This window comes from Candidatus Nitrosotalea sp. TS (assembly GCF_011319465.1).
Lineage (GTDB): Archaea > Thermoproteota > Nitrososphaeria > Nitrososphaerales > Nitrosopumilaceae > Nitrosotalea.
Window position 1 is genome coordinate 112,826 of record NZ_RCMB01000002.1, and the last position, 52,037, is coordinate 164,862.

Genomic DNA, 52,037 nt, shown 5'->3' on the forward strand with positions numbered 1-52,037 from the left:
CCATGCTGGAATCACTGTGCTTTGAGTTCCATTAGTCTGTGGGGGTGTTGTTGAATTGGTATTTGGAGTTGTTCCTCCACCGAGATTAACAGTAAACGTTGCAGTCTCTGGCGGTATTGGCTGGAAAAGTATTCCGTCTACCTCAACTATTACCTGGTATGTTGCAGCATCAGGCAATTGGCATGGTATGGTAACTGATCCTTCTGCTGTATGCAAAACCGGAGTGCCGCAGATCTGATTGCTTCCTTCCATGACTGATACTTTGTAATCTATGTGCTGTTGTGCTGCATGGGTTGATTTGTTGATGAAACTTATCAAAAGATTTGTAGAACCCCGGGGGTCGGACTTGCAGGATCTGTTGCAAAACCAACATCGATGGTTCCGCCGCTTGTTGGCTTGACAACTTGATCTGCATAGGCAGGAATTATCATGATTGTAACAATTGCTAAAAGCCCAAATACATCGATAGGCTTCCCTTGGATCTAAAACCAGTGTTTTTCCACATGGTGTAACTCTGTTGTAGACTATATATAAAAAAACTGGAACAAGGATACGCATTCCTTTTAAATTTTGGTGTTATGACCTTTGATACTGAAAAGATTCAAAAATTCACCTGCTTTTCCTTATCTGTGCATGAGCCATAAATGATTGTTAAAAATTTTAAGCGTCTTGCAACAACTGGCAACAAAAAATTGGCACTGTCGATAATAGAGCAGGGTATTTCTGGTGCCATGCCAAACGTTACACTGAAAAAGATTGTAAAGCAAAACTCTCTTCATGTAGGCAAAAAAAAGATTCCTCTGGGTAAGTATAGTAGAATCTATGTGGTTGCCATTGGAAAATCGGCAGACTCGATGGCAAGCACGGTAGACTCGCTGACTCGTATTCATGGAGGACTGGTGGTCATGCCTGACACGACTAGTTCTTTGATCAAGAAAAAAAAATTTACCATAATAAGATCTAGTCACCCAATTCCTACCAAAAAAAGCACCACTGCAGCTAGGAAAATAATTGAATTTCTCAAGTTCTTGGGGGCAACCGATCTGGTTATCTTTTTGATCTCCTGGCGGTGCATCCTCGCTAGTTTCTCTCCCAGACGGCATATCATTGCAAGACAAGCAACTCACAACTTGTCTCTTGTTGAGATCTGGGGCAAACATTCGTGAGATAAACTGTGTAAGAAAACACCTGTCCAAGTAAAGGGCGGAAGGCTGGATGGAATCGCTTGGATGCAAAGCCGTATCGCTTGTAATGTCAGATGTAGTGGGGGACGATCTTTCTGTGATCGCATCTGGAATAACATACTGTGACAAATCTACGTTTTCTGATGCAAAAAAAATTCTAATAAAATATGATCTCAAAAACCTAGTTCCAAAAACAGTTTGGAAAAGAATTGTCCTTGGAACAAAAGGTGTGCTGCCTGAAACTCCAAAAAAACCCAAGATCCAAAATTATGTCATCCAATCTAATCGAGCTTGTGTCGATCTCATGAAAACTCGTGCACAAAAGCTCGGATTTGTCACAAAAGCAGTCTATTCTGTGGAAGGTAACGTGTATGATGTTGCGTCTAAGCTTTCAAAACACGTTCCAAGATCTAAAAACTTTTGTCTTGTTTTTGGAGGGGAACCGACAGTTACAGTAAAGGGAAAAGGAAAAGGTGGACGAAACCAAGAACTAGTCTTGCACCTGCTAAAAAAACTAAAAGATCGTGACAAAAAAATTATCCATGGCAGTCTGCAGGAACTGACGGAATGGATGGAAATACATGTGTTGCAGGTGCAATTGCAGATTGTAGCATGCCAACAAAGCCCATCGGCAAATATCTAAATGAAAATAATTCTTATCACTACTTTAAGAAATATGGCGGATTGATCTTTACAGGCCCAACTCGCACAAATCTTATGGATGTTGGTCTGATATTATTGCAAAAGTAAGGATGTTGCTCTGTTTTGATGCTGCTCGATCAGGTTATACCTGATCTGCAGTCCTCTCTGATCTATTAGTTGGTGGATGAATCTAGTTTTTGAAATTATGAACGGATCATTTACAATTTTATTTTCTGCAAGATGATCAAACATGGATTTTAGATCAAGCATGACATTTACAGTGTCAGAATTTTTTATTACGAATCTCCCAATTCCCCAAAAGAGACCTACATGCAATGCAATGTATTTTGACTGCTCTGTAGACACTAGATCATAGTAATTTTCTGCATGAGTTCTTATCTGCTCCGCATATGTCTCATTGTTTTCGATCACCCATGAGATTGATTTTGTATTTCCGTCAAAATAGTAGCTGTGATCCATATGTCAATCAAAAAGGTGTTGATTGTCTATATATTTTGAATATACAACTGAATAACAAAAATAAAAATCTGTGTTCGTGCTAGAAGCAAATTCTTTTTTCACAAACATGGTCGACGAGTTGGTAGAGTTCTCAGCATATGATCCAGAGCTCGCAGAGGGACTAAAGTGGATCGACGGCGAGGCTCAAAAACGAGGAATCACTTTCTATGAGATGGTCTTCCACGTTCTTCACAGGTATGATGTTGATACCAAAGCAAAAGACTGGCTTTCAAAAAGAAATTAGCTTCTAAAATTTAGTAACTATTGTAGAAGAGCAAAATGCAATGTACGATTATTTTTTCAAGATAAACTAGGTTATTGTTGAACAAATATCACTGAACACGTTTGGATTGTATTGTCCTGCATACATCTTGACACTCTTGTCACGCGGAATTATTTTGCAAATCACATGTGGTATGAGAAAATCTGCCATGGCAAACACGCCTATGAGCAAACACCCAACTACAATAATAATTCCAAATGGAATCTTCATAGCTTGGCAGTGTAGTATGCCTGTATAATAATCATTTAATCAATTTTCAGTTTGCCTGTCAGGCTAGGTGTTTGTCTTTTTTCAATAGGCAAGTATTCGCAACCTGATGGCCCGCAATACTTTCCAACATACACCGCCTTTGGTCTGTAAAGCATGGGCTTTGGTTGCGCCTCGGCAAATTTTTCTTCAATTATGTGCGCAGTCCATCCTGCAGTTCTTGAAATTGCAAAAATTGGAGTGTTAAGGTCCATCGGTATGCCAAGCATGTAATACGTTGATGCGCTGTACAAGTCTACGTTTGGAAAAATATCTGATCCCTTTACCTTTTTCATTTCTTCTTCTGTGACTTCTTCTACTCTCTTTGTTATTCTGTACCATGGCTGTCCTGTCTTCTCTGACAGTCTGCGGGAAAGCTCTCTTAAGACTTCGGCCCTGGGATCAAATGTCTTGTACACTGCATGACCCATTCCCATTATCCTGTCTCCTTTGGCAAGCTTTTCTTTTATCTTGGATTCTACTTTATCTTCGGTTTGAATGTCTAACAGCATCTTCATGACCTGAAAGTTTGCACCCCCGTGAAGTTCTCCACTGAGTGCGCCTATTGCAGCACTGACTGCTGCGTACATGTGAGCTCGGGTTGAGGCCACTTCTCTTGCAGCAAATGTTGATGCGTTAAAGCTGTGTTCTGCATGTAAAATTAGGCAAATGTCAAAGATTCTTGCAATCTCGGGGTCTGGCTCCTTTCCAGTTAACATGTATAGGAAATTTCCAGCATGACCAAGTTTTTTTGAGGGCAGAACAACCTCCTTGCCATTTCTAATCCTGTCCCAGTACGCTATGATTATTGGAATTTTTGAGATAAGATCTATTGCCCTGTTGTAATTGGTCTTGTGGTCGTCTCCTTTTTCCTTGTCATATACTGCAAGCTCCGATATTCGAGACTGGATGACATCCATAGGATTTGCAGTCTTGGGAAGATTTTTTAGATTTTTTTCAATGTTTTCTGGAATGTCTCTTGCTTGCATCAGTTTGGTTCCAAAGTCCTCTAATGTCTTGTCAGTTGGAAGGTCGTCATTGAGAAGAAGACAGGCAGTCTCTTCAAAGTTTGATTTCTTTACCAGGTCTAAAATGTCATATCCTCGGTAGATCAGTTTTCCGTTAACGCCGTCTATTGCGCAAATCTTTGTATCTGCAACTTCGATATTGCGAAGCCCAATGTTCTTTGTTTCCACTAGATACCATTGCGTCAAATGTGTATTAAAAATCTACTACCCAGTCCCCCTGTCTGTACGAGAAGACAATTACAACTTGAAAATGGCGGAAAATTAAGCAGTTGGTCTAATCTCACAACTCTGTAGCATATAGCAAAATTCCAAAAGAACTGCATGAAAATGATTCCATTAGAAGAGGATTTCATCAAACTAGTTGACAACTTTGTAGTTGAAACAAAAGATCCAAAAATCTTGGATGAACTATCGCAGCTTGACAGGGAATCGCGGCTGCTTGGAATCTCGTTTTATGACATGTATTGCATGGTCTTGCAAGATGGCACCAAGCACAGAACTCTGGTTTCAGAATTTAAGAACTACATGGGATTGAAAAAGCCCGCTACTTTTGTAGCTTGAATTAATTGAGATCACGCCGTTTTTGATTTAAATGAGGGTGTTCTGACGTGTTAATTCTATGGCAAGAACCAAAGTTGTCTGCATTTCACACAAAGAAGATGCTGATGGAATAGGCGCTGCATCATTAATCAGGCAAGCATTTGGCGGGGATACAAAACTGGTTGACTATCCAGGTCTTATGACAGAGCTTGAACAATTACGAAATGACGAATCAATAAAAACGGTATACATATGTGATTTGGGTCTTAGCAAAACAAACCAGGACCAGTTCGTTGAACTCCTAAAGGAATTGAGAAAAAAAGCGTGTCTCAGTGACATACATTGATCATCATGATCTGGAAGACGGAATAAAGAAAAAAATCAAGGCCTTAAAAGTCAATTTGATTCATACGGTAAACGAGTGTACGACTGTCCAGGTCTATAATGCGTTCAAGTCAAAGCTAAATGATCATCAGCTCTCTGATTGCTGCCTGTTCTGCAGTCACAGATTACATGGAAGACAGACCGCTGGGTTCAAAACTACTCCAAAGATTTGACAGACAGTTCATTTTACTTGAGGCAACAGTTCTTACATTTACTATTGTCAGCCACCAAAAAGACGGCGAGTACTTGCTGTATCTTGTAGACGAGCTCAGCCAATTAAAATATCCACACGATATTCCAAACACTTTTGAATTTGCGCGCATACAAGCAGAAAGAATTTCAGGTGTAATTCAAAAGGTAAAAGACAACATGAAGAAAATGAAGAACTTGGCTTACATGGAAGTCACAGATTCTGGTGCAAGCATGGTGGTTAATTTTGTCTTGGGAATGTCAGGAAAAGACGTTGGTGTGTCATACAAATTCAGAGAAGAAAAGGGAATTTACGCAGTCTCTATTCGCGGTTCAAGATCATGCAAAGTACATTTGGGAAGAATAGTCAACCAGCTTGCAACAGAGCTTGGCGGCTCAGGTGGAGGACATGACAAGGCATGCGGTGCAGTCATACCAAAAGAAAAAATTTTACAGTTCGTCAAAAAATTCAATTCAAAGCTTAACTGACTTCGGCTATCAAGTCTATCTCAACAGTAGAGTTTAGAGGAAGACTTGCAACTCCCACTGCAATTCTGGAATGTTTTCCCTTTTCTCCCAAATATCTCAAACAAAAAGTCAGAGGCGGCATTGATTATCTTGGGCTGTTCAACAAAGTCTTGCGCGCTGTTTACAAATCCTGACACTCGCACGATTCTTGAAATCTTGTCTAGTGTTCCAAGCTCTGCTTTGAGTTGTGCCAGTACATTTATGACACAAAGCTTGGCTGCCTGCTGTGCAACTTCTAGTGATACATTTGTAGGAACTTTACCCTGAAATTCTACCTTGCCGTCTTTTACTGGAATCTGGCCTGAGACAAATACAAGATTTCCAGTCCTTACAACAGGAATGTACGAGCCTGCAGGCTTGGGTGGTGTTGGAAGTGAAATATTTAGCAAGGCAAGTTTTTCTTCAATCACAATTTTTTGCTCAGAGCCTTAACTTTTAACTTTATCTTGATATATGATGTACGCAGAGCCTAACTGTGGAAAAGTCACACGGCAAGAAAATGCAAAAGGACTTGGATATAATGGAATCAAAACTCAATGCACTAGAGGCAGCGTCTGATGATAAATCACAAAAATCCATGATTGTAGTACTGAAGGGTATAGTTGAAAATCAAAAACATCTCGTAGATGAATTTGAGCACCTAAAAAAAGCAATAGATCTACTCACACTTCAGATCTTCAAAGTGGAAAAAAGCTTCAATTCTGGATAACAATCTTGCGGCTGGAGTCATATTGTCATGTTTTATGACTCGGCAAGACGGCTCATTAATAAAAGATATAAATTCAGCGCCTATTTTTTGGACAACAAATGTCAATTGCAAATGATCCTGCAGACAAACCAAAGCCAGTTCTAAGAGACAAGAATCCTCACAACTATAGAAAAGTGGGTTATTCGATGATAGTAATTTCGGTATCTCTTGTGGCAATTGGATTGCTTTCGTGGAATCTGGCAAGCAATTATCATTTCTCGTCTAACATAATGGCACTACAAGAAGTAGATACCATGACGCCAAAGTCAGGTTACAATATTGTTCTTTTTGATGTATCACAACCGGTTGGTGCAAAACTGAGGATGCTGGATTCTGCAGACACGCTTGATGCTGCACGCCAACTACAAACCCAAGATGCGGCACAAAATCCAGGCTCTACAATGCAGGTCCTAGTTTTCAACGGCTCTAAAGATTACAATCTAAACCAAATGGCAGGTGCCGAAGTGTTTCTGCAAACTCCTACAACTGGCTACAATGTCGTACTTGATAACTATAATCTGGCAGTTGGAGCAAAACTGACATCAGGCTCACGTGAAGCCTCACTTGCCAACGCTACCAGCCTATGAGCAACAACAAGAAAGTCAGATACAAGGACAAGAAGTCAAAATAATGATTTTTACCACATCGTTTACTGATAATCTAAAACAGGTAACAAACTCTAGTACGCCTGTGGCAAATTACACCATGGTGTTACCACCGCCGCCAGCCTCTCATGTACAAGCCAATCAAACAACGCCTGCTGCAAGCTCCAGCGGTCCAAATGCAACATCTACTGTACCGTCTACTAACCAAACTACAACTGTTGCAACAAACAAGACTGCAGTTATTGCAACAAATCAAACTGTAACAATGTCGACTAGACCAAACGCTACTTCTGCTGTTGCAAATAAAACCACGGTGACATTATCAAACCCTGCAGTTTCTGCTGTCACTGCAAATAACACCGCAACCATGCAGTCTAATCACACCTCTTCGAAAACAACTGTAAATGCAACTGCATCTACAACAGTTGCAATGAATTCAACTGCAACTGTAGGAGTATCAAAATCAGTTGACCTAAATGAAACTGTAGGCATTAGCGTTACAGGAAAATAAAGGCTAGACTAGTTCTTCGTCAATCTCATCTATTGGATCAAGATATTGTTTGCACGTACAGTTTGGTATCAGACATTTTCCAGCTTTTAAAAATGAGTGACTCTCACTTGAAGGCTCATGTATGGAATCAGTGTGGTGACAGCGCTTGCAGTTCATAACTGGAATAATTTGTGCTGTGTTATTTAATATTTGAAAAAGCACATCAGACTGGAAATAACATAGAACAATACAAATAGGCATTTTCAATTCTAGAGATAGTGGAACCAAACAAGCTAATCCATGAGTCAAGCCCGTATCTTTTGCAGCATGCGCACAATCCGGTACACTGGTATCCATGGTCTGATGAGGCACTAAAGAAAGCAAAGGATGAGAACAAGCCAATCTTTCTTAGCGTGGGCTACAGCGCATGCCACTGGTGCCACGTTATGGCTCACGAGTCTTTTGAAAACCAAGAGATTGCACAAATAATGAACGAGAACTTTGTCAACATCAAAGTCGACAGAGAGGAGCGACCAGACATTGACGATATTTATCAAAAGGTGTGTCAGCTAGTAACTGGCAGCGGCGGCTGGCCTCTTAGCGTGTTTCTTACGCCAGACCAGAGGCCGTTTTATGTTGGAACGTATTTTCCACCGCTTGACAGCTATGGAAGGCCAGGATTTGGAAGCGTCACACGACAGCTTGCACAAGCCTGGAAAGAAAAACCTCATGATGTAGAGTCTGCATCGGAAAACTTTGTCAACTCGCTGCAAAAGACAGAGTCAATCACCGTTCCATCAAAATTGGACCGATCCGTACTTGATGAAGCGGCTGTAAACTTGCTCTCACTTGGGGATATGACAAATGGAGGGTTTGGCAGTGCACCAAAATTTCCAAACGCTGCAAATTTGTCATTTATGTTGCGATACTCTAAACTCTCTGGAATCTCAAAATTTCAAGAATTCACGTTAAAGACTCTGACAAAAATGGCAAATGGGGGAATATATGACCAAATCATGGGAGGGTTTCACAGGTATTCAACAGATTCCAGGTGGCATGTGCCACATTTTGAAAAGATGCTGTATGACAATGCCTTGCTACCTGTCGTATATGCAGAAGCATATCAGATAACAAAGGATGAAAAATATCTTGATGTGATAAATCAAACGCTGGGATACATCTTGAAAGAGATGACCTCACCTGACGGCGGGTTCTACTCTGCACAGGATGCCGATTCTGAAGGCGAAGAAGGAAAATACTATGTCTGGAAAAAAAGCGAGATTCGGGAAATACTTGGAAGCGACTCTGATCTGTTTTGTCTATACTATGATGTTGTAGATGGAGGAAACTTTGAGGGACACAACATACTGCATAATACAATCCATCTGTCTTCTGCAGCATTTCAATATGGCAAGACTGAATCTGAAGCAAGAGACATTATACAAAAAAGCAAGGAAAAGCTCTTGCAGGAAAGAAACAAGCGCGTGGCACCTGGCAGGGATGAGAAAATCCTCACAGGTTGGAATGGATTGATGATAACGGGTTTTCTGCGAGGATACAGAGTTACAAAAAATGATAGTTTTCTCAAGGCTGCAGAAAATTGCATTAGGTTTATCGAAGAAAAAATGGTAAAAAATGGAGAATTGTTACACACCTACAAAGATGGGCAGGCAAAACTTAGGGCATATCTTGACGATTATGCATGTTTTGTAACTGCACTGCTTGATTATTTTGAAGCAAAACCTGTCAAAAAATACCTGGACCTTGCAGTGCATTATGCAAATTACCTGCTGGAACACTTTTGGGATGAAAACGAAAAGAATTTCTTTTTTACTGCAGACAATCACGAAAAGCTGATCATACGTCACAAGAACATCTATGATTTGTCACTTCCTTCTGGAAATTCTGTTGCAGCTGGGGCATTGTTGAGGCTGTATCACATCATGCAGGATAAGCGATATCTTGATGCGTCGCTGAAGATTATGGAATCGCTTTCTACAATGGCTGCAGAAAACCCATTTGGCTTTGGTCAACTTTTAAATGTAATCTATATGCATCTGCAAAAACCAGTTGAGATTACCATGATAAACTATGCCAACAAAGGAACTGTGCACTTGGCTTGAAAAGAAATTTCTTCCAGAATCCAATACTTGTGGGAATCGATACTCCAGAAAGTCTCAAGGCATTGCAATCACTGCCATTTTTTGCAGGAAAAGAATTTGTTGAGGCAAAGACACAGGTCTATGTCTGCAAGGATTTTACGTGTTCGTTGCCGCTTGGAACAATAGATGAAGTTGAAAAGCTTCTCTAGATCTTTGAGTTGGTATCGCTAAATTAAAAAATAACTGTAATCGGTTGCAAAAACTAGAACAAAAAATACGCCACTTTTTTAAACTAGAAACAAACACTATGTTATGATGAAACCTATTTTATGCACTGCATCAGTTTTTTTGATATTGACTGTATCTCCACTCAATCTAGTTTATGCTGAACAACAAAGCTATGGACCTTCCACAAAGATATGGAATACTAATGTAAACAAACAGATACAACTTGTTGCAGATATCACAAACAATCAAGATGTTAAACAACCGTTTGCCTATATCGTTCAAGTATTGGGTAGTGACGGAAAGGTTGTAATGCTAAACTGGATGACAGGTACACTGCAACCCCATCAATCCATGAGTCCTGCACAATCTTGGACTCCAACCAGACATGGGACATACACAGCACAGATTTTTGACTGGCCTTGCCTTGTTGCTTGCGGTACCCTGTCTGAGCCTTTGACAATGAATATAGTTGTAACATAAGATAAAATCATGAAATGAAATCACTGTACCTTATAGTAACTGCATTTTTGCTAATTGTACTATTCACTTTTAATACTGCTTTTGCACAAAATGTAACAAGTTCTTCAAACTTCATATCTCCAATTGCGATTACGCAGGTAGAGCTAAACGATCCTTTCAAAATACTTCCAGATGATACTACGTGTGAAGATACTGGTGTGGGGGAGGGGTGTGCAGTTAATCTGGTCCCAAACCACAAGGTTGCATGTGGACACTATATTGGAAGTGGAAACTGTGAGCCAATACATGTAGAAAACAACCTGACCAATCCATGTGTAATTGCATCCGGGTTTCATGCCGATGGCGCTCCTGTACAAGATGTTCATACAAAGTATGGTGAACAATGGATAACACTTTACAACAGACTTGATACGCCTATAACCGCGTCACATTTTGAGATATATGCGTACAAAGAAGGCTGGCAGTCAGATTATTCTGGACCCGCACTTCCATACCATGTTGCAAATCCTCCAAGCATAGCACCGTATCTTATCATGTTGCCACACCAAAGTTGTACCTACGGATTTATGGCCATAGATGAGCCGTTATCTCTTAATACTGAAAACACTACACTGACAGCTGTTTACCAGTACAATGGAATTCAATACATATCACAAACCCCGCACTTACCGATATATACAACGATTCCAAAACATGGCAGTTTGATGGAAACAAATGGGTTTTCGCGGAACAAAACACAGTACCAATTCCAGAATTTTCTTTCGCAGTTCCAGTTTTGTTTCTAGGGATTACATCAATGATTATATTTTACAGGATGAGATTTAGACAATGAAAGTCTTGTATTTTTTTATCATTGCAATGTTTGGAATTATTTCTAGTGGCATTGATTTTGCATCAGCCGATGTGGAAAAATCATTGATTCAAGTCAACGGCACACAATATGAAATTGATTACAAAGGCACAAACGTATCGGTAAACGGGATATCTGCCCATTTTCGTTCTTATTATGATAATCGTCTTGATCTTGACATCACAAGCAGCCAAACGCAAAATGGTTCCATGTCAGTATCAATGTCAAATGAAGCTGCGGAAAACATATTTTGTTTTGCAAGCAGAGGAATAGGAGACATTCACAATTTCTTGGATTTTACAGTAAGCACTGATAAAAAATATGGAGAAGAATTTAGCCAGTCGTCCAACTTCAATGGCATATCTTTAACATTTGATATTCCTGCAGGCGCCAAGCAAGTTACTATGGATCACATGTTTGTCGGCATGGCAGTTGCTGACCCTGTCCAGTTCTCAGGAATTCCAGAATTTGGAATATATCATCAGGGAGAGCGGCTAAATTTCACTGGAATTGTACAGGATGGATGCAACAGGCGCCTGTCATATTCTGACATTCAAATTCATGCAGGGGTTCCTTCCATTCAAGACATGACAACACAGGCAGGCAAAACTGGCATTTTTAATACAAATTTTACGATACCTGACAATGCATCTTCAGGAAGATACTTGATGGAACTTGACGGTGCAGACGGAAACATGTCAGGGAAATTCTTTAGCACTCTGCTTGTGGAACAAAACAACGAGACAAACGTACCATATAATCTTGAGGACCCAAGGCTTGGAACATTTGTCATTCCATATCATCTTGATGGTGGAGAGATTTCATACATTGGTGTGGACCCAATATCGAACCTTTTAGACGTGAGATATTATGCATCACATGATACTACACTTAAAATCAGAATACCTTCAGAACTCATGGATTTTGTCGGGACCATAAATGATACCACAACATTGTATTCAGGATTGAGGGATAGCATACCACTGATAGATCATCTTGACCCTCAAGGGGACAGGGTGTTTACATTGCCTGTAACAGAGGGAAAAGACAATGTCATAACTATTCAAGGAATCCACTATGGAAAAGATGCTGGCTATGACAGGCAGGGTGTAGCTCCAGTCAGAATCAACGATACTGCCTACTATCCTGTGCCGTATAACATAACAAATGGCGCCTTTGACATCACGGCAGATCCTGCAGACAATGCATTAAAACTAAGAATCGAGACAACCCTGGGTGATGGGCACTTGCACCTCGTACTTCCACGAAAACTAATTGATTCTATAAATGGAGATGGAAATGACCAGAATTTTACTATACAATACTGGAAAATGATGGACAAGACAACACCGGTAGTCTATCATGAATCACAGACAAGCAACAACACAAGAACACTTGAGATTGATTTTGAAAATGGTACAAGCATCATGTATATTTATGGTACTTATCTAGTTCCCGAGTTTCCATTTGCTGTTCCCGTTCTATTGATTGGCATTACATCATTGATTGTATTTTATAGGGTGAAATTTAGACAATGAAGACTCTGCATCTTACAGTAACAAAAATAAAAATAAAGGGAAAAGTTATCGGAGTAGGTTATCTTGGGCTCTCTTATTTTCTATCTGCTTTGCCCTGACTACAAAGGCAACAAAGATTCCGCCAAAGATTCCTCCTGATATTATTGTGGCTCCAACCACTCCACTTGCGCTAAGATATGGTGTTCCAGAACCTGCGCCGGGATGTGCCTTGACTTCTTCAATTCGCTCTCTTGCAAGTTTTAGGTCTTGTTCAAGGGTCATGCCGGTGTTTGACCCTTGGGGATAAGTTTGCGCAAATGCCAGTGGCATGAGCGCACTTGCAGCAAAGACTGCAAGCAGAGTGCCTGAAAGGACTATTCTAGTTTCTGTCATGTTGTATAATACGCAAATTTTGGATTTAGCGTTTGATGAAAGCCGGATTTCATCAAAGGTTTTACATAGTATCGTGCAGATATAGTACTGTACATTTACAATGACTAGTGAAAAATCAAGGCAGCCAGTTCCTGAGAGAGTAAGCATCTACGATGCAGATGACGAAAGACTCAGGGCACTAGGCGAGGTTCTGGTAACTGATACTAGCAGAACTGTACTGAAATTGTTATTTGACCATACGCTTACGGCAAATGAGATTGCCACAACGACTGGATTTTCGCTACAACTTGTGAGATACCACGTCAAAAAGATGCAGGATGTGGGCTTGGTTGAGATATCAAAGATAGGCAAGAACACAAAAGCCCATGACATGAAATACTATTGCGCTACAAAATTTGCAATTGTAATTGTTCCTTCAAAGTTCTCAGAAAAAGCCAGGTCAAGCAAATCGCTGCTAAAGTCGTTCAAGTCAATTTACAGATTTGGCGCAGTAGGGATTTCTGCAATTGGCTCATGGTTTGCAACTATGGCGCTTCAGGGAACTGGTAGTATAATGCAATCAAATCCCGTGCAGGAAATGCAAAAAATACCAAGCAGCGCAGGCTCGACAAGCTATAATCCGTTTTACAATGGGGTGGGAGGGCCATACTCTGGCAATGGAGGAATAGGCTCTGGTGCTACACTTGAAGAGATGTTAAAGCTTGCAAGATCAAGAGTAACTGAGGTGATGCATCACCCACATCGCGGGCTCCGGCACACCGTTTTTCAATATAGGTTCTCCAACCCCTGAATTTTTCTGGCCGTTGGTAATAGCGCTCTCAGTTCTGGCGTTTGGTTTATCCATTGAGATAATACTGCGAGTGCTTAAAATCAAAAAAGAAAACGTTCCAAACTGAAAAACCATACACTAGAACCAAAAAGGTGTGAACATTTCTCACACCAGTGGATGAACTGATTAAAATCTGATTGCAACTGATGATCGATCATTATAGAGTAAATCTACGCCACTTTTTTAAAGCATGCTTGTACCGCACTAGTCAAGCGTGAAAACTCTATACCTTACAATAATTGTAATTTTAGTAATAGGGATTAGTTATGTTATTGACAAAAATGTGTATGGATGTACAGGCTTTTGTGCCGCACGTCAGTCTTCCGAATCAACTCTATCTCCATTGAAGCAATTCAATTCAGGAATTGCGCCAAATAACATAACTTGTAATTCAGGCCTTCAGTTGATTATCAAAGCAGAAGACGGAACTCCTGCATGTGTAAGGCCAGAAAATGTAGCCAATCTTGTTGAACGAGGCTGGGCAAAACAAGCATTTTACTATCATGGACATACACATGGAGCCCAAAATCACATTGAACGATTACAGTTATGCTGGCATAGATGAAGAAGGTAATACTACAGTATCAATTGACAATCAAACATACTATCAAACCACACTCGATTATTCGGCATCTCGTTTACCTGAGGCAACCCAGATACAATTTCACAATGTCACATTTACTTTTCCTGCAGGGACCATGATTACCCCCGGCGGTGCATTTGTCATGCTTGACATGAAATTTCCAGACTCTTTTGAGGAAATTTATGGCACTCATACTGCAAACGAATTTGGAGGAATACCTCTTCCAACACAATATGGTCCTCATCTGGCGGTAAATTCGACCACGGTTCTTAGCAACCACCTAGAACCTCAAGCTGGGATGACGATATATGATGATAAAATAAAATTACTTGTAAGTGCAAATGCTAATTCAATCACGCAAACCCCAGCAGACAATTCATCGTCTTTGAAGCTGTATTTCTCTACCGGATCACAATTGATACATACTGGTCAAGCAGTAGGGATTGCAATCTCAGTCAACAACACCCTGCCAACGCAATTGTATGTCAAGGCTGCAAATTCTGGAGCAGCTGCCAAGTCTAGGTCTAGATCCTTGCATACCAAGACCATTTGGCATTGAAATGTTTCAGGGATATTATACAGAACAAAACATGACCAAGGGAAATCCGCTCTTGCTTTTCAATCCTGATGCATTGTGTCCAGCTATCAATGCCACTCTAAGCTACGTCTTTGAGCCTTCAAGCGCACACGCAGTTGCATATACCTGTACTGACGCAGGACAACCTTTGTGTTCGTACCGTGATGAAATGGCAGATCATGTATCGATTAATGGATACTGGTATCAGGGCCAGCTCTATCCATTCAAATCTGGCATATACACCATAATTGGCGGAGATGAATGGGGTCATGTTGCCATAGAACATTTGGTGGTATCAAACAGTACAATATTTGCAGGAGAATTGGGAAGCATGTCATGCCCCATGATGTATGGCGGAATCCAATTTGGTGCTACAATAAAAAACTCGACAGGTTTTGCAAATTATTATAATTCTACTCAATATGGCAACACGTTCTTTTTGCATCCTGGAATGCAGGGGACAATCAACGTGCAATATTCTGCTCCTGCCAATGCAGCTTGGTTCCAAAATAATGGTAACACGCTCTTCAATATGACTAATGGTGCAGCTCTTTTCTATATGTCAAATGTAACCGAAGGAAAATCTGTGATATCCTATGCGGCCTCCCTTTACAATGACAGGACAGGACATCACTCTCAGATTTGTCATTATGGCATACAGTTTGGAGGTGGGTTTGAGGAACCATGCGATACTGATAACACTGGAGACATTCCATTAGATGAGCTGCCTTATGCCTCAAAATTACTTCATGTCGGAATTAACACTTCGTTTGCGCCAGATTCAGTAATGTTATACCCTGACAGCAATCCAGGTTTTACTGCGACCGTATCTGCAAATTCTGATGCCATGCCGGGAGTTTACTGGCTCTCTATAGGACGAAGTCTATGTGGTCCTGGCGTACTGGCTAAACTTGTGGTATTGTCATAGGAATTTAGAAGATGAAAATTCGCTCAATTATTAGAAAAGCCATACATTGAAACCAAAAAGGTGTGAACATTGATTCCCCTAGTGGTTCTACGGAATTTCTCTGGATGGGGAAAAACTCTTTTCTCAAATTGAGAAAAAATTACAAATAATTTTACCAATTACAGTTTTTTAATGTTGATCTCAAGTCTCTGTCCGACCTGAGGGCTGCCCATTTTCTCGTATCTGCGCTTTGGCATGGCTATTGTTATGGTGGTCTGGGCATAGCTCTTGATTGCAATGGTTGGCTGGGCCTGAAGTATTGCCTCTAGAAATGGAAGAATCTGGTCTTTTAATTCCGGGTCTAATTTTTTATTGATAGCCTCCATCATTAGTTGCTTTTGTGAAACAGGCTCTGTCTGTACATCTTCCATCAGGGTAATCTGTACTGTCTGCCCATTGTCAACTAGTTGTTGGATCTGGTATTGTATTATCTCAGACATGAATTATGGTTCAAAGCGTCAGAATTTATCTGTATGTGATATCCCACTAGAAACACAATTCGAACATTTTCTTGGTGTTCAAAATGGGTACTTGATATCTCTTGATTTATCTTTGTAAAAGGACAAACTTGGAATTTTCAGTTATGTTGAATTTGTCTGCAAAGCCGCCTGTGACTTCGAGGACATATTTTGCATCTTGCATCTGTCCATTGTAAATTGTGCACGTTCCATTGTCGCTACAGGGGAGCAGGTTCTTCTCAATATCAACCACGTTGCCATTGCTGTTAAACCAAATCATATCTAGTGGAAACTGCATGTCTTTCATCCACATGGAAACTATCTGTGTTTGTGGAAATACAAAGATCATTCCCTGGCTGTATGGTAACGGTTGCTGGAATTGCAGGCCTTCTATCATCCTGTCTGGAGTGTCTGCAATTTGGACATCAAGTGTAACATTGTCTAGTTTGATCTTGCCTTTTGGAAAGTTATCAGTTAGCAGATTAGAGTCCTGTGTAGTTGTCTGGTTTCCAGAATGCTTGAGACTGATCTCACCACTATTGATCAAATACTGGATATCTGAGAGAAACTCGTAATCAGAAACGCTTCCACTTGCCCACCAACTGGCGACATTTTTTATCCATGGGGGAATGGGTTTTTGCAAAGTCTACGTCATTTCCATGAGGAAGCAATGCAGACGCCATTTGCATCAAGATAACGTATTCCTAAAACAAATTGCGAATCTGTAATCTTTCCTTGTGCCCATGAACCCTGTATTGTTTTTAATCCAATCTGGAACAGCTACGGGAATAACATAGTTGGAAGACTGGGATGAATTGTCGCCTGACTGTTGCGCAAATACCGGTTTTGCAACTTGAAGTTGATTATATCCTAGAGATATTATCAATGATCTATCGTAAACACTGCAAGTAACATGCAACACAACAGAATTTTTTGACTCAAATCTTGTCTAGCCTCTTCGTACCAGTGTATTAAAAATCTATAACGATGACTGGAAAAATGTTATTTTGCCAAGGTATCAAAACGGTCAAGATTGTGCATCAAGCACGCTTTTTTTTATCTGGGCAGCTCTTTTTTTGATTAATTGCGTGAATTCTTGCATGTCTTCCAAAGATGGTTTTTGCTGCTTGATTGGTATATGACTGGATAAATGCAGAGTAAATTGAGCCAAGTATGAATGCCAAAAGCTGCAGCTGAAACGTCTCCTACCTCATCGGCATAAGCCTTTGCCATGTGTTTGTATGACGCTGCCTCGCTGATGTAATAATCAACTAGGCTGTCAATGAAGCTCCTAGTTGCTGCAGAAATCACAAACTAGAGTTGAGCCTTATTCTTTATAACGTTTAATGCTGGCAAATTAACGTACAATTTTAGAGAGTTTGCAAATATAATTTGACCTCATTTCTTTTGTAGAAAAATAACAACGATAATCCATGCCAATTGAAATGAACCGCATCAACAGGGAATGCCCAGAGTGTAAAAACTCTACCATGTTTAATACCGGTAAGGGTTATTTTTGTGGAAAATGCCTCAATACCATTTCCATATCCTAATCAAGAAGTAGTTTTTTAGGTAAGTGTAATGTGGAAAGCAGAGCGAGAAGGATACTATTTTAAAATATATGACCAAGAAAAAATGTAGCAGGTTATTTTGCTCCTGAATATGGTGCCATCTATCCTGAAGACAAGGCAGACGAAGTAATAGAGCAGATGCACAAAAGACATGAAACAGTCAAGGGCGGATATCTCATGATTCCAATGGTAAAGTTTGGAATCTTCTCAGAAGACCATGAGATGCATTTTGCATATCTGCTAAAACAGATAGATGATGTAAAAAACCGCATTATGGTATGGGCTGATTTTATCACAAACAACCACATACGCCAACACAAGATTACGATATCTCACACGGACCATGACATGCTAAGCATTACGCTTGATCTGGTGTTTTCATCTCCGCTTGAGCTTGAAAAAAATGCAGTACAAAACGAGATTGGAAAAATACTTGACTTGCTTCAGGCAGATGGATCTACTGTGAGTTGCTGCCTGATTTTGCATTGTTAAAAGACTGGAGTGCGCTCATCTCGTATTGAAATGATTGTTGCAGCAGCTGGTCTGATTTTGCCCTAGTTGAATTGTCTCCTGTCTGAATCCATTCTTTTAGGAGGTTGTCACTTTCTAGTTGTGTCTGTGTAGAGAGTTTGAAGAGCTGAAGTGAGGCAATAAAGGGCTCTGGCGGATTCAAACTGTCATAGGACGCAAGAATGTTTTGCATCGCTGCAACATGTGCATCTGTTATGTTTAGCATCTGGTCCTTTGATATCTGGCCCTTCTCATACATTGTGAGATTGGCGTCAAAACCGATTGTTTGATTTTTTAGCTCAGACTGGATGGATGCCAAGTTGTCGCCAAATCTCTGTCCTGTTATGTTGGCCTGGTCCAGATAATAATTGACAGCAACTACTGCAGCTATTATGACGACTCCTATTATGATTGCAATGTGTAAACGCCTTTTGGGATTGGGAGGCTTTGGCGGTTTCTTCACAAATCGGCTAGATTGTCATGTGAAATAAATCGTTTGCTGCATTTCTGATCTGTCTAGTCTATGTAATTTCCTTCTGGGTCAGCTTTTAGCTCAATTATCATTACGCTGCCGCTGATGTATGAATCGTTTCTTGTGGTTCTTACGCGCCCTATTTCAAGATGGTATGGCCAAACATCTACCACTACCAGTTCCAACTTTAACATCGGTGGGGGCATCTGTGAATTGATGTCTTCTTTTTTTATTCCATGATCCATTAGCTTTTTGACGCAGTGATCAAGCAATGGCTGGGGAAGACCGTGATTTATGGCCCAAACTGTACCTTCGTAATCAATTTTTTCCAAGTAGTTATCAGCAAGTTTAGCGTTTTTTTAAAGCTATCTGAAACAGAAAATATCTGAAATTCTACCCTGAAGTTGTCACTTTGAGAGTCATGGTGCTTTCAACTCTTGAAATGTTTCTAATCTTGCGAGATACTGTCTGATCAAATTCCTCTGGGCTTGGGGCCTGCAGCTCTGCTATCACGTCGTACGCGCCAAAAGTCACATAAGCGCTTTTGACTTGGGACAGGAGCTTTAGCTCCTCTATCACATACTCTTCTGCACCAATATCGCAATTAATCAAGACAAACCCTCTCTCCATACTTTACTCAAATCTCTAAATTACTTAACTTTGTCTATCCTATGCAACGAACTAGGAATCGAAAATAAACACTCTTCTAAAATATAGAGCAATCCTCTAAACTGCAGGCAATCAGTGGCGCAGTAGCTCTAGTACCTTGAACGGTGTTGCAGACAAGTCAATTTCTTTTTCTGCGGACAAGAGAAGCAAATTATCCTTGACTGGAAAACTCATGATCACAACTTTTTCCCTATATGACATGGCAAAAGAAACCCGTCCTAGCACACTGTCAAATCCCTGTCGCATCTTGGCTCTTGTGACAATGCCGCAGTAGAGCGATTCGTCATCTTTTTTGTCTCCCATGGGCTTGATACCACTCCTCATTCCACCTCCCACCAATTTGCCGTCCTGGTCAATCATGCCGACAAATCTTATCCTTGTATCAATTCCCATTATTTTATCACAAATTTTGTTAAAATCGTTATGCGCTATCATTTTGACAGTATTTTAGACTTGATTGCTATTAACCGCGTCGATCTTTTACGCTTTAAGAGTTCATGCCGACTGAAAATCAAGATAAAATAAAGCCAATGAGGGGATTTGGACCCCCGACCTTCTGATTACAAGTCAGATGCTCTAGCCAGGCTGAGCTACATTGGCGCTAGGTAATGGCATCTGGAGGGTGGTTTAAAATGTTATTGCGCAAGCAAAGACGACAAGTCCTGTCAATCTTTGGGGGATGCTACATCCAAAGTTGTCTTGGAATGTATTCTATAAAAAATTATTTTGAGCTGCAAGTAATTGCAGCACAATCAAAAGGAAACGGCTAATTATAATAAAATCCCAAATCAAAAAAATGAAAAAAGAAAATTTCAACAAGATAAGGTCTGACAAGTCTCTTCTGGCCTCAAAAAGAAGATATTTTCTTGGCAATGTCGTTTTACACGATATATCAAAAAACATAGGCGTCACGGATCAAAAAGTATACTATGCAGCCTTCAAAAATGGTGCAAGAACCAAAGTTCACTATCATGAGGGGGAACAAACGCTGATAGTGACCAAGGGAACGGGCGTTCTGGTCTTGTTCAAGGGAACAATTCAAGGAAAAAATGTCAAAATCAAACACGATGCAAAACTTGCCTTGAAGGTGGGCGATATGGTACGCATTCCAAAAAATACGCTTCACTGGCATGGCGCAGTGGCAAACAAAAATTTTGGGCATGTTGCATTTAACGCATTTTCAGACAAGAGAAAGGAAGCAAAAACCATTTGGTATGATTCTGATTTTAAGACACACGCAGTAAAAATTTCATAGATGATTTATGATATATTGTAAGCAGAAGCTGTAAGCACAGTCCATGGAAAAACTATCTTTCCATCTTTTATGTAGCGCTCTGCATTATATCGTGAATCATTTTTTATCTTGTCTGCAATATCTTCTCCCATGCTCTCAATTCTAGGCCTGATGGCATTTGCAGTAGAGTGCATATAGTCATGCCAGTATTCGTCAAAAGTTCCAGCTTCATAGCTGAAGACATGTTTTGTTATGGATACCTCAGAAAATCCTGCATTTTCAAGTTCTTTTTTCAAGTCGTCGCTGTTGCCAAACCTGTGTACGGTGGGTGCACCTTTTGGTCTAATGTCTGGAATGTATTTTAAAATGGAAGACATTATGCTGCTAAAATATGGCACCTCTTCTGCCACTCCATGAACTGCAAAAACAATTTTTCCACCATGCTCTTAAAATTTTTCTAAGCGTTTTCAGTACTTTTGCAGTATCTGGAAAAAACATGAGCCCATACTGGCATAATATTTTATCAAACAAAAAGTCAAATCCAAGATTTTCAGCATCCATCTCAAAAAAATTCACGTTAGGTCCATGTGTGGTATCTTTTGCAATAGTCAGGGCAGTCCTTGACATGTCTATTCCAACCAGCAGGCCTGTCTTGCCAAGGCGAGAAAATATCTCAGACGACACAGCACCTGTCCCACATGCAATGTCTAGCACCTTGTCTGACGGGTTTATCTCTGCAAGGCTGACAACCTGTACTGTAGACTTGAACGGGCCTTCATGTTTGTTTGCCCAGTTGTAATGGTAATCTGGAGCTACAACGTTCCAGTTGGCCTTTGAATTGATCTTGTATTCTGTAGGATCAAAAATAGATACCACGACAATCCCTCTAGTCAAGGCTTATTTGTATTGTAAGTCACAAGAGGGGATTGCCTCCAATCGACTTGACAGCACCTTTAATTAATTATCTCTTGACGGATTTCATGCCTGCATTTTTGGTCAACGTGATAATCGAGAATAAACCTGAAATCGTCGACCCGGAAGGAAATACCATTCTAAACGACCTCATACTAAAAGACAAAAAAACATCTGTCAAGAAGATTCGCTCTGCCAAGATGCTAAGGTTTCAGATAGAGGCAAAGGACAAGGCTCTTGCCGAAAAGACTGTCATGGATCTGTGCAACGAATTTAGAATATACAATCCTCTAGTAAGCAAGGTCTCAGTTGAGACTCTAAACGCCTAACTGCTTTTTACGACTTTTCTGTTCAGCGCACTGACGTCTTCCATGGCCCCATCTATGAGCAGTTTGCTGCGAAGATATTTTGCCAAGTCTGTCTCTGTTATGATGCCTACCAACTTGCCGTCTGCCAAAACAAGCAGCCTTCGTATGTTCTTGTTTATCATCCTCTGCACGGCGTCCTCGATGGGAGTCATTGGTTCTACCCATCTAAAGTTTGGAGACATTATCTCTGAGATTGGAACATCCGAACTTTTTTTGTCTGTAGTTGAAACCTTGTGTGAAAGATCTCTTTCTGTTACCAATCCTATGGGGGTTCCTTCCTTTACTACTACAAGTGAGCTGATGCCTTTTTCTGCCATTAGCACTGCAACATCTTTTGCAGTCTTGTCATGTTCGATCGTAATGACATTGTTGATCATTATGTCGCGAACTAAACCCATAGCCAGTACCAAAGAGCATTGGAATAAAAACGATTTGTTGAAGTTTAGCTACAAAATCAATAAATTATTATCAAAATCAAAACAAATTATATTTTTTGCAAAGCACTGCCTTGGGATACAGTTTGCAGTTACTTGCTTCGTATACGCCCCTCTTAACTATGTTAGCAGTATAGTTTTCCACAAGAGACTGCAAAGCCATACATTCCTACCAAGTTGTGCTTTGCAGTTTCCTATTGCTCTAGTTGCATGATCTCAACTGGCGGTGTAATCTTTGGTCCAAAGCATGGAAGAATGATTTACGTAGAAAAAGTATCAGAATACCATCTTCTTTTCTTGCGCTCATGCTCTATCATGGCCTTTGTCACAACTAATGCCGTGAGAAATCCTCCAACGTGCGCCATGAATGCTATTGTGATTGCTGCAAATGTGCCTATGAATGCAAACAAAACCTGGATGGCAAGCCAATAGTATCCTCGTATGTCGCCCATTGCAGCAGATATTCCCAAAACCCCAGAGATTGCGCCTGATGCGCCAATCAAAAGGCTGTCGCCATTTAGCAGTATGTATGACGCAACAGCTCCGTAAAGCAGTGCTCCCCAAGCCCTGCCAAGATGTAGAGCGCAATGAATCGAGGAACTCCAATTGATCTTTCAGCAGAGCCTCCCATGTAGGCCAGTGCAAAGAGGTTGAACGCGATATGTGTAATGTTTGCGTGGACAAACATTGACGCAAACAATCTTGTGAGGCTGTCAGAGAGCGGCGCATTGCTGTCACGGAACAGCTCATCTGGAACAAATCCATAATGCATGATTATCTGCGACTGGGTATGGCTGAGCATGCCGTATGCAAAGATCAAGGAATTTATGACAATTAATGCAGTAGTTACAGGAGCAGGTCTGCCTATCAGCCTTAGCATCTTCTACAAGAAGTTGGCTGCATAATAAATTGTATCAGGTAAAACATTCCAACAATTTTTCAGGTTCTTGATTTGTGTTGTGGGCAAAAAGCGATCAGATTTTCTGATAAATGTATCACAAAATCTTTTGGTCAAATGATGTTTCTGTGCGATTCGATTTAATATTGCTGGCAACTAAGGGTGTGTGTGAGGGTTGCAGTAATCGTTTTTCCTGGCAGTAATTGCGATCGCGACATGCACCATGTCCTAACTGATGTATTCAATGTTGAATCCCAACTTGTATGGCACACTGATGCGTTACCCAAAAACATTGACGCAATTGTATTGCCTGGAGGTTTCTCTTACGGTGATAGGCTCAGAGCAGGGGTGATTGCAGCCCACAGTCCGGTTATAGCAGAAGTAAAAAAGATGGCAGAAAAAGGCATGCCAATTCTAGGGGTCTGCAATGGGTTTCAAATATTGGTAGAATGCGGTCTTTTGCCTGGTGCACTGTTAAAGAATACGTCGCTTAGCTACATCTGCAAATGGACAGAGATTATAGTTAAAAATAACAAGACGCCATTTACAAATAAACTCAAACTGGGACAACGAATTCCAATTGCAATGGCAAACGGCGAAGGGCGCTACTATGCAGACAAGGAAACGCTACACCTGCTGAAGAAAAATAACCAGATTGTCTTCACTTATACTGATGATGTAAACGGGGCCGCACTGAATATTGCAAGCATATGCAACAAGGAAGGAAATGTTGTAGGCATGATGCCGCATCCTGAAAGATCCGCCGAGCAGATCCTAAACCCCAAAGATGCAAAACCTGCTTCGCTAATCTTTGAATCATTGTTGAACACATTGGGTGTTACTGCATGAGCCTTACTCCGCAAGAGTCCGAGTATCTTGAAAAAAAGATAGGCAGAAAACCAAATCCCCTTGAGCTGCAAATAGTCGCAGCAGAATGGTCTGAGCACTGCTCCTACAAGTCATCAAAAAAATACCTCAAGATTCTTCCACGCAAGGGAGCAAGGGTAATCTCAGGCCCAGGATATGATTCTGGAGTGCTAGATGTGGGAGATGGATATGTTGTCACAGTACACATTGAGAGTCACAATCATCCCTCTGCAGTGGAACCCTATGGAGGCGCGGCAACGGGGGTAGGCGGTGTAATACGCGATATCTTGTCAGCCGGCACAAGACCGATTGCAATCTTGGACGGGCTTAGGTTTGGAGATATTGAAAATGACACTCATGCAAGATGGCTTTTTAAAAATGCAGTAAGGGGAATTGCCGATTATGGAAATTGTTTAGGGATACCAACTATTGGCGGTGAAATAGAGTTTGACAAGTGTTTTACAAATTATGCGCTAGTCGATGTCGCCTCTGTTGGATTTGGAAGAAAAGAGCGGCTGATACAAAATAGGGCAGACAAGGGAGACGCTTTGGTACTGATCGGAGGATCTACTGGCAGAGACGGTATAGGAGGCTCACAGTTTGCATCTGACAAGCTAGAGTCTGAGAACCGCTCTGCCGTGCAAATCCCAGACCCGTTCATTGAAAAACTAGTAATCGAAGTAATACTGGAGGCAAGAAACCAACACTGCATCAAGGCAATGAAAGACTTGGGAGGTGGGGGGCTTTCTTGTGCCATATCAGAAACAGCAGATGCGTTATCAGTTGGCATAGAACTTGATGTTGCCATGATTCACAAAAGGGAGCAGAACATGTCTCCTACAGAACTGATGGTCTCTGAATCTCAAGAGCGAATGCTTGTGATAACATCTCCTCAAAAACTTGATACTCTAAAAGAAATATGTGAAAAATTCCGTGTCTCATATTCTGTTGTGGGTAAAGTAATCGATGGTTCCATGATGGAGGTAAAATCAGAAAAACAAATGGTTGCCAAATTGCCAAGCGATGTTGTTGCCAATGCTCCGCTGCTTGACAGGCCGTCAAGTATCCCAAAATACCTAAAGAAATTAACTTTGATCAAAAAACCAAAGACTCCAAAAAATTTATCGCAGACAATTCTTACAATGCTGTCAAACCCAAACATTGCAAGCAAGCACTGGGTGTATACGCAATATGACCACGAAGTTGGCATTCGTACTGTAATCAAACCTGGAAGGGACGCGTCGGTTTTAAGACTTGACAACGGAAAATTTCTCTCAATTAAGATAGATGGCAACTCAAAGCACTGCTACGTTGACCCAAGACAGGGAGTGATTGGCTGCTTTGATGAGGCATGCAGAAACATAATCTGCACAGGTGCAACCCCGATAGGAATGGTAGACCACCTGCAGTTTGGAAATCCTGAAGACCCTGAAATCTTTTGGACATTCAAAGAATCAGTTGAGGGAATAACAGAGTACGCCAAATATTTTGAGATTCCATGTGTTGGAGGAAAGGTAAGTCTGTACAACGAAACCGATGATGGCCCAATCAAGCCGACCCCATTGATAGGGGTGCTTGGCCTAATTGAGGAAAACCATTGATGCCTCAAAAAGCCAAAACAGGAGACCTGGTTGTTCTAGTTGGCACGACAAAGGACGAGCTTGGCGGCTCGGAATATTACGAATATGTTCATGGTATCATAGGTGGAAAATGCCCGGCAGTTGATATGGAATCGTCCAAGGAAAACCAAGCGGCAGTCTTGGATGTGATACACCAAGACCTGGTAAAGGCAGTACACGACTGCTCTAAAGGCGGAATCGGGGTGGCAATGTCTGAGCTCTGCATCACAAATGAAATAGGCTGTCACGTATTTTTGGATAAAGTCCCGTCAGAGAAACTCAGCCCTGACGAGTTGCTCTTTTCAGAATCGCATTCCAGGTTCTTGCTAACAGTAGAGCCCTCCAAGATAAAAAAAGTAAAATCTTTGCTTGAAAAAAGAGGTGTCCAAAATGAGATCATAGGAAAATTTGCAGGTCGCAGTATCATATTCAAGAACAAAACCAAGCCAGTTGCAAGTGTAATGGTTGATAAGGCACAAGAAAAATGGTTAAACTCATTGGGGGCATTGGTCAGTCATGGTTAAAGAAAACTGCGGCGTAGTTGGAATTTTTAGCTTGGATGGCGCAAATGTCATCCCGATGGTCATTGATGCACTACGCGCACTCCAACACAGGGGCCAAGAGGCCTGGGGTGTTGCAGTTCCAAAAAAACAGCCATACAAGCAGCTTGGCCTTGTCTCCTCTGCAGTATCAGAGTTTGACAAGATAACCCGTGATTATGCCTCACCTGCAGCAATTGGGCACGTCAGGTATTCTACAATAGGCAAAAGCAACCTGGAAAATGCCCAGCCGCTTAAAGTAAAGGACCTGTGCATTGCCCATAATGGAACCATATCAAATGTTGAAGAGCTGGCAGGCATGGTTGGCGGATGCACATTTACGCCACAAAACGCAAGTGATACGCTTGTTGCAGCACAACGACTAGTCTCACTCATGTCTGAGAATGGAAAACTCGGCAACGCGCTATCAATTTTGAAAAACGAGATGATAGGCTCGTTTTGTTTTACCTTTGTTTCTGATGATAATGCAGTATATGCAGCACGTGATCCCAGAGGATTTCGGCCGATGGTTATTGGATATAGAAAAGACAACAACTCTTACATTGTGGCATCCGAATCAGTTGCGCTATCTGCGGTGGGGGCACAGCTTGTCAGAGACGTAAAACCAGGCGAGCTTGTAAAAATCAGCAACGCAGGACTGGAATATGAAATGTTCTCTGAAGAAAAAAAACCCGCTCACTGTTCTTTTGAGTTTACCTATTTTGCACATCCGTCAAGTGTTATGGAAAGTTCCAACATCTATGTGGTCAGAAAGAGAATCGGGCAATTTCTGGCAAGAAAGTATCCAATCAAGGATGCAGATATTGTCGTTCCAGTTCCAGATTCTGCAAGACCTGCCGCACTAGGATATGCGCAAGAGCTTGGAATCCCATTTGAAGAAGGATTGCTCAAGGACAGGTACAGCAGAAAGGGACCACTGCGCAGTTTCATTGAACCGCATCAAAGCGACAGAGTTGAAATCAATCGCTGGATTATTCCAATCACACAGGTAATCAGCGGCAAACATGTCGTGGTAGTCGATGACAGTCTTGTAAGGGGAACAAGCTCAAAGGCAATCATCAAGGCCTTACGCAGAGCTGGTGCAAGAAAGATTAGCATGGTAATTACTTTTCCACAAATAAAATATCCATGCTATGCAGGAATTGACTTTCCGTCACAGGATGAGCTGGTCACATTTATGGGAGATGACAAAAATTACACCGAAGACGAAATTACAGAAAAAGTCAGACAGCTAATCGGTGCAGACTTTCTTGGCTACAACGACGCCCAGAATCTTGCAAATGCCGTGGGAATGGATTACAATTCCATGTGCTTTACATGCTATTCGGGAGATTATTCTACACTTGGAATAAAGCCGACATTTAAGAGCAGAGCAGAAATCAAGGGAGAGTAAAATTGGAATTAGCATTTGTCCTTGTAAAAAGCAAGATGGGCCATGAAATGGATGTGCTAAATGAAATTCTAAAGATTGATGGAGTAAAGGAAGTAACAGGTACATATGGACAGTATGATATTTTTGTCAAAGTCCAGGTTTCAACTAGGACACAAATTGAAAAAATAATCACAAAAGACATTCGTCCAAATACGCAACGTGGTTTCAACGACCACATTGCCTGTGATTCCTGACCAGGGCAAAAAGTAATCTACATTCAAGACCGTGCATGACCATGTCTGTCTAGCGTTATTTTGAACCTTGTAAGATTCTAGATATGGGGGAATCGAACTGATGAAGACGATTTCCCTAATGGGTTTAATTATTTTAAATACTCATGTCCTAAAAATAAGACATATGTCTTAAATGTAGGACATATGTCCTAAATATAGGACATTATGTTATTGCATAGATACCTGGAAGATGTACTAGGAAACAAGGCAAGTATCATCTTGCTTCGTACTATGATAAATTACCAAGGCAAGATCTTTACTATAAGAGGATTAGCAGAAGAAGCCAAAGTCACACCAAATGAGGCAGCCCTCACTATTCATGATCTTGAAAGATTTGGCATCGTAAAAATTCAACCAGTGGGAAGGGCATATCAATTAGAATTAAACAAGAAAAGCTACATTCTAGATAAAATAATAGAACCAATGATCGAATCAGAAAAAAACACCATGTTTGAGATGCTTGAACTATTAAAGAAATATCTTGATACAACTAAGATTTTCTCTGCGGCAATTTTCGGAAGTGTTGTAAAGGGGCAAGAAAAGATAGACAGTGACATAGATCTTCTAGTAGTTTCAAATGATCATGGATATGCCATCAAACAAATATCTGAAGTAGCAGAACAAATATTCTCAATATTCCATGGTAGTATATCTCCAGTAGTGTTTACCAAAAAGGAATTCAAAGCTAAACAAAAAGGATCTCTGATACGATCAATCATCGATAATCATATTCTAATATGTGGTTTCAGTATTGAAACTTTGTAAATGGCAAAACCTGTAGATCCTTCAAAAGCATCTAACTATGTCACAAAAGCTAAAGAGGCGCTGACAACTGCTATTGAATCATCAAAAAATAAGAGGTATAATAGTGCAGTAATCAACGCAGTTCATAGCGGCATAAACTCCCTTGACGCATTAACTACAAAATTTAAAGGCAAACGCGGAACCGACGATCACACTGAAGTACTCTCACTTGTTAAAGGGATACTCCCAGCTCCTGAATATGATGAGATTAGAAAACAGTTTATGTCTCTAATAAATATGAAGAATACTTCTGAGTATCAACCTGACTTTATGACTGAAAAAGATGCTAACGAGGCAATAAAATGGGCAGAACGGATTTTATCCAAAATTAACGCTAAACTTAATCCGTAGGCATGGTTTTTCTAATAAAAAGTGAGGGAACTAAACTAACTAGACAAATCCCCTAATGGACCTTGAAATTGTACCAAAACAGAACTGGGTCCTACAGGTCTCAGATCGCGATCTTTAAATTGGTTTTTCAAATTATTTGGTGGATGTTTGGAAGACAAAACAATACCTGTAAACTAAACAATTAAATAATTGTTTAATTATTATATTAACATGGAATCCGTCTGGAAAGCAGTTGCAGATGACAGCAGGCGCGAGATACTGATGCTGCTTCGAAAAAGGAAGATGACTCCAAGTGAGATGACCGAACACTTTCATTTTACGGCTCCTGCCTTGTCAAGTCACCTACGCATATTGAAGAGCGCAGACTTGGTTACTGAGGAAAAACTGGGCAAGAACCGATACTATTCATTAAATGAAAAAAAATCTCTTGAGGTTGTAAATTTCTTTGAAAAGATGTGGGGGTACAACCTAAACTCGCTTAAAGAATACCTCGAGAACAAGGAAAGGAAAAAAGGACATGAGTGATCTAGAAATCAGCGAAATCAATTGAAATTGATGCCTCTCCGGAAGTTGTATTCAAGGCTATTTCGGATCCTAGTGAATTGACCAACTGGTTTCCCGGATGCGGCAATATTAGAACCCAAAGTTGGAGGGAAAACTAGATTCACATATTACAAGGATTCAAAGAGGATTACGCATGTGCAAGAGATCATGATAAAACTAATGAAGGAAGGGTTTTGGAATTTGTCAAGAACAAAAAACTTGTCTATACCTGGCAGCACATGGATGTGCCAGACTTTCCTGAAACTATAGTAACATGGGAATTGGAAGAAATAAGCAAGAACAAGACTAGATTGACCCTAACTCATACAGGATTTACAAGCAAGGACCAAGTCAAAGATCATTCCGAAGGCTGGGCGTTCTTTCTTAATGAACTAGTTAAATATCTTACAAGACTTCGTCCGTTGTAAGTACAAATCCTAAAGGGCTAAGTTAATGAAAAGATGAATCAAACTTAGACCAAGCCTTCATTCATGAACAACGATATTTTTTCACATTAATAATACCTGCAAAGAATTACAGTTTTATGATCTGGCTTTTCTGTAAAGGCTATTTTGCTACTCGAGCGCCTCAATTCTGCCCTTGTATTTTTCTTTGTACAGTGATTTGCATGACGTGCAACAAAAAAATCTCTCCGCATTTGCAAATCTTAGAATGCTTGGTTTTCCATGAACAGGTCCCTTGCAATAATCACATGACAATTTCACAAGTGTTCCCTTGTCAAGTTTTATTGGATGGCCTTTGAGCGCCTTCTCACGAATGTGGTCTAGTATGACGCTCGTTTTCGTCTCAAGTTTTCCCAAATCAATGTCAGGCAAGACTGCCTTTATCAGACCTACGTTAACCAATCTCTCATAGCGTGTCTTGACTGTAGGGGTGCTTACGTTGATCTCTCTGGCTATCTGTCTGAAAGATTTTCTGCCATCCTTGATAAGAGATTCCAACAGTGCAATATCTATCTCATCTAACTTGAGTGGCATGACAGTGATTACATCTCATGCATGTATATCTTGTACACTTTACAATTGTAAAGTTCCATAGTTAAGTAAATGGCGCGCGTAATATATCATGATATACTATGACGGTTGAGGTAGCCAAGCAAGAAGAGAAAATCAGGCGAACGGTATTGAAAATAGGCGGAATGCACTGCGCTGGATGTGTCAGCACCATCCAGAAATGCATTTCAGATGTTCCGGGAGTAAACAAGGTAGAGGTCAACCTGGCTACTGAAAAGGCTACATTAGAATTTGATCAAACAAAAGTTAAACTTGATTCTATTGAAAAGGCAATCGAGGAAATAGGTTACAGGGTAGTTTACGAAAAACTATCTTTGAAGATTAGCGGAATTTCTGATTCTACTGATTCGGAGAGACTTGAGCAGAAACTGCGACAAATTAATGGCATCAAGTTAGCGTCCGTCAATTATGGGAATTCACAAATTAATATAGAATACAACTCAGCCCTCCTGTCGCTTGCAGACATCAGAAAGAAGATCACAGAGCTCGGATATGGCATTCTAAGCGAAGATCTAGGGATATCAACACAGGACATGGAAGCAAGAAAACTCAAACACCTGTTCATAGTTGGAATTATTTTTACTGTTCCTGTTATTTTATTCAGCTATCCTGAAGTTTTCAAATTTTTGGCTATATCAGGAACAAACATTGCGGCATATACGATGTTTGTATTTGCGTCAGCCGTTCAGTTTGTGACTGGAAGCAGGTTCTACACTGGCGCGTTTCGAATTGCAAAGATGAGGTCTGCAAACATGGATACCCTGGTTGTGCTTGGTACGACCACCGCCTATTTCTTTAGTGCATTCAATACATTTCCGGTTCCCAACTGGCATGCCATGTATTACGACGCAGCAGCAGTTGTCATCACATTCATAATTCTAGGCAAGTACATGGAGCTAAAAACCAAGGGCAGGACCAGCTCCATAATCAGGAAGATGCTTGAGCTCCAGCCCAAGACTGCTAGAATAAGAAAGAAAGATGGCAAAGAGGTTGAGATAGCGGTGGAACTTATCCAGCCTGGAGATATTCTAGTAGTCAGGCCAGGAGAGAAGATTCCGGTCGATTCCTCGGTGGTATTTGGTATCTCGGCAGTAGACGAATCCATGATAACTGGCGAGTCTGTTCCTGTAACAAAAAAGATTGGAGACAGTGCGATAGGTGGGACAATCAACAGAGAAGGAATGCTTGTTGTAAAAGCAACCAAAGTTGGCTCTGACTCGTTTCTCTCGCAGGTAGTAAAACTTGTGGAAGAAGCAATGGGCAGAAAGCCTCTCATGCAAAAATTGGTTGACAGGGTTGCAGGATACTTTGCATACGCGGTAATGGTTGTCGCTCTATCTACTTTCATTGTCTGGTATTTTGCAGTAACACACGGCGTTGCTGGTGCTGCAATAATTCCAGCAGTTGCTGTGCTCGTTGTTGCATGTCCATGTGCACTAGGCCTTGCTACTCCTACTGCAATCATGGTTGGTATGAGCAAGGGTGCATCAAATGGTGTGATATTTAGAGGAGGAGAGGCGATGGAGATGCTAAATAAAATCTCGGTGGCAATCTTTGACAAGACAGGAACTCTAACACAAGGAAAGCCTCAGGTGACAGATGTGGTCGAGATAAAAAAATTGGCCATGGTCGTTCCTGCAATCAGTTCTGACAAAAATGAAACTACACTAACCCTTGCAGCTATTGCAGAGAAAGGCTCTGAGCATCCGTTAGCAAAGGCAATTGTTGCACATGTGCAAGATCAAGGAATGAAAATAGATGATGCATCATACTTTGAAGCGGTTGCAGGACTTGGCGTGATAGCTACCTACAACAACTTGCGTTTGAAGGTTGGCAGTCCAGCATTCATGCAAAACCAGAAAGTAGACATATCGTATTCCAATCAAATAATTGGGAAACTACAGGAAGAGGAAAAACAGCAGTGATAGTTTCTGTGGGTGATGTGGTTCTTGGAATCATAGGACTACTTGATATTCCAAAGCAAGGAGCAAAGGAGGCTATCTCTATTTTGAAATCAATGAAGATAGAACCTGTAATGCTTACAGGAGACAATGAAAAGACTGCAAACAAAGTTGCCCAGATGGTAGGCATAGAGAGGATCTTTGCAGACATCTTGCCGTCAGGAAAAGTAGATGTGGTAAGAAAGATCCAAAATGAAGGCAAGAAGGTAGCCATGATTGGAGACGGAATAAATGATGCACCGGCTCTTACTGTAGCCGACGTAGGGATAGCGGTAGGATCTGGCACGGACATTGCAATAGAGGCTGGTAAAGTGATTCTTGTCAGAGACGACATTCGTGATGTTGTTACTGCAATCGAGATTGCAAAGAAGACTGTAGGAAAGATAAAACAGAACCTGACTTATGCTTTCATGTACAACGCGATCTTGATTCCTGTAGCTGCTATGGGATTTCTGTATCCTGCACTTGCTGGAATCGCGATGGCTGCAAGTTCGGTTTCTGTTACCATGAGCTCACTTGCCATGAAAAGATGGACTCCAAAGAGAAAGAAGAATTAACATTATTTGAAAAAATTTGTTTGTGTTCAAGTGGGAAACTAAACCGAGTAACAAATTCCTTCAAGAGATTTGAAACACTAATTCAAAGTACCATTGCCATGCTACCAAGTATGACAGTCTGGAAACAAGTCAAAAAGTATATCAGTTTAAATCCAAGCCAGTTCAATGACGCCTGATTGAGGTTTTTACGCTCAGGCAAGGTCAAGGATATATACGAACTAGACGACAAGCACGTTTTATTTCATTTCTCAGACCGGGTTTCTGCATTTGATGTCAAGTTCCCATCGCCAATACCTCGAAAGGGTGAGGTCTTGTGCAAGTTTGCCGAGTTTTGGTTCAAAAATTTGCCTACAAAGAATCATTATGTCAGGACCGAGGCAAAGGACAAGATAATAGTTAAAAAAATGGATATAATTCCAATCGAGTGCGTCGTGCGGGGATATTTTTACGGCAGCCTCATCCAAAGGTGGAAAGAAGGAGAAGTAAAAATTCCAGAAGGTACCAATACCCAAATTGCAGCAAAGTTTCCAACACCAATCTTTGATCCTACCACAAAATCTGAAACTCATGACATTCCAATCACTAGGGAAGCTGCATTGGAGCGAAACCTTGCAAGCGCTGCAGATTATGACTGGCTGGAAAAGACATCGCTTGGAATCTACCAAAACATGTCACAGATAGCAGAAAAGGCCGGATTCATACTTGCAGACCTCAAACTAGAGTTTGGAAAAATAGGTGACGAGATTATTCTGGGTGATTCTATTGGTCCTGACGAATACAGGATGTGGCCCAAAGAGTCATACCAAGTAGGAAAGATACAGGAAAGCTACGACAAGCAACTGTTACGTGACTGGCTTGCAGCTCGCGGCCTGCAAAAAAAGTTTGAAGATGAAAGAAAGCAGGGACTTGACCCTGTTGCACCAGAGCTTCCACAGGATCTGTGCAACGAAATGTCATCAAGATACTTGACTTCATACGAGCGCATTACTGGAACTCGTCTTTGACTCGAATTTTGTTTTAGGCCCTAACGCAAATCCTGCCAGTCCATGCCGTATTTTCTACCCCGAGGGAACCTTTTTCCCAAAAAATCCAAAAAAATTTTCTAATTTTGATTTTCTGGTAATATTACCATGTATCTAGTAATGGTGGTATATGCATTATAATGGTACAAGTGAAGTGATTATGCAATTATGTATATCATATTGTAAGGAAAAAATTAGAATCTTTTTTACGATAATTGTAACGTGAAAAAAAATCACGTAATGGACAAAAAAATATGATCTTGGGATCTTTTAGGTTGTATTAAAACTGAAATTAGGAAATGTCAACTCTACTACAAAAAGAAATCAAAATAAACAAAATACTTGCCACAAGTGCTTCCCAAGCAAAAGCACTTGATGACGACGCCAGGGTTAGGATTCTGCAAATATTGTACCACAAGCAATTATCAACAGATCAGATTGTTGTGGAACTTCACAAGGAAGGGTGCAAAAAAGCAACCACCACAATAAGGCATCACCTGGACGTGCTAAAAGATGCAGGCTTGGTTGAAATTGTAAAGATGGAAGAAGTTCGCGGCGCAGTTTTGAAATACTATGGAACCTCGGTAAGGGTTCTAGGCCACAAGCTTCCGCCAAATTTTGAAAACGACTTTTCTAAAACAATTGTTGACGCATCTGTCAAGCTAGAAAAAGTAATCAAAAACATTGCCCAGACAGCGGGTTCAAAAATGAAGAAAAAAAGCTCAAAAAATAATCCCGAGTCAAACTATGAAGAATATCTTCTAGTCGAGATTGTAAATCGGGCAATGGCAAAAGTGTTTGAAGACAACGGTTCCATGATTCAAAAATAATCAGGTAACCTCTATTGCAAAGATTCCTGTAGTGTCGGGATTTTGCAATATCTTTATCATCTTTCTTGGGATGGCATCTGATGCAGCATCGCAGTTGGTGGCCATTGTTCTAGGACAGGTAAAGGAGCTTTTTCTAATTACGATGTCATGTGGATTTGTAAGTGTCAGCTTATCGCTTCCATTACCTTTTACTTTGAATGTAAAGTCTTTTACCAAAATGGTACAGTTGACAGTAGATTTTGAATTTTGCAAAAGCATTTTCATTTTCTCTGGCAAGTCACTGCATCCGGAACTTGCCCCTACTCCAATGATGCAATCTCCATTTACAGTAAGATGCGACTCGGTTGTTATCTCAATTGTTTTTGGATGAAGTGATCTTATGTTTTCATGACCATGAAAAGGGATCTCAAAACGCATGATCTGCTGCTTGTATAAACTTAAATTAAACCTTCAAAGGTAAGAATTTTGAAATGCTTCCAGCCGCAGCAGGTTATGATAGAGCGATTACTGTATTTTCTCCAGATGGCAGACTTTACCAAGTCGAATATGCTATTGAAACTGTAAGACGCGGAACTCTTGCAGTTGGAATCAAAAGCAAAGACGGTCTGGTCTTGGCAGTTGAAGAAAAACCAAGAAAATTACAAAACTCAGAGGTTACTCAAAAAATATTTCAAGTCGACGATCATATTGGTGTGGCAGCAGCAGGATACATTCCAGATGCAAGATCTCAGGTAGATAACGCCAGATTCTTTTCACAAAGTAACAGGATGATCTATGACGAGCCAATCGAGGTAGAGTCTGTTGCAAAACACTTGGCCGATCAATGCCAACAATTTACCCAGTATGCTGGAGTAAGACCATTTGGAGTTGCGTTAATAATTGCAGGAATTGACAAAAGTGGAAGCACGATTTACCTGACTGATCCTAGCGGCACTTACATTTCGTATGATGCTGTTGCAATAGGAGCAGGCTCAGACCAAGTAACTGAATATCTTGAAAAACACTACAAAAAAGACATGTCATTTGAAGATGCAGCGGCACTTGCAATCGAATCAATATATCTTGTAAGCGAAGACAAGGATGGAACAAAACACATCAAGATGGCTCACATCATGAATGACGCCAAACTCATGACAAAGACTGCAGAAAAAGATATTGAAAAATACGCAGTCAAGGCAAAAGAGAACTTTGCCAAAAGACAGCAAAAGTAACATCTAGCATTTTATAGCGCAACCAAGTCACTTGCAGTATTGAAACTGTCAATAGCTATTCCTGATTCGTCTCTAATGGAAGAACCATCCCCGCTTGGGCAGGCATTAAAAATTTCAGATATTGGTAGAGCATGTGCCGTATTCAAGGTAAACACAATCTATCTTTACCATGAAGCAGACGGAAGAGACCGTGACAGATCACTTTTGCGCACAACACTGCGCTATCTTGAGACCCCGCAATACCTTCGCAGAACGATGTATAGAAAAACGGAGGAGCTTAGGTTTGCAGGAAGTCTGAGTCCTCTTAAGATTCCGTCGCACGTGCAAACGCCTGATCCAACCAAGGTCAAGCCAGGCGACATTCGAGACGGAGTTGTAGTCTTTGCAAGAGGACAAAAATATGTCGACGTTGGATTTGACAAGTTCATTCCATATCACGGCCCTGAGGATGAAGGAAAAAGAATCACGGTGCAATTCAAGGAAGGACCGCCAAACCTTTCTATCAAGCAGATAAGACGTGACGAGATCAAGCAGTATTGGGGATACGAAGTAAAAGAAGCATCCAGCCTGAGCAACGTTCTTTCCAACTGGAATTCTTTTGTCATATTTACATCAAGAAAGGGAAAACTTATCCATAAAACACAAAAATATTTCCAAGAAATCTCTGACGCTGAAGTCTTGGTAGTGTTTGGCTCCCCAAAAAGAGGAGTCCATGAGATCTTGGGCAGGGCTTTGGGAAATGTTCCAAAATCGCAGATCCTAAACTTTTTCCCCGATCAAGCTACTCAAACAGTCAGGCTCGAAGAAGCGATACTTGGAACACTTGCGATCTTAAACATCCTGTCGCGCAATTAGATTGACATGGTTGCAATGCCAAAAAAGAAATTATTTGCATTTGCAATTATGATGGGAATTGCATGTGTTATTATTGGAAGTATAGTTATTGCAATCAATCTTGTGCATTTTTTATAAAAAGTTAAAGTTTTACAAAAAATAATGGCAAGCTCTATTTTCTAATAATAGACTTAGGCACTGTCAAGTTATTGGGACATAAATCCAGATCGCTTCGTTTGCACAGTATTTGAAATAATTAAAGACTGGTTCTAGATATCGTCTTTTTTGTCATGGTACTGCCAAACGCACTTTGTTATTTTTGCAATGTTATCAGAAAAATTTGATCTGTTTAAAAGAGCAGGCAATATCATATGTCCGGATAACTTAGTGCCTAGACTTATAATGGGGTACTCGACTTTTAGCGTTTATCAATGGGCCATAGGAAGCATAGCCAGCCAAGGAGGGGAAGCCTTGCCTATTTGCCAAGGTCTCGAGCGAAGAGCATGGAAGCCAGAATACGCACTTGGCCCAAAGTCCACGACGATCAGCCAAAACTGCTCGGATATGCAGGATTCAAGGCAGCATGCATGCGCATCGCAAGTGTGGATGACCGAGAAAAGACTCCAAACTTTGGAAAACAGCTTGTCAGCCTTGGAACAGTTGTTGTTACACCGCCCATGGTAATTATCGGAATTAGAGGATATTCAAAGGACAGATACGGACTGGATTCGCTTTTTGACATTTATGCAAAAGACCTGCCAAAGGAATTATCAAGATTGTTCAAGACAAAGTATGACGAAAAAGGAATTGAAAGGGCAGAAAAATCACTTCGCCACATTGACGAGCTTTTCGCGATCACATCAGTTCTGCCAAGCCGAGCAGGACTGGAACAAAAAAAGCCATACGTCTTTGAAGTTGCAGTAAAAGGCGGAGACATTCCAAAACAATTTGCTTTCTTAAAAGAACTTTTGGGAAAAGAAGTAAAAATTGATCAAGTTTTTCAAAAAGGTGCAGATGTTGATGTTGCAGCAATTACAAAAGGAAAAGGGTTTGAGGCCCAATTGCAAGATGGGGAGTCAAAAAGAAACAACACAAGTCAAGAAAAAGTGTCAGGGCTCTTGGTACTCTAGGTCCTATCAGTCCTGCAACTATCATGTACACTGTCCCAAGAGCAGGACAGCGAGGATTTCATCAAAGAACACAGTACAACAACAGAATAATGATAATGAGCAACTCCGAAAATGAAGAATACAAAATAAATCCTTCAGGCGGATACAAACATTTTGGTGTGGTGCAAGGTGACTATGTTATTTTGCGCGGCTCAATTCCTGGAACTTATCGAAGACTGGTAAAGCTTCGCGCACCAGAAAGACAAAGAGTGTCAAAGGTAACACAACCAAAAGTTTTGGAGATTATGATATGAAAACCCAAGTCCTTTCAACCTCTGGCGCAAAAGACGGAGAAATAGAATTGCCACCAGTGTTTTCAACACCCATACGAAATGATCTTATTCACAGAGCATATGTGCATCTAGAGTCTCACAGTTTCCAAAGACAGGGAAGATATCCAAATGCAGGTATGGATGTTGTCGCAGAATCAAACAGCCCGCCAACAGGACATCATGCAGCAAGAGTTGCACGTATGCATGGCGGTGGAGGCGGAAGACAGGACAAGGTGGTGCTGTCGCAATGGTAAGAAAAGGTAGACAGGCACATCCTCCAAATGTTGACAAAGTCATATACAAATTATTGAATAAAAAAGAAAACAAGCTTGCACTGTGCTCTGCAATTGCAGCAACCACATCTGCCGCACTAGTACAACTTAGAGGCCACAGAACAGACAAGATAGAGTCTTTTCCAATTATCGTATCTGACCAGATAGAGTCTGTAATAAAATCAAAAGAACTCTACAAGATCCTCGAGTCACTGCACGTCTCCCAAGATGTTGAAAGGCTTGAAGGTAGGCTAAAGCGCCGTTCAGGTAAAACAAGACTGCGTGGCAGAAACACCAAAGTCGGCAAGAGCCTCTTGATTGTAGTAAAAGACTCTAAACACCTGTCAAAGGCATGCGGTTCCATTCCAGGCGTTGACGTGGTAGAGGCAAAAAATCTTAGTGTTATAGATTTGGCACCTGGCGCAAAACCTGCAAGACTGACTGCATTTTCAAAGGGCGCAATAGAAGAGATTGCCAAACTAAAATCTCCGCATCTTGAATTAATGGTGGCAATGCAATGAATATCGACGAAGCAACTCACATTATTTTAAAGCCATATGTCACTGAAAAGACATTTGCGTTAGTTGAAAACGAAAGCAGAATCTGTTTTCTAGTTCGAGAAAACACTACAAAACCCAAGATTGCAGAAGCAGTAAAGGTACTCTACAACGAGGTGCCAATCGGGGTAAACGTGTGCAGAACAGTATATGGAAAGAAAGCTTTTGTAAAATTTGCAACAATAGAAAAGGCAAGAGACCTTGCAACCAAGATAGGAATGCTATAATATGGTCTTTCGTGAATCAACTCAGATAAGGGTGGAACCAATTGGTTAAAGAATTCAAGTATCGCGGATTATCGCTAGAAGAACTGCAAGGTCTGTCACTTGAAAGGCTATTCGAACTTTTGCCTGCTCGCGCAAGAAGATCACTGACAAGGGGCATTACTGACGATAAAAGAAAATTGCTTGAAGACACAAAACTTGCAAAAGCTGGAAAACACAAAACTACAATCAAGACCCATCTTAGAGATGTTATAATTTTACCATACATGACAGGACTTACAATCAGTGTATATTCTGGCAAGGAATTTCTGCCAGTTGCTATCAAGCCAGACATGGTCGGCCATTATCTTGGCGAATTTATCATGACAAACAAAAGAGTCGTTCATGGAGCACCTGGTGTAGGAGCATCAAGGTCCAGTTTGTACGTGCCATTGAAGTGATTTTGTATGCATTTTAGCTATTCTTTCCAAAATTATGACAAGACGCGACATGTCAGAGCTGCACTAAGGGAGAAGACAATATCTCACAAGCATGCACGCGAAGTTGCAGTTTCAATCAAGGGCATGTCAATTGAAAAAGCAAGAACGTATCTTCAAGCAGTCGTCAATCTAGAGCGCGCAGTGCCATTCAAAAGATACAACAACGAAGTAGGACACAAGTCTGACACCGGTGTAATGTCAGGAAGATATCCAGAAAAGACTGCAACTGAATTTATCAGACTGCTTGATAATTTGGAATCAAACGCAGAATATAGAGGAATGGATCTTGACAGACTAAAGATAATCAATGCTACAGTTCACAAGGGAAGAAAAATTGAAAGATTCACTCCGCGTGCACAGGGCAGAGCAACACCGAAAATTGATATTCTAACGCATGTGGAGCTAGTGGCTCAGGAGCTTTGAGATGTCATCCAGTAAAAAACGTAATTCAAGACAGCTACAAACTCATGCTCCTCAAAGATTATCTCAGGGAAGCAATCAAGGAATCAGGCTTTTCAGAAGTTGATATTCAAAAAACTCCAACAGGTACCAGAGTCGGATTGCATGTCACAAGACCGGGTATAGTAATTGGCAGAAAAGGCAGCGGCATACGAGATCTTACCAAAGTTTTAGAAAAAGACTTTGCACTCAAAAATCCCCAGATTTCAGTAATCGAGATTCCAAGGCCTGAGCTTGAGCCAAGCGTCATGTGCAACAGAATGTCACAGCACCTGGCAAGAGGAACTGCATTTAGGCGAGCAGTCATGTGGACACTACAGACAATCATGGAGGCAGGCGCAATGGGTGTGCAAATCACAATATCTGGAAAACTTCGAGGAGAGCGCTCTTCATTTGAAAAACACAGCAAGGGAGTCCTGCCGCGCGCCGGATATCAAGCAGGAGTTATAGTATCTGAAGATATTGCACACGTTGAGACCAAGATGGGTCTTATCGGTGTCAGAATCAGAATTGCCAAAAAGGAAAAATATATTCCAGAATTTGAGCTAAAGGGAAGAAAGGCGGCACCAAAGGTAGTGGCAGTATCAGTAGAAGAAAAAGAAATTACCGAAGTTGAAATACTAGACGAATCACAAATTGACCCAACCAAGCCACGCACAGAAAGCGAGGTAATAGAAATCGAGGAGAAGCTAATTGAAAAAGTTGAAACCTTTGAAGACGTTGAGGAGGAGCTCAAGTAATGACACGACTGAAGATGAAGACTGTACGCGAATTTAACGAAACAGACCTCAAGGACAGACTTGACCAGTTGCGCTCTGAGTTGACAAAGCTTAGAATTGAATCATCAAAGGGAACGCTGCGAAAAGACAGCGGCAAAGTAAAGCCAATGCGAAGAGATATTGCACGAGTGTACTGACAAGATTAAACGAGCTGAAGAAAAAATGATTACAAGAGAAAACATTACATCACATGAGCTAATTGGATTGCAAGCACAGATTGTAGAATCTACTAACAAACAGATAATTGGGCTTGCAGGAAAAGTCGTAGATGAAACCAAATCCATGTTTACACTAAATACCGTTAAAGGCAACAAAAAATTTCCAAAAGAGACTGCGCGATGGAAGTTCAGCTTTAGTAACGATAATGCAGAAATTGAAGGGACGCAACTGACCAAAAGATCATACGAAAGAATGGGAGTAAAGGCATGACTAGAAACATAGGACTCCAAGTTGAGGCTCCAAAGACTGAATGCTCAGACCATGACTGTCCTTTTCACGGCACTCTAAGTATTCGAGGAAAACTAATTCAAGGAAAAGTAGTGAGTGCTAAAGCTCCCAAAATGGTTGTAGTGCAACAAGAGGCTCCTAAATTTGTGCCAAAATACAAAAGATATGCACGTAGCCAAAGTAAGATTCATGCTCACAGGCCACTCTGCATCGAGCTCAAAGAAGGTGATATCGTATTGACTGCAGAATGTAGGCCAATTTCAAAGAGTGTATCATTTGTAGTTGTGGAGGTTGTGTCATAATGGCGGCAACCAAGAGTCGTGCAGTATCTGCAAAGGGAGTACAGGAATTCCGACCATATATCACACGCGCACTTCCACTTGGAGCTCAAGTCGTATGCGCTGACAATACGGGTGCAAAAATTTTAGAAATTGTCATGGTACAAAAAACAAAGACCAGAGTTGCAAGATATCCATCAGCAGCAGTAGGCGATTTTGTAAATGTTGTAGTAAAAAAAGGCCCAGGTGAGCTTCGTGGCCAGATATTTGGAGCAGTAATTATCAGACAAAAATATGCAGTTCACAGATTAAGCGGAGTTAGAGTTACATTCGAAGATAACGCGGCTGTACTTGTTACGCCAGAAGGCGAAATAAAGGGAACTGAGATCAAGGGACCTGTTGCAGTAGAGGCGTCAGAGAAATGGCCAAGGATAGCAAATCTGGCATCAATGGTGGTATAAGATGAATTCAGCCAAGATGCGCCATAGAATGTTATACATTGCACCACTGCACCTAGTCAGCAAACAACTGGGGGCTCCACTTGCAAAAGACCTGCAGGAAAAATATCATCAATCAAGTGCGCGAGTCATAGAAGGCGACAGCGTCAAAGTTCTAAGAGGAGAATTCAAAGGAATTGAAGGAAAGGTTACAAACGTATCACCTCTGAAACGGGGAATTGCAATCGAGGGAATAAAGCGTGAAAAACTAAAGGGCGGAAACGTCGACATTTACATTCATCCATCTAACGTAATGATTACTGCTCTGAACTTGGACGACAAGTGGAGACAAAGCAGACTTGACGGACAAAAACCAAAGACTGCAAAACCCAAAGTCGAGGAACCAAAAGAGACCAAGCCAAAAGAGGCTCCAAAGGAGAAAAAAGAGGAACCAAAAGAGCAGAAACCAAAACAAAAGGAAACAAAACCTGCTCCAAAAACTGCAAAGACAGATAAAGAGCAAAAATCTCCAAAATCAAAAAAGAGTGATAAATAATGGTTAGCATATCTGGAAGCAAGAAACTAAAAAGGCAAATGGCCCCGCTGTTCTGGGGAATTACAAGAAAGGACAAGAGATTTGTAGTTACAGTAAAGCCAGGTGGACACAAAAAATCACTTTCCATTCCAACTGCAGTGTTTGTCAGAGATACGCTCAAGCTTGCAGATACCCTAAGAGAGGTCAAGTCTGTCATATATGGAGGAAAGATTCACAGTTGACGGAATTACACGCAAGTCACTTCACCACGGGGTAGGCCTGATGGATGTAATCGAACTGCAAGGTGTACCAGAAGTGTACCGACTAGTCCCAAAAGATCTTACAGTGCTCAAACCAATTACAATTAACGCATCTGAGAAAACAAAAAAACTGCTCAAGGTTACAAAAAAAGTCACAATCAAGGGCAAAAAAACACAGATAGGATTCCACGACGGACGAAACCTAATCTCTGACGCCAAAGTAAATGTCGGGGATACATGTCTAGTCCAGGTTCCAGAGACCAAGATTTTGGACGTGATAAAGCTCGAAAAAGGCGTACAGGTAATTGTGACAAGCGGTGTAAACGTAGGAAAGACGGGAAAAATTGCAGAAATTGAAGGGGGAACATTCGTGTTACCGCAAAGAGCTTTGGTTGATATTGACGATAGACAAATTGAAATTCCATCTGACTTGGTCATGGCAGTTGGAAAGGACAAACCCGTGATACAAATCCAGTGATAAATATGGCACAAAAAATGGAATCTCCAATGAAAAAAATAACAGTTGCAAAGGTAGTGCTAAACATGGGCGTTGGAAAATCAGGCGACCCAATAGAGAGGGCAAAGCGTGCATTACTGCAAATATCAGGCCAGCAACCAAACCCACGAGCCGCCAAAGCAACTCAAAGAGACTGGGGGGTGCACAAGGGAGAGCCAATCGGTGTTGCAGTAACAGTACGAAAGGCTCCAGCACTTGAATTGATAAAAAGACTGGTCACCGCAAAGGGAAGCCAGCTCAAGAGTTCATCATTTGACGAATTTGGAAATGTCTCCTTTGGAATACGCGAGCACATTGATATTCCTGGAGTAAAGTATGATCCTGAAGTTGGAATCGTAGGGCTGAACATTACCATATCACTTACAAGGCCAGGATTTAACATCAGGGTAAGAAGCAAGCACAAGGCAAGCATTGGTGTTAATCACATCATCACTTCAGAGCATGCAAAGGAATTCATGGCACGAGAATTTGGAGTCCAAGTGATATAAGATGGCCAAGAATCGCGATTACAAGGTAACAGGAAGAAAGGAACACAAGTTTGGAAAAGGTTCCAGATGGTGCAAAAGATGCGGGGACTATAATGCTGTTATTCAAAAATACGACTTGACACTATGCAGACGATGTTTTCGGGAAGTAGCGGTTTCGCTGGGATTTAACAAATTCAGGTAATAGATATGCCAACTACAAATATTTTAGCAAACTTGTTTGTCACGCTGTACAACAGCGAAACTCGAAGAAAGGGAGACTGTGTTGTGTTACCAACGTCAAAACTTGCAACTGAGGTGCTAAAGACGCTTCAGAACCATGATTACATCGGTGAGTTTGAGCACGTAGACGACAAAAGGGGAGGCAAATTCAAGATAGAGCTGCTTGCAAAGATAACAAAGTGCGGCGCAATCACGCCAAGATTCAAAGTAGACAAGGACGGATATGCAAAATGGGAGCAGCAGTACCTGCCGTCATATTCTAGGGGTATGCTAATTGTCACAACAAACCAGGGTGTAATGTCACACCATGACGCAGTCACAAAGGGAATAGGGGGATTATTGATAGGATATGTCTACTGAGCAAGCTGAAATACATGAGGTAACAATTGAGATACCTGCCAAAGTCAAGGTATTTGAGCACCACCGGATTCTAGGTGTAGAGGGCCCTCTTGGCAAAACAAGAAAGAACTTCAAAAAGATTCCAATTGATATCAAGGTGGATGAAAAAAGCATAATGCTAAAATCACAAGGTACAAGAAAACGCGACTATGCAATCTTCAAGACTGCAGAATCACTTGTAAATACCCTGATCAAGGGAGTGCAGACTGGTTACACATTTAAGATGAAAATTGTCTATGCACACTTTCCAATCACAGTCAAGGTAAAAGATGGAAACATACATGTAGAGAATTTCCAGGGAGAGCGTGCAGCTAGAGTGTCCAAAATATTTGGTGCAACAAAGGTTGTATCAAAAGGAGATGATGTCGTCATTACAGGTCCTGTGCTGACTGATGTTTCACAAACATGTGCAAGCCTTCAGCAAAACACCAAGGTCAAAAACAAGGACTCGAGAGTTTTTCTTGACGGCATTTATCTTTTTGAAAAACAAGACGGCATCGAAAAGTAATTTTCAGCAAAGAATAAATCCGCTTATCCTACGAACAAGTTTGGTGCCGCCCTAGCTCAGCGTGGTAGAGCAGCTGGCTGTTAACCAGCGGGTCGCCAGTTCAAGTCTGGCGGGCGGCGCTTTAATATTTCTAAATTCGAATTCTGAAACATTATTTTTTGCACCTTGGAACCATGGTATAATGAATTGCCATGTTTGGGATATGATATTTCTAAATTCGAATTGTGAAACATTGTATTACGATCACGCTTTGGTTTATTCTGTTAGACTAGATAGATCTAATACTGATCGCTACATAACCACATATGCAGGAGGTCCGCATTGGCCAGAACAAGACGCGCAAATAGGTATTGTGTGGATTGTGGGGGAAGACTAGTTTACTACCCCCGCCTTTCGAATCCAAAAGCTCCCAATGAATACAGGGTTCTGGTCTACGCATGCCCCGACTGCACTAAAGATTTTGATAAACCAAAGATGTTCTCAATCAAAAGAAATGTGGTTGACGAGCCGCTGGAGACAGTGGAAATAGAGATAGTCCAGGCAAGGGAAAAGGTTCCAGAGGCCATCAAATCCGTGTAAACCTTAGGGCAAAAAGACTAAGTGCGACCAGGAAAATAATACACTGAAAAAAGATGCGTATCTTCTATACTCAAAAACTAGAATCCCTGCTTGAAAAAATAGAGCTTACCGACTGGCGGCAAAGACTACGAGAGCCACTCACGTGTAACGAGCAGTCCTTGTCTGACAATTGGAAGTTCTGTGCACTAGGAGAAAGAATGAGGAGGGAGGGGCGTGATATTGACAAGGTAAAGGATCTCACACCAGAGGCCATAAAATTGGGGTTTAGTTTTGCAACTGCAGTCAAGCGCAGGGACAGTACGATGCACTTGAAATCTTGGAGCAAATTGAAAAACTGCCATCGATATGGCACGACCCTGGTGGCTCCATTTCTGCATGATTTTTGTACCATTTATTTTCTAAAATTTTTGGCAACCTGGGTTATAGTCTGACATGCCGACTTGAAAAATTACAGTTTTTTTGGATGTCAAAATGTGGTGATATTTTCTACCTTTTTTTGCAAAAAAATAGCCAAAAAATGGGGGTTGAACTTTTAGCCATGCCACAAGAAGAAAAGCAAACTCTTACCGGGTAATGGGGGTGTTTTGACCCTTGGCTGCCATATGTACGCACAAGTGTTAAACCCCCCCAAAAAATGGCACTTTATGAAAAAATCACCTTCTTCGCGGTATGGGAAAAATAAGCGGGGGTTTAACCTTTGAGCATCAAACTCACAAAAAATTATTTTTCCAAAAATAGACCATTTTAGACCATTTATTGATGTAATGGACCCAAAGTTTGGGCAAGTTTTGGGGCAAATAGGGGGGTAAAAATAACCCCAAATGTGTCCAAGAATTGAATAACATGGTTCTTTGCCACAAATGTTCTGACGAAAAGCATGGGGAATGCATGGGAAAAGCAGGCATGTTTGAGTGCGACTGTGAACCTGTGCAAGCAAATAATAGCGCAAATACTGGATTCTGAATAACATGCATTTTTGAACTGCTTATATGACATATCATGCATAGACTTGAATCCATTGCCAGATATTGATGATGTAACAAAGGCCAAGATAGTCCAGATGATTCTAGATGGAGCTACCGAATCTGCCCTTGAAAAGCTAAGTGGAATTTATCGGGTAGAAACACCGAAAATAGCGGTTGGTACAATTCAAGGGAAAAAGAAGAACCGTATATGCAGTATATGTTCCTGCAGAAAAGAAGATTTATGCGCTAAACTCTGACATTTTCTGCAATCCGTTTGTTATCTTGCACGAGTATTATCACCATATTCGCTCAAAGCTTGGGGTGCACAAGGGCTCAGAAAAACATGCCAATATGTATGCCAAGGAGTTTCATTGACTCTTACACTGGGATAGTAAAGGCTGGAATGAAAGCAGGCTAGGTTTTTTGGATTTTTGCTATTTGAGCATTAAGTCTATTGTGGCATACTTCTGGGAATTATTCGGTGCATTCGGGGTTTGTCTATCCGCTAGGAGAACGCATCTCTTTAGCAAATCCTTTGCCCATAACTTCTACTAAGAAAGCAATTATTTCCTTTTGCTCCTTCTTATATTCAGGGTATATGTCAAAAGCCATCCATTTTTCAATTACTCTCCTTCCGAGATAACCAAATGTTATGAATGTAAGAGGAATAACTAAAATTAACGGTAATAGAAAGTATCGTATTAGTTTTAATGAAAAACTAAGGCGGGAGTTATTCTTAACAGATAATTTCTTTACCCATCTTGCAATATTTTTAATTAATTTTGCCGTACTATCAGGATCATTCTTTTGATTCTTTGCAATTTCTACCGTAAATCTTACTGCACTTAATGGAACAATCATCACGTACCCATTAAGCTCAAGATATGCTATAGTTGCAAGTAACGCTGTTCTCTTATTCCCATCATAGAAGGGATGCATTCGTATTATTCCTTCTAACAAACTAGCTGCTTTTGTAAAAATATCATTATATGGTATGAATGTACCATAGAATTTTTGTTTCGGTCTATCGGCTATTGCTTGAACTAATCCAAGATCTTTTACTCCTGTAAATACTTTGAATCTCTCTTCAACTATGTGATGGAGATATAGTAAATCATCTGAGGTTAATTCTTCCATTAGATTTCTGCTAATCTATCAAATACTACCTTATTCTTATCGATAGCTTCTTTGACTATAGATTTCAAAATTTCTCTCTTTTTTTCTTCTGTCATACTGCTGTTACCACGTAACATACTACGTATTTCAATTATTTAAAAACCCTTGTATGGTTTTAGATGTGAAAATCGTGAATGAAAATTATGTTAATTACATTATTTAAAGCGGTTTCGTGAGGCAAGTTTGATAGCGTTTCAATCTTATTCTGTCCTAAATTCAATCTAATTCCCACTTCTTCCGTAGGTGTTTTCTTGATACTTCCATGCTCACGAATAAAATTATAATGAATCCAAGTCTGGCTTCTTGATGCAAATTTTAAACCAAAATGATCACATGTTTTTACCCTCACACTAATTAGGAACGATATTTCAAAATTCGAATATGGAAAGATATGAAATCAAGCTCTTGGTATCAAAAAAGCCAACAGATGCACAGGCAAGAAAAATCCAGGAGCACTTTGCGGAAATTCCACTAGAAGAGATACTGGCAGGACTGCACTTTGCAAAAAGCAGGTGGACTGCAAAGGACGCAGGAGTTCTAAAAGTAGGGAGAAAAAGCATAATCAAAAAAGAGATTCACTCTGTTACATCAGAGCAGGCACAATGGAGACTGAAAAACTGGAAGACAATGATTGCAAATTACAGAAGGCTTGGATACAGCTATCCTACAATATCTCGTATAAAGCGACACTTTGCAGAAATAAGCAAAAAGCGCTCTAAATAGTGGCTTGCGCTTTTGCCGTAGAAGGCAAGTTGGGCGGAAGGTCGGGGAGTGTCTGTCTGACATGGCCTTCCAGCACCGCTTGCGCTTCTTCAAGAATTTGGCTTGTCTCAGAGCTTGTCGTATCGACAACAAATTGGCTGTCTGCGTTGACTGAAGAGCCTGCCATGATATCTCCTAGAATACTTGACAGGTCCTGCATTGACGAGCTTGCCTCAGGCATAAGTCCGCTCAAACTGGTTCCTAGGCCCTTTATGACGGACATGCATGGGCTCAGCGTGACTACCACGTCGCCAAGCTCTGATAATGTGTTTAGTCTAATCTGGATCTGCTCCATGGCTAATTTTGCACCTGTTACCATGTTGTTCATCTTTCTTATCTCATGTAGTTCTGTGGCATATGCGTTAGAATACTGCTTGTTGTGATTTCGTACTGCGTCTACAACTTTTTTGAAAATATAATCATCTTTTTCCTTTAGTTTTCGTGAAATAGAGTCAAGTTTTGATACCTGGAGCTGCAGCCTTTTTTGTGCCTCATCAATCTTTGGCCTGAGAGGGGGCATCTGGCTTTACCTTATCCATTACCTTCTGGGATATGCTTTCCTTCTGAGTGTTCCATTTTGCTGCAAAGTTCATGATTTTTGACTGTGCCATGATCTGAATAGGCGCTTTAAACATTCATGTTCTGTGTATGGGTGTAACTGCAGTGACACCTTGCAGTGGTTACACCTGTGATTTGCCATCCTTGATAATGAATGTTTCAAAATTCGAATTTAGAAACATTAGTTATCGATATAGTCATCCAAACGTGAACGTGTATATCTGAAATCCTGGCTGGGGTATCAAAGTCAGGGTGTGCGCGCCTGCCTGCTGGGACGAAATGACATTGTATAGTCTATTTTCTGACACGTGAACAGTACTATTTTGGGTGTCTTGTCCTGCATCACTTGCTCCGACAGGATTTCCATCAAGCAGCACCTGCACATCAACATTGGGGCCTGCAGCTACAATGTTGACATCTTTTGCATAGTATGGAAGAACTATCTTGCCAGTGTCAGACGATAACTTCATGCTGTCTTGCAGATTCTGCCAATCTCCGTCAAGATAGAAATGATCTTGCTGCAAATTGGTGGAAGCGAATATGTTACAGTTTTGTCTGGCTGAAATCCCTCCTTGGTTTCCAATAAAGCTTCGACCTGACGCAAAGTCATATCCGAAATAAAGTTCTGGTGTTTCTTGATCTGAGAATTCATGTGGCACAAGATCCACTAGCGACATGTTGACATTAACATCCAGTCCAAGAGCTTGCGAGCGTTGTGCTAATAATTGCTGTATTGTTTTTTCTGTAATATCGTAATCTCCTTCTCCAAAGTGCACATGTCGTATGTGACCCAAGATAGTCTGTCATGTATTCAGCAGGCCAGTACCTGTTGCCAAAAGCATCCCACGTACTGTGATCACTGTCTAGCACAACAGGATATGTTATGTTGTATTTTTGTACTGCCATGTTGACATTGTTGATATTTTTTTCAAATTCAAATTCTGGCGAATGAATTCCAATTATGAGCAATCCCTTGTCTGCATATTTTTCATTCCATTCTTTTAGATATGGTAGAGTTCGCAGACAGTTAATGCAACTGTATGTCCAAAAGTCATAGAGCACAACCTTGTTTTTCATAGATTCTTTTAGTGCATCAGGTGTCGTATTGATGTAGCCTGAAATCCCGACTAGATCAGGTGCTAGCGGATATTGGCTTTCGTCTGTCGGGACAGATGCATTGCCGGAAATTGGTTGAACTAGGTTAGAGTTTTCATTTATCTCTGGCTTGTCTAGTGATGTAAAGTATAACGCGATTCCAGCTATTGCTCCTATGATGATTACTCCAGTAATGATTGCGCTTTTGATCTCTTTTTTTATCATGTTATCATCCTAGCAAGATATTGTTTAGCAGAGGAAAGCTTGCAATGTCTGCCAACTGGTTTGTGTATACCAAGACGCCAAGTAGTACAATAAGGATCCCATTATGATTGAATAATACTTCAAGTGCTTACTCATAGACTTGATGAATCTTGTAAATCTTGAAAAGAATACGCCCATGAGTATGAACGGGATTCCAAGCCCGATTGAATAGCTAAGCAACAAGACAAATGCATGGCCAGGCGAGGTCGCAGCAAGCGTCAAGATGCTGCCAAGAATGGGGCCTATGCAGGGGGTCCAGCCAGTTGCAAAGGCAAGCCCAAAGACAAAAGATAGCGGATAGCTTGTTTTTGCTCTGCTTGGGATTATCTTTTTTTCAAAATTTAGCCTTGATATCTTGGAAGACAATAGCATGAAAACTCCAAATGCGATTATTATGATTCCGCCTATGTGGTTAAAGTCGGCAAGCAACTTTCCTGCGCTGGTTGATACAACACTATTGAGTACCACTCCTAGAACTGAAAAGACAACTGTAAAACCAGCTACGAAAAATACTGTATTTAGCAAAATATTCAATCTGCTTGCAACAAGATTGACTGTGCCGTTGTTTCGCTGAAGCTCAGACAATGTAGTTCCAGAAATATATGCAAGAAAGGCAGGAATCATGGGTAAAATGCAGGGAGCAAGAAAAGAGCCCAACCCTGCTACAGCTGCAATCCCTATACTGAGTTCTACCATGTAACTAGATCATGTCTTTTTTTATTAATACCTTGTTCCAAATCTAATCCAAATCACATCCATTTACTTTACAAAGTTCACTCGGGAAATCATCACAGAATTAGAATACTCTCTAATGTCTGGTCTTATTTTTTATTTATGGATCCAAAAAATATTCTAGTTTGCTTATCTCTAATACTGTGTAAAGTCATGTGATTCCAAATTTTTTTCCTGCCTTTTCAAACACATCTAATGATCTTGCAATGATATCTTCTGTTAACCATGAAGTGACAGAAATTCTAATCCTGGCAGAGCCTAATTCAACAGTAGGATATCTTATTGGCTGTGCAAAGATGCCATTACTTGAT

At 40.8% G+C, this 52,037-nt stretch carries 81 protein-coding genes, 2 tRNA genes and 6 pseudogenes (2 of these 89 running past the window's edge); 61 read left to right on the forward strand and 28 right to left on the reverse strand.

The genetic code is table 11. The annotated features are described in order from the left end of the window. Positions 1-318 carry the 5' portion of a hypothetical protein gene (locus tag DYY67_RS01065; protein ID WP_166389978.1) on the reverse strand. The gene continues 255 nt to the left of window position 1, outside the view, so only the first 318 of its 573 coding nucleotides appear in the window; the start codon lies at positions 316-318; its stop codon lies off the left edge, out of view. A gap of 326 nt (positions 319-644) precedes the next feature. Between DYY67_RS01065 and DYY67_RS01070 the strand changes: the two genes are divergently transcribed. The 4 genes and pseudogenes from DYY67_RS01070 to DYY67_RS11795 all read left to right on the forward strand — a co-directional run bounded on the left by DYY67_RS01070 (position 645) and on the right by DYY67_RS11795 (position 1,934). Next, positions 645-1,166, forward strand: a complete 522-nt coding sequence (locus tag DYY67_RS01070) for a DUF4147 domain-containing protein (RefSeq protein ID WP_166389980.1) — start codon at positions 645-647, stop codon at positions 1,164-1,166. Beyond that, positions 1,108-1,332, forward strand: a pseudogene (locus DYY67_RS10355) (DUF4147 domain-containing protein); the annotation flags it as partial. The gene DYY67_RS01070 and the pseudogene DYY67_RS10355, both read left to right, overlap by 59 nt. A gap of 156 nt (positions 1,333-1,488) precedes the next feature. After that, entirely contained in the window at positions 1,489-1,827 is a 339-nt protein-coding gene (locus DYY67_RS10360) for an MOFRL family protein (protein ID WP_255492640.1), read from the forward strand. After that, positions 1,752-1,934, forward strand: a complete 183-nt coding sequence (locus DYY67_RS11795) for an MOFRL family protein (RefSeq protein ID WP_166389985.1) — start codon at positions 1,752-1,754, stop codon at positions 1,932-1,934. Before DYY67_RS10360 ends, DYY67_RS11795 begins: the two co-directional genes overlap by 76 nt. On the opposite strand, the gene DYY67_RS01085 is transcribed toward DYY67_RS11795, so the two are convergent. Then, positions 1,920-2,306: a hypothetical protein gene (locus tag DYY67_RS01085; protein WP_166389987.1), complete on the reverse strand. Its 387-nt coding sequence runs from the start codon at positions 2,304-2,306 to the stop codon at positions 1,920-1,922. The two genes, DYY67_RS11795 and DYY67_RS01085, sit on opposite strands and share 15 nt — an antisense overlap. 76 nt (positions 2,307-2,382) lie before the next feature. Here DYY67_RS01085 and DYY67_RS01090 point away from each other — a divergent pair, with 76 nt between their 5' ends. Then, positions 2,383-2,589 (forward strand): hypothetical protein, encoded by a 207-nt coding sequence (locus tag DYY67_RS01090; RefSeq protein WP_166389989.1) that lies wholly within the window; start codon positions 2,383-2,385, stop codon positions 2,587-2,589. Positions 2,590-2,655: 66 nt separating this feature from the next. Here the strand turns inward: DYY67_RS01090 and DYY67_RS01095 are convergent, their stop codons facing one another. After that, entirely contained in the window at positions 2,656-2,838 is a 183-nt protein-coding gene (locus DYY67_RS01095; protein WP_166389991.1) for a hypothetical protein, read from the reverse strand. 35 nt (positions 2,839-2,873) lie between these two features. After that, positions 2,874-4,070, reverse strand: a complete 1,197-nt coding sequence (locus DYY67_RS01100) for a citrate/2-methylcitrate synthase (RefSeq protein WP_166389993.1) — start codon at positions 4,068-4,070, stop codon at positions 2,874-2,876. A 159-nt stretch (positions 4,071-4,229) separates the two neighbouring features. On the opposite strand from DYY67_RS01100, the gene DYY67_RS01105 reads away from it, so the two are divergent. Further along, positions 4,230-4,463 carry a hypothetical protein gene (locus DYY67_RS01105; RefSeq protein ID WP_166389995.1) on the forward strand — a complete coding sequence of 78 codons (234 nt, stop codon included), beginning with the start codon at positions 4,230-4,232 and terminating at the stop codon, positions 4,461-4,463. A 58-nt stretch (positions 4,464-4,521) separates the two neighbouring features. Then, positions 4,522-5,504: pseudogene (locus DYY67_RS01110) on the forward strand (DHHA1 domain-containing protein). Here DYY67_RS01110 and DYY67_RS01115 read toward each other — a convergent pair. Continuing rightward, a pseudogene (locus DYY67_RS01115) lies at positions 5,497-5,953 on the reverse strand (RidA family protein). The pseudogenes DYY67_RS01110 and DYY67_RS01115 overlap by 8 nt on opposite strands. A 65-nt stretch (positions 5,954-6,018) precedes the next feature. On the opposite strand from DYY67_RS01115, the gene DYY67_RS01120 reads away from it, so the two are divergent. The 3 genes from DYY67_RS01120 to DYY67_RS01130 all read left to right on the forward strand — a co-directional run bounded on the left by DYY67_RS01120 (position 6,019) and on the right by DYY67_RS01130 (position 7,407). After that, a complete protein-coding gene (locus DYY67_RS01120; protein WP_320415891.1) occupies positions 6,019-6,252 on the forward strand; it encodes a hypothetical protein in 234 nt (77 codons plus the stop codon). Positions 6,253-6,350: 98 nt separating this feature from the next. Then, positions 6,351-6,878, forward strand: coding sequence for a hypothetical protein (locus DYY67_RS01125; RefSeq protein WP_166389997.1), 528 nt, complete (start codon positions 6,351-6,353; stop codon positions 6,876-6,878). Then, the gene (locus DYY67_RS01130) at positions 6,856-7,407 is read left to right on the forward strand and encodes a hypothetical protein (protein ID WP_166390004.1); all 552 of its coding nucleotides are present in this window, start codon (positions 6,856-6,858) and stop codon (positions 7,405-7,407) included. Before DYY67_RS01125 ends, DYY67_RS01130 begins: the two co-directional genes overlap by 23 nt. A 3-nt stretch (positions 7,408-7,410) precedes the next feature. Here the strand turns inward: DYY67_RS01130 and DYY67_RS01135 are convergent, their stop codons facing one another. Continuing rightward, positions 7,411-7,563: a hypothetical protein gene (locus DYY67_RS01135; protein ID WP_166390006.1), complete on the reverse strand. Its 153-nt coding sequence runs from the start codon at positions 7,561-7,563 to the stop codon at positions 7,411-7,413. 101 nt (positions 7,564-7,664) lie between these two features. Here DYY67_RS01135 and DYY67_RS01140 point away from each other — a divergent pair, with 101 nt between their 5' ends. From DYY67_RS01140 to DYY67_RS01155, 5 genes are all read left to right on the forward strand, one after another. Continuing rightward, complete coding sequence (locus DYY67_RS01140) at positions 7,665-9,509, forward strand: thioredoxin domain-containing protein (RefSeq protein ID WP_320415892.1); 1,845 nt, start codon at positions 7,665-7,667, stop codon at positions 9,507-9,509. Then, complete coding sequence (locus DYY67_RS10365) at positions 9,506-9,697, forward strand: hypothetical protein (protein ID WP_255492602.1); 192 nt, start codon at positions 9,506-9,508, stop codon at positions 9,695-9,697. The genes DYY67_RS01140 and DYY67_RS10365 overlap by 4 nt, the downstream gene beginning before the upstream one ends. Positions 9,698-9,842: 145 nt before the next feature. Beyond that, a complete protein-coding gene (locus DYY67_RS01145) occupies positions 9,843-10,196 on the forward strand; it encodes a hypothetical protein (RefSeq protein ID WP_166390008.1) in 354 nt (117 codons plus the stop codon). 14 nt (positions 10,197-10,210) lie between these two features. Further along, complete coding sequence (locus DYY67_RS01150) at positions 10,211-10,981, forward strand: hypothetical protein (RefSeq protein WP_166390010.1); 771 nt, start codon at positions 10,211-10,213, stop codon at positions 10,979-10,981. A 43-nt stretch (positions 10,982-11,024) separates the two neighbouring features. After that, positions 11,025-12,584, forward strand: coding sequence for a hypothetical protein (locus DYY67_RS01155; protein WP_166390012.1), 1,560 nt, complete (start codon positions 11,025-11,027; stop codon positions 12,582-12,584). 45 nt (positions 12,585-12,629) lie between these two features. Here the strand turns inward: DYY67_RS01155 and DYY67_RS01160 are convergent, their stop codons facing one another. Next, on the reverse strand, positions 12,630-12,956 hold the full coding sequence (locus DYY67_RS01160; protein ID WP_166390014.1) for a hypothetical protein: 327 nt from the start codon (positions 12,954-12,956) through the stop codon (positions 12,630-12,632). Positions 12,957-13,056: 100 nt separating this feature from the next. On the opposite strand from DYY67_RS01160, the gene DYY67_RS01165 reads away from it, so the two are divergent. The 4 genes from DYY67_RS01165 to DYY67_RS01180 all read left to right on the forward strand — a co-directional run bounded on the left by DYY67_RS01165 (position 13,057) and on the right by DYY67_RS01180 (position 15,873). After that, positions 13,057-13,746 (forward strand): ArsR/SmtB family transcription factor, encoded by a 690-nt coding sequence (locus DYY67_RS01165; protein WP_166390016.1) that lies wholly within the window; start codon positions 13,057-13,059, stop codon positions 13,744-13,746. A 253-nt stretch (positions 13,747-13,999) separates the two neighbouring features. After that, complete coding sequence (locus DYY67_RS01170) at positions 14,000-14,350, forward strand: hypothetical protein (RefSeq protein ID WP_166390018.1); 351 nt, start codon at positions 14,000-14,002, stop codon at positions 14,348-14,350. Continuing rightward, a complete protein-coding gene (locus DYY67_RS01175; protein WP_166390020.1) occupies positions 14,319-14,927 on the forward strand; it encodes a hypothetical protein in 609 nt (202 codons plus the stop codon). The genes DYY67_RS01170 and DYY67_RS01175 overlap by 32 nt, the downstream gene beginning before the upstream one ends. A gap of 1 nt (position 14,928) precedes the next feature. After that, complete coding sequence (locus DYY67_RS01180; RefSeq protein ID WP_166390022.1) at positions 14,929-15,873, forward strand: hypothetical protein; 945 nt, start codon at positions 14,929-14,931, stop codon at positions 15,871-15,873. 158 nt (positions 15,874-16,031) lie between these two features. Here the strand turns inward: DYY67_RS01180 and DYY67_RS01185 are convergent, their stop codons facing one another. The 3 genes from DYY67_RS01185 to DYY67_RS01195 all read right to left on the reverse strand — a co-directional run bounded on the left by DYY67_RS01185 (position 16,032) and on the right by DYY67_RS01195 (position 17,681). After that, complete coding sequence (locus DYY67_RS01185) at positions 16,032-16,352, reverse strand: hypothetical protein (protein ID WP_166390024.1); 321 nt, start codon at positions 16,350-16,352, stop codon at positions 16,032-16,034. Positions 16,353-16,458: 106 nt separating this feature from the next. Further along, positions 16,459-17,013: a DUF192 domain-containing protein gene (locus DYY67_RS01190; RefSeq protein ID WP_166390026.1), complete on the reverse strand. Its 555-nt coding sequence runs from the start codon at positions 17,011-17,013 to the stop codon at positions 16,459-16,461. Positions 17,014-17,450: 437 nt separating this feature from the next. Next, positions 17,451-17,681, reverse strand: a complete 231-nt coding sequence (locus DYY67_RS01195; RefSeq protein ID WP_178084785.1) for a hypothetical protein — start codon at positions 17,679-17,681, stop codon at positions 17,451-17,453. Positions 17,682-18,079: 398 nt separating this feature from the next. On the opposite strand from DYY67_RS01195, the gene DYY67_RS01200 reads away from it, so the two are divergent. After that, the gene (locus DYY67_RS01200) at positions 18,080-18,433 is read left to right on the forward strand and encodes a hypothetical protein (protein ID WP_166390028.1); all 354 of its coding nucleotides are present in this window, start codon (positions 18,080-18,082) and stop codon (positions 18,431-18,433) included. Here the strand turns inward: DYY67_RS01200 and DYY67_RS01205 are convergent. The 5 genes from DYY67_RS01205 to DYY67_RS01225 all read right to left on the reverse strand — a co-directional run bounded on the left by DYY67_RS01205 (position 18,399) and on the right by DYY67_RS01225 (position 20,192). Further along, positions 18,399-18,914, reverse strand: a complete 516-nt coding sequence (locus DYY67_RS01205) for a hypothetical protein (protein ID WP_166390030.1) — start codon at positions 18,912-18,914, stop codon at positions 18,399-18,401. The two genes, DYY67_RS01200 and DYY67_RS01205, sit on opposite strands and share 35 nt — an antisense overlap. Positions 18,915-18,967: 53 nt before the next feature. Further along, the gene (locus tag DYY67_RS01210) at positions 18,968-19,255 is read right to left on the reverse strand and encodes a hypothetical protein (protein WP_166390032.1); all 288 of its coding nucleotides are present in this window, start codon (positions 19,253-19,255) and stop codon (positions 18,968-18,970) included. Positions 19,256-19,316: 61 nt separating this feature from the next. After that, positions 19,317-19,535, reverse strand: a complete 219-nt coding sequence (locus tag DYY67_RS01215; RefSeq protein WP_320415893.1) for an Lrp/AsnC ligand binding domain-containing protein — start codon at positions 19,533-19,535, stop codon at positions 19,317-19,319. Between the two features lie 129 nt (positions 19,536-19,664). Continuing rightward, complete coding sequence (locus tag DYY67_RS01220) at positions 19,665-20,027, reverse strand: DUF6659 family protein (RefSeq protein ID WP_320415894.1); 363 nt, start codon at positions 20,025-20,027, stop codon at positions 19,665-19,667. A gap of 90 nt (positions 20,028-20,117) precedes the next feature. Next, positions 20,118-20,192 (reverse strand) — tRNA-Thr (locus tag DYY67_RS01225). Positions 20,193-20,200: 8 nt separating this feature from the next. Between DYY67_RS01225 and DYY67_RS01230 the strand changes: the two genes are divergently transcribed. Further along, positions 20,201-20,362: a hypothetical protein gene (locus DYY67_RS01230; RefSeq protein ID WP_166390038.1), complete on the forward strand. Its 162-nt coding sequence runs from the start codon at positions 20,201-20,203 to the stop codon at positions 20,360-20,362. Positions 20,363-20,388: 26 nt separating this feature from the next. Then, a complete protein-coding gene (locus tag DYY67_RS01235; RefSeq protein WP_166390040.1) occupies positions 20,389-20,847 on the forward strand; it encodes a cupin domain-containing protein in 459 nt (152 codons plus the stop codon). Positions 20,848-20,852: 5 nt separating this feature from the next. Here the strand turns inward: DYY67_RS01235 and DYY67_RS01240 are convergent, their stop codons facing one another. Together DYY67_RS01240 and DYY67_RS01245 are read right to left on the reverse strand one after the other, a co-directional pair. Then, complete coding sequence (locus DYY67_RS01240; RefSeq protein ID WP_166390042.1) at positions 20,853-21,236, reverse strand: hypothetical protein; 384 nt, start codon at positions 21,234-21,236, stop codon at positions 20,853-20,855. After that, complete coding sequence (locus DYY67_RS01245) at positions 21,211-21,720, reverse strand: class I SAM-dependent methyltransferase (RefSeq protein ID WP_166390044.1); 510 nt, start codon at positions 21,718-21,720, stop codon at positions 21,211-21,213. Before DYY67_RS01245 ends, DYY67_RS01240 begins: the two co-directional genes overlap by 26 nt. Positions 21,721-21,806: 86 nt before the next feature. On the opposite strand from DYY67_RS01245, the gene purS reads away from it, so the two are divergent. Further along, positions 21,807-22,067: a phosphoribosylformylglycinamidine synthase subunit PurS gene (gene purS, locus DYY67_RS01250; protein ID WP_166390154.1), complete on the forward strand. Its 261-nt coding sequence runs from the start codon at positions 21,807-21,809 to the stop codon at positions 22,065-22,067. Here the strand turns inward: purS and DYY67_RS01255 are convergent. The 3 genes from DYY67_RS01255 to DYY67_RS01265 all read right to left on the reverse strand — a co-directional run bounded on the left by DYY67_RS01255 (position 22,064) and on the right by DYY67_RS01265 (position 23,420). Next, entirely contained in the window at positions 22,064-22,504 is a 441-nt protein-coding gene (locus DYY67_RS01255) for a CBS domain-containing protein (protein WP_166390046.1), read from the reverse strand. The two genes, purS and DYY67_RS01255, sit on opposite strands and share 4 nt — an antisense overlap. Positions 22,505-22,800: 296 nt before the next feature. Beyond that, the gene (locus tag DYY67_RS01260) at positions 22,801-23,043 is read right to left on the reverse strand and encodes a rhomboid family intramembrane serine protease (RefSeq protein ID WP_166390048.1); all 243 of its coding nucleotides are present in this window, start codon (positions 23,041-23,043) and stop codon (positions 22,801-22,803) included. A gap of 14 nt (positions 23,044-23,057) precedes the next feature. Then, positions 23,058-23,420 (reverse strand): rhomboid family intramembrane serine protease, encoded by a 363-nt coding sequence (locus tag DYY67_RS01265; RefSeq protein ID WP_166390050.1) that lies wholly within the window; start codon positions 23,418-23,420, stop codon positions 23,058-23,060. 186 nt (positions 23,421-23,606) lie between these two features. On the opposite strand from DYY67_RS01265, the gene purQ reads away from it, so the two are divergent. The 9 genes and pseudogenes from purQ to DYY67_RS01305 all read left to right on the forward strand — a co-directional run bounded on the left by purQ (position 23,607) and on the right by DYY67_RS01305 (position 30,275). Further along, positions 23,607-24,287, forward strand: a complete 681-nt coding sequence (purQ, locus tag DYY67_RS01270; protein WP_166390052.1) for a phosphoribosylformylglycinamidine synthase subunit PurQ — start codon at positions 23,607-23,609, stop codon at positions 24,285-24,287. After that, positions 24,284-26,448, forward strand: a pseudogene (gene purL / locus DYY67_RS01275) (phosphoribosylformylglycinamidine synthase subunit PurL). Before purQ ends, purL begins: the two are co-directional and overlap by 4 nt. Continuing rightward, complete coding sequence (purF, locus tag DYY67_RS01280) at positions 26,441-27,877, forward strand: amidophosphoribosyltransferase (RefSeq protein WP_166390054.1); 1,437 nt, start codon at positions 26,441-26,443, stop codon at positions 27,875-27,877. The pseudogene purL and the gene purF overlap by 8 nt, the downstream one beginning before the upstream one ends. Before the next feature lie 2 nt (positions 27,878-27,879). Further along, positions 27,880-28,110 carry an Lrp/AsnC ligand binding domain-containing protein gene (locus DYY67_RS01285; RefSeq protein WP_255492618.1) on the forward strand — a complete coding sequence of 77 codons (231 nt, stop codon included), beginning with the start codon at positions 27,880-27,882 and terminating at the stop codon, positions 28,108-28,110. A 210-nt stretch (positions 28,111-28,320) separates the two neighbouring features. After that, positions 28,321-28,914 carry a nucleotidyltransferase domain-containing protein gene (locus DYY67_RS01290; RefSeq protein ID WP_166390056.1) on the forward strand — a complete coding sequence of 198 codons (594 nt, stop codon included), beginning with the start codon at positions 28,321-28,323 and terminating at the stop codon, positions 28,912-28,914. Further along, positions 28,915-29,304, forward strand: coding sequence for a HEPN domain-containing protein (locus DYY67_RS01295; protein WP_166390058.1), 390 nt, complete (start codon positions 28,915-28,917; stop codon positions 29,302-29,304). Positions 29,305-29,514: 210 nt separating this feature from the next. Further along, on the forward strand, positions 29,515-29,829 hold the full coding sequence (locus tag DYY67_RS01300; RefSeq protein ID WP_166390060.1) for a metalloregulator ArsR/SmtB family transcription factor: 315 nt from the start codon (positions 29,515-29,517) through the stop codon (positions 29,827-29,829). A 20-nt stretch (positions 29,830-29,849) separates the two neighbouring features. Further along, positions 29,850-29,966 carry an SRPBCC family protein gene (locus DYY67_RS11800; protein WP_445082561.1) on the forward strand — a complete coding sequence of 39 codons (117 nt, stop codon included), beginning with the start codon at positions 29,850-29,852 and terminating at the stop codon, positions 29,964-29,966. 6 nt (positions 29,967-29,972) lie between these two features. Continuing rightward, entirely contained in the window at positions 29,973-30,275 is a 303-nt protein-coding gene (locus DYY67_RS01305; protein WP_320415907.1) for an SRPBCC family protein, read from the forward strand. Positions 30,276-30,422: 147 nt separating this feature from the next. Here the strand turns inward: DYY67_RS01305 and DYY67_RS01310 are convergent, their stop codons facing one another. Further along, entirely contained in the window at positions 30,423-30,845 is a 423-nt protein-coding gene (locus DYY67_RS01310; RefSeq protein ID WP_166390064.1) for an AsnC family transcriptional regulator, read from the reverse strand. A gap of 98 nt (positions 30,846-30,943) precedes the next feature. Here DYY67_RS01310 and DYY67_RS01315 point away from each other — a divergent pair, with 98 nt between their 5' ends. From DYY67_RS01315 to DYY67_RS01330, 4 genes are all read left to right on the forward strand, one after another. Next, the gene (locus DYY67_RS01315) at positions 30,944-32,806 is read left to right on the forward strand and encodes a heavy metal translocating P-type ATPase (RefSeq protein WP_166390066.1); all 1,863 of its coding nucleotides are present in this window, start codon (positions 30,944-30,946) and stop codon (positions 32,804-32,806) included. After that, a complete protein-coding gene (locus tag DYY67_RS01320) occupies positions 32,803-33,399 on the forward strand; it encodes an HAD-IC family P-type ATPase (protein WP_166390068.1) in 597 nt (198 codons plus the stop codon). Before DYY67_RS01315 ends, DYY67_RS01320 begins: the two co-directional genes overlap by 4 nt. A gap of 176 nt (positions 33,400-33,575) precedes the next feature. Next, positions 33,576-34,403, forward strand: a complete 828-nt coding sequence (gene purC, locus DYY67_RS01325) for a phosphoribosylaminoimidazolesuccinocarboxamide synthase (RefSeq protein ID WP_166390070.1) — start codon at positions 33,576-33,578, stop codon at positions 34,401-34,403. Between the two features lie 317 nt (positions 34,404-34,720). Further along, positions 34,721-35,251: an ArsR/SmtB family transcription factor gene (locus DYY67_RS01330; RefSeq protein ID WP_166390072.1), complete on the forward strand. Its 531-nt coding sequence runs from the start codon at positions 34,721-34,723 to the stop codon at positions 35,249-35,251. Here DYY67_RS01330 and DYY67_RS01335 read toward each other — a convergent pair whose 3' ends face one another. Beyond that, complete coding sequence (locus DYY67_RS01335; protein ID WP_166390074.1) at positions 35,252-35,668, reverse strand: DUF371 domain-containing protein; 417 nt, start codon at positions 35,666-35,668, stop codon at positions 35,252-35,254. Between the two features lie 53 nt (positions 35,669-35,721). Between DYY67_RS01335 and psmA the strand changes: the two genes are divergently transcribed. The 24 genes and pseudogenes from psmA to DYY67_RS01445 all read left to right on the forward strand — a co-directional run bounded on the left by psmA (position 35,722) and on the right by DYY67_RS01445 (position 47,514). Continuing rightward, positions 35,722-36,462 carry an archaeal proteasome endopeptidase complex subunit alpha gene (psmA, locus tag DYY67_RS01340; protein ID WP_166390076.1) on the forward strand — a complete coding sequence of 247 codons (741 nt, stop codon included), beginning with the start codon at positions 35,722-35,724 and terminating at the stop codon, positions 36,460-36,462. A 39-nt stretch (positions 36,463-36,501) separates the two neighbouring features. Next, a complete protein-coding gene (locus tag DYY67_RS01345; RefSeq protein ID WP_166390078.1) occupies positions 36,502-37,317 on the forward strand; it encodes a putative RNA uridine N3 methyltransferase in 816 nt (271 codons plus the stop codon). Between the two features lie 410 nt (positions 37,318-37,727). Continuing rightward, positions 37,728-38,719: pseudogene (locus DYY67_RS01350) on the forward strand (50S ribosomal protein L3). After that, positions 38,716-38,991, forward strand: coding sequence for a 50S ribosomal protein L4 (gene rplD, locus DYY67_RS11395; RefSeq protein ID WP_320415895.1), 276 nt, complete (start codon positions 38,716-38,718; stop codon positions 38,989-38,991). The pseudogene DYY67_RS01350 and the gene rplD (DYY67_RS11395) overlap by 4 nt, the downstream one beginning before the upstream one ends. Further along, positions 38,985-39,530, forward strand: a complete 546-nt coding sequence (gene rplD, locus DYY67_RS01355) for a 50S ribosomal protein L4 (protein WP_320415896.1) — start codon at positions 38,985-38,987, stop codon at positions 39,528-39,530. Before rplD (DYY67_RS11395) ends, rplD (DYY67_RS01355) begins: the two co-directional genes overlap by 7 nt. Next, on the forward strand, positions 39,527-39,793 hold the full coding sequence (gene rplW / locus DYY67_RS01360; RefSeq protein WP_166390080.1) for a 50S ribosomal protein L23: 267 nt from the start codon (positions 39,527-39,529) through the stop codon (positions 39,791-39,793). The genes rplD (DYY67_RS01355) and rplW overlap by 4 nt, the downstream gene beginning before the upstream one ends. A gap of 41 nt (positions 39,794-39,834) precedes the next feature. After that, positions 39,835-40,230, forward strand: a complete 396-nt coding sequence (locus DYY67_RS01365) for a 30S ribosomal protein S19 (protein ID WP_166390082.1) — start codon at positions 39,835-39,837, stop codon at positions 40,228-40,230. 6 nt (positions 40,231-40,236) lie between these two features. Next, complete coding sequence (locus DYY67_RS01370; RefSeq protein WP_166390084.1) at positions 40,237-40,692, forward strand: 50S ribosomal protein L22; 456 nt, start codon at positions 40,237-40,239, stop codon at positions 40,690-40,692. A gap of 44 nt (positions 40,693-40,736) precedes the next feature. Then, on the forward strand, positions 40,737-41,468 hold the full coding sequence (locus DYY67_RS01375) for a 30S ribosomal protein S3 (RefSeq protein ID WP_166390156.1): 732 nt from the start codon (positions 40,737-40,739) through the stop codon (positions 41,466-41,468). Further along, complete coding sequence (rpmC, locus tag DYY67_RS01380) at positions 41,468-41,644, forward strand: 50S ribosomal protein L29 (protein WP_445082558.1); 177 nt, start codon at positions 41,468-41,470, stop codon at positions 41,642-41,644. Before DYY67_RS01375 ends, rpmC begins: the two co-directional genes overlap by 1 nt. Before the next feature lie 25 nt (positions 41,645-41,669). Further along, positions 41,670-41,936 carry a ribonuclease P protein component 1 gene (locus DYY67_RS01385; protein ID WP_166390086.1) on the forward strand — a complete coding sequence of 89 codons (267 nt, stop codon included), beginning with the start codon at positions 41,670-41,672 and terminating at the stop codon, positions 41,934-41,936. Then, the gene (locus DYY67_RS01390) at positions 41,933-42,256 is read left to right on the forward strand and encodes a 30S ribosomal protein S17 (protein WP_166390088.1); all 324 of its coding nucleotides are present in this window, start codon (positions 41,933-41,935) and stop codon (positions 42,254-42,256) included. Before DYY67_RS01385 ends, DYY67_RS01390 begins: the two co-directional genes overlap by 4 nt. Continuing rightward, a complete protein-coding gene (locus DYY67_RS01395; RefSeq protein ID WP_166390090.1) occupies positions 42,256-42,693 on the forward strand; it encodes an uL14 family ribosomal protein in 438 nt (145 codons plus the stop codon). Before DYY67_RS01390 ends, DYY67_RS01395 begins: the two co-directional genes overlap by 1 nt. A 1-nt stretch (position 42,694) precedes the next feature. Further along, positions 42,695-43,225 (forward strand): 50S ribosomal protein L24, encoded by a 531-nt coding sequence (gene rplX / locus DYY67_RS01400; RefSeq protein ID WP_178084786.1) that lies wholly within the window; start codon positions 42,695-42,697, stop codon positions 43,223-43,225. Then, positions 43,225-43,446, forward strand: a complete 222-nt coding sequence (locus DYY67_RS10370) for a hypothetical protein (RefSeq protein ID WP_255492621.1) — start codon at positions 43,225-43,227, stop codon at positions 43,444-43,446. Before rplX ends, DYY67_RS10370 begins: the two co-directional genes overlap by 1 nt. After that, the gene (locus DYY67_RS01405; RefSeq protein WP_255492622.1) at positions 43,424-43,942 is read left to right on the forward strand and encodes a 30S ribosomal protein S4e; all 519 of its coding nucleotides are present in this window, start codon (positions 43,424-43,426) and stop codon (positions 43,940-43,942) included. The genes DYY67_RS10370 and DYY67_RS01405 overlap by 23 nt, the downstream gene beginning before the upstream one ends. Positions 43,943-43,947: 5 nt before the next feature. Next, on the forward strand, positions 43,948-44,469 hold the full coding sequence (locus DYY67_RS01410; RefSeq protein ID WP_166390092.1) for a 50S ribosomal protein L5: 522 nt from the start codon (positions 43,948-43,950) through the stop codon (positions 44,467-44,469). 1 nt (position 44,470) lies between these two features. Next, positions 44,471-44,650, forward strand: coding sequence for a 30S ribosomal protein S14 (locus DYY67_RS01415; protein ID WP_166390094.1), 180 nt, complete (start codon positions 44,471-44,473; stop codon positions 44,648-44,650). A gap of 5 nt (positions 44,651-44,655) precedes the next feature. Then, the gene (locus tag DYY67_RS01420) at positions 44,656-45,048 is read left to right on the forward strand and encodes a 30S ribosomal protein S8 (protein ID WP_166390096.1); all 393 of its coding nucleotides are present in this window, start codon (positions 44,656-44,658) and stop codon (positions 45,046-45,048) included. Then, positions 45,038-45,595 (forward strand): 50S ribosomal protein L6, encoded by a 558-nt coding sequence (locus DYY67_RS01425; RefSeq protein ID WP_166390098.1) that lies wholly within the window; start codon positions 45,038-45,040, stop codon positions 45,593-45,595. Before DYY67_RS01420 ends, DYY67_RS01425 begins: the two co-directional genes overlap by 11 nt. Positions 45,596-45,640: 45 nt before the next feature. Next, positions 45,641-45,714, forward strand: a tRNA-Asn gene (locus DYY67_RS01430). Positions 45,715-45,916: 202 nt separating this feature from the next. Further along, positions 45,917-46,174, forward strand: a complete 258-nt coding sequence (locus tag DYY67_RS01435) for a hypothetical protein (protein ID WP_166390100.1) — start codon at positions 45,917-45,919, stop codon at positions 46,172-46,174. Positions 46,175-46,227: 53 nt separating this feature from the next. Next, the gene (locus tag DYY67_RS01440; protein WP_255492623.1) at positions 46,228-46,605 is read left to right on the forward strand and encodes a hypothetical protein; all 378 of its coding nucleotides are present in this window, start codon (positions 46,228-46,230) and stop codon (positions 46,603-46,605) included. Positions 46,606-47,313: 708 nt separating this feature from the next. After that, positions 47,314-47,514 (forward strand): hypothetical protein, encoded by a 201-nt coding sequence (locus tag DYY67_RS01445; protein ID WP_166390102.1) that lies wholly within the window; start codon positions 47,314-47,316, stop codon positions 47,512-47,514. A gap of 123 nt (positions 47,515-47,637) precedes the next feature. Here DYY67_RS01445 and DYY67_RS01450 read toward each other — a convergent pair whose 3' ends face one another. Further along, positions 47,638-48,276: a type II toxin-antitoxin system death-on-curing family toxin gene (locus tag DYY67_RS01450; protein ID WP_166390105.1), complete on the reverse strand. Its 639-nt coding sequence runs from the start codon at positions 48,274-48,276 to the stop codon at positions 47,638-47,640. Between the two features lie 420 nt (positions 48,277-48,696). Between DYY67_RS01450 and DYY67_RS01455 the strand changes: the two genes are divergently transcribed. Then, positions 48,697-49,038: a hypothetical protein gene (locus DYY67_RS01455; RefSeq protein ID WP_166390107.1), complete on the forward strand. Its 342-nt coding sequence runs from the start codon at positions 48,697-48,699 to the stop codon at positions 49,036-49,038. Here the strand turns inward: DYY67_RS01455 and DYY67_RS01460 are convergent. The 5 genes and pseudogenes from DYY67_RS01460 to DYY67_RS10385 all read right to left on the reverse strand — a co-directional run. Next, complete coding sequence (locus DYY67_RS01460) at positions 49,031-49,597, reverse strand: Snf7 family protein (protein ID WP_255492624.1); 567 nt, start codon at positions 49,595-49,597, stop codon at positions 49,031-49,033. The genes DYY67_RS01455 and DYY67_RS01460 overlap by 8 nt on opposite strands. Before the next feature lie 235 nt (positions 49,598-49,832). Further along, positions 49,833-50,312 carry a hypothetical protein gene (locus DYY67_RS10375; protein WP_255492625.1) on the reverse strand — a complete coding sequence of 160 codons (480 nt, stop codon included), beginning with the start codon at positions 50,310-50,312 and terminating at the stop codon, positions 49,833-49,835. Between the two features lie 7 nt (positions 50,313-50,319). Beyond that, complete coding sequence (locus tag DYY67_RS10380; protein WP_255492627.1) at positions 50,320-50,955, reverse strand: redoxin family protein; 636 nt, start codon at positions 50,953-50,955, stop codon at positions 50,320-50,322. A gap of 4 nt (positions 50,956-50,959) precedes the next feature. Further along, positions 50,960-51,690: pseudogene (locus DYY67_RS01470) on the reverse strand (cytochrome c biogenesis CcdA family protein). 187 nt (positions 51,691-51,877) lie between these two features. Then, positions 51,878-52,037 carry the 3' portion of a hypothetical protein gene (locus DYY67_RS10385; RefSeq protein WP_255492628.1) on the reverse strand. 20 nt of this gene lie beyond the right edge of the window, so only the last 160 of its 180 coding nucleotides appear in the window; its start codon lies beyond the right edge, outside the window; the stop codon is at positions 51,878-51,880.

Excerpts from the sequence above, each read along its gene's own strand:
- DYY67_RS01185 (WP_166390024.1), bottom strand. The coding sequence starts at position 16,352 with ATGTCTGAGATAATACAATACCAGATCCAACAACTAGTTGACAATGGG.
- DYY67_RS01095 (WP_166389991.1), bottom strand. The coding sequence starts at position 2,838 with ATGAAGATTCCATTTGGAATTATTATTGTAGTTGGGTGTTTGCTCATA.
- DYY67_RS01135 (WP_166390006.1), bottom strand. The coding sequence starts at position 7,563 with ATGAACTGCAAGCGCTGTCACCACACTGATTCCATACATGAGCCTTCA.
- rplX (WP_178084786.1), top strand. The coding sequence starts at position 42,695 with ATGAATTCAGCCAAGATGCGCCATAGAATGTTATACATTGCACCACTG.
- DYY67_RS01180 (WP_166390022.1), top strand. The coding sequence starts at position 14,929 with ATGTTTCAGGGATATTATACAGAACAAAACATGACCAAGGGAAATCCG.
- DYY67_RS01425 (WP_166390098.1), top strand. The coding sequence starts at position 45,038 with ATGTCTACTGAGCAAGCTGAAATACATGAGGTAACAATTGAGATACCT.
- DYY67_RS01440 (WP_255492623.1), top strand. The coding sequence starts at position 46,228 with ATGCGTATCTTCTATACTCAAAAACTAGAATCCCTGCTTGAAAAAATA.
- DYY67_RS01070 (WP_166389980.1), top strand. The coding sequence starts at position 645 with ATGATTGTTAAAAATTTTAAGCGTCTTGCAACAACTGGCAACAAAAAA.
- DYY67_RS01335 (WP_166390074.1), bottom strand. The coding sequence starts at position 35,668 with ATGCGTTTTGAGATCCCTTTTCATGGTCATGAAAACATAAGATCACTT.
- DYY67_RS01220 (WP_320415894.1), bottom strand. The coding sequence starts at position 20,027 with ATGATAGCGCATAACGATTTTAACAAAATTTGTGATAAAATAATGGGA.
- DYY67_RS01085 (WP_166389987.1), bottom strand. The coding sequence starts at position 2,306 with ATGGATCACAGCTACTATTTTGACGGAAATACAAAATCAATCTCATGG.
- DYY67_RS01390 (WP_166390088.1), top strand. The coding sequence starts at position 41,933 with ATGACTAGAAACATAGGACTCCAAGTTGAGGCTCCAAAGACTGAATGC.
- DYY67_RS01385 (WP_166390086.1), top strand. The coding sequence starts at position 41,670 with ATGATTACAAGAGAAAACATTACATCACATGAGCTAATTGGATTGCAA.
- DYY67_RS01155 (WP_166390012.1), top strand. The coding sequence starts at position 11,025 with ATGAAAGTCTTGTATTTTTTTATCATTGCAATGTTTGGAATTATTTCT.
- DYY67_RS01265 (WP_166390050.1), bottom strand. The coding sequence starts at position 23,420 with ATGCTAAGGCTGATAGGCAGACCTGCTCCTGTAACTACTGCATTAATT.
- DYY67_RS01370 (WP_166390084.1), top strand. The coding sequence starts at position 40,237 with ATGCATTTTAGCTATTCTTTCCAAAATTATGACAAGACGCGACATGTC.
- DYY67_RS10370 (WP_255492621.1), top strand. The coding sequence starts at position 43,225 with ATGGTTAGCATATCTGGAAGCAAGAAACTAAAAAGGCAAATGGCCCCG.
- purF (WP_166390054.1), top strand. The coding sequence starts at position 26,441 with ATGGTTAAAGAAAACTGCGGCGTAGTTGGAATTTTTAGCTTGGATGGC.
- DYY67_RS01330 (WP_166390072.1), top strand. The coding sequence starts at position 34,721 with ATGTCAACTCTACTACAAAAAGAAATCAAAATAAACAAAATACTTGCC.
- DYY67_RS01460 (WP_255492624.1), bottom strand. The coding sequence starts at position 49,597 with ATGCCCCCTCTCAGGCCAAAGATTGATGAGGCACAAAAAAGGCTGCAG.
- purS (WP_166390154.1), top strand. The coding sequence starts at position 21,807 with ATGCCTGCATTTTTGGTCAACGTGATAATCGAGAATAAACCTGAAATC.
- DYY67_RS01315 (WP_166390066.1), top strand. The coding sequence starts at position 30,944 with ATGACGGTTGAGGTAGCCAAGCAAGAAGAGAAAATCAGGCGAACGGTA.
- DYY67_RS01200 (WP_166390028.1), top strand. The coding sequence starts at position 18,080 with ATGCACAAAAGACATGAAACAGTCAAGGGCGGATATCTCATGATTCCA.
- DYY67_RS01395 (WP_166390090.1), top strand. The coding sequence starts at position 42,256 with ATGGCGGCAACCAAGAGTCGTGCAGTATCTGCAAAGGGAGTACAGGAA.
- DYY67_RS10380 (WP_255492627.1), bottom strand. The coding sequence starts at position 50,955 with ATGATAAAAAAAGAGATCAAAAGCGCAATCATTACTGGAGTAATCATC.
- DYY67_RS01450 (WP_166390105.1), bottom strand. The coding sequence starts at position 48,276 with ATGGAAGAATTAACCTCAGATGATTTACTATATCTCCATCACATAGTT.
- rplW (WP_166390080.1), top strand. The coding sequence starts at position 39,527 with ATGAATATCGACGAAGCAACTCACATTATTTTAAAGCCATATGTCACT.
- rpmC (WP_445082558.1), top strand. The coding sequence starts at position 41,468 with ATGACACGACTGAAGATGAAGACTGTACGCGAATTTAACGAAACAGAC.
- DYY67_RS11795 (WP_166389985.1), top strand. The coding sequence starts at position 1,752 with ATGGATGGAAATACATGTGTTGCAGGTGCAATTGCAGATTGTAGCATG.
- DYY67_RS01410 (WP_166390092.1), top strand. The coding sequence starts at position 43,948 with ATGGCACAAAAAATGGAATCTCCAATGAAAAAAATAACAGTTGCAAAG.
- DYY67_RS01405 (WP_255492622.1), top strand. The coding sequence starts at position 43,424 with ATGGAGGAAAGATTCACAGTTGACGGAATTACACGCAAGTCACTTCAC.
- DYY67_RS01150 (WP_166390010.1), top strand. The coding sequence starts at position 10,211 with ATGAAATCACTGTACCTTATAGTAACTGCATTTTTGCTAATTGTACTA.
- DYY67_RS01295 (WP_166390058.1), top strand. The coding sequence starts at position 28,915 with ATGGCAAAACCTGTAGATCCTTCAAAAGCATCTAACTATGTCACAAAA.
- DYY67_RS01415 (WP_166390094.1), top strand. The coding sequence starts at position 44,471 with ATGGCCAAGAATCGCGATTACAAGGTAACAGGAAGAAAGGAACACAAG.
- DYY67_RS01125 (WP_166389997.1), top strand. The coding sequence starts at position 6,351 with ATGTCAATTGCAAATGATCCTGCAGACAAACCAAAGCCAGTTCTAAGA.
- DYY67_RS01235 (WP_166390040.1), top strand. The coding sequence starts at position 20,389 with ATGAAAAAAGAAAATTTCAACAAGATAAGGTCTGACAAGTCTCTTCTG.
- DYY67_RS10375 (WP_255492625.1), bottom strand. The coding sequence starts at position 50,312 with ATGTCGCTAGTGGATCTTGTGCCACATGAATTCTCAGATCAAGAAACA.
- DYY67_RS01300 (WP_166390060.1), top strand. The coding sequence starts at position 29,515 with ATGGAATCCGTCTGGAAAGCAGTTGCAGATGACAGCAGGCGCGAGATA.
- psmA (WP_166390076.1), top strand. The coding sequence starts at position 35,722 with ATGCTTCCAGCCGCAGCAGGTTATGATAGAGCGATTACTGTATTTTCT.
- DYY67_RS01165 (WP_166390016.1), top strand. The coding sequence starts at position 13,057 with ATGACTAGTGAAAAATCAAGGCAGCCAGTTCCTGAGAGAGTAAGCATC.
- rplD (WP_320415896.1), top strand. The coding sequence starts at position 38,985 with ATGGTAAGAAAAGGTAGACAGGCACATCCTCCAAATGTTGACAAAGTC.
- DYY67_RS01375 (WP_166390156.1), top strand. The coding sequence starts at position 40,737 with ATGCTCCTCAAAGATTATCTCAGGGAAGCAATCAAGGAATCAGGCTTT.
- rplD (WP_320415895.1), top strand. The coding sequence starts at position 38,716 with ATGAAAACCCAAGTCCTTTCAACCTCTGGCGCAAAAGACGGAGAAATA.
- DYY67_RS01160 (WP_166390014.1), bottom strand. The coding sequence starts at position 12,956 with ATGACAGAAACTAGAATAGTCCTTTCAGGCACTCTGCTTGCAGTCTTT.
- DYY67_RS10360 (WP_255492640.1), top strand. The coding sequence starts at position 1,489 with ATGAAAACTCGTGCACAAAAGCTCGGATTTGTCACAAAAGCAGTCTAT.
- DYY67_RS01455 (WP_166390107.1), top strand. The coding sequence starts at position 48,697 with ATGGAAAGATATGAAATCAAGCTCTTGGTATCAAAAAAGCCAACAGAT.
- DYY67_RS01310 (WP_166390064.1), bottom strand. The coding sequence starts at position 30,845 with ATGCCACTCAAGTTAGATGAGATAGATATTGCACTGTTGGAATCTCTT.
- DYY67_RS01230 (WP_166390038.1), top strand. The coding sequence starts at position 20,201 with ATGGCATCTGGAGGGTGGTTTAAAATGTTATTGCGCAAGCAAAGACGA.
- DYY67_RS01420 (WP_166390096.1), top strand. The coding sequence starts at position 44,656 with ATGCCAACTACAAATATTTTAGCAAACTTGTTTGTCACGCTGTACAAC.
- DYY67_RS01105 (WP_166389995.1), top strand. The coding sequence starts at position 4,230 with ATGATTCCATTAGAAGAGGATTTCATCAAACTAGTTGACAACTTTGTA.
- DYY67_RS01255 (WP_166390046.1), bottom strand. The coding sequence starts at position 22,504 with ATGGGTTTAGTTCGCGACATAATGATCAACAATGTCATTACGATCGAA.